Genomic DNA, 57,671 nt, shown 5'->3' on the forward strand with positions numbered 1-57,671 from the left:
CTTATAGAAGTTTCAGCTCTCAAAGAGGCGGTAAAGCGCAATGTCATAGAAAATAGAGAGCCTTTAGTTTTATGCTATGATGTCTTAGTTCAATTTATGGTTACCGTAGCCTTAGGTGGAGGCTTCGACTATGAAGAACTCTTCGATATCGTAAAGAACACGTTCTCTTTTCAATGGATGACAAAGGAGGATTGGGAGTGGTGCATAACCTTTATCACTGTGGGAGGAAAAATAGGACGTCGGTATGAAGATTTCCATAAGGTAGTGAAAAATGAAGAAGGAATATATGTTGTAGAGCGGCGCCGTATCGCTATGCTCCATCGGATGAACCTCGGAGTCATAGTTTCAGATGCTATGGTTAAGGTAAAATTTCTCGGTGGGGGATATATAGGAATGGTAGAAGAATACTTTATTTCCAAATTGAAGGAAGGGGACAAATTTATCCTTGCAGGAAGAGTATTAGAGTATTTGCGTATGAAAGAGATGACCGTTTATGTCAAAGCCTCACAAGGCAGGGGCATCACCCCAAGCTGGTTGGGTGGACGGCTTCCTCTAAGTTCTAATTTGGGTTTTCTGCTTCGTAAAAAGCTTGCCGAGTCTAAAGCACCTTCCTCAAAGGATAAGGAACTCAACTTCCTTTTTCTTTTGGTAGAAAGTCAACAGAACAAATCCCATATTCCTTCAGAAGATGAATTCCTTGTAGAGAAGATCACCACTAAAGAGGGATGCCATCTATTCATGTATCCTTTCGAGGGGCGACTTGTACACGAAGTGATGGCCAGTCTTATGGCTTACCGTATCAGCCAGTTATATCCTATCAGTTTCTCCATGGCCATGAACGACTATGGTTTTGAACTTTTCTCCGACAAGGATATTGTCTTAACGGAAGAGCAGCTGCACTATATTTTGAGAAAAGATGATCTTATGAAGGATGTTTCAGCCAGTATCAATGCTACGGAGATGGCCAAACGTAAGTTTCGTGATATAGCGGTCATTGCGGGATATGTTATTCAAAACCATCATGGACGTCAACAAAGCAACAAGTCTTTACAGGCATCGGCCGGCATCATATTTCAGGTTTTGGAAGAGCATGAACCACACAATCTTCTGCTGAAACAGGCGTATACAGAGGTGTTTAACCAACAGCTGGAAGAGCCGCGACTCACAGCAGCCTTTGAAAGAATCAATGCTTCAACCATAATTTATAAAATAGTAGAAAGTTTTACACCTTTGAGTTTTCCTATAAAGGTAGATAGCCTGCGGCAGTCCTTATCCAGCGAAGATCTGGCTGCCCGTATATTGCGAATGCAAGAAAGGAGCAACCGTTACAAAAGTAAGAGGAAATGATTATTTACGAACAACAAATAATTTGGGCGGACGAGCAGCTTACATTAACAAACCGAAGAGCCCTATATTGGAAGGATAGGGAGGCTTTGATACTCTCCGACCTCCATTTGGGAAAGGCGGCTCATTTCCGTAAAAACGGCATTCCTATCACCTCAGAAATCCATCTTAAAGATCTTACCTTACTCGAAAAGCTTATCGCGCATTATTTTCCTAAAAGAATTATAATTGTAGGAGACCTTATCCATGCCGGAAAAAATACGGAAGTATTAGACTTTAAGGATTTCCTTGAGAAATATACCGCCATAGAATTTATCCTCGTCAGAGGAAACCACGATAGGTTGACAGCTCAAGAGTTCGATGAACTTGGATTGCTGACAGTATTACCACACTATACTTTGGGGAATATTACTTTCGTACATGCACCATTATCCGGAAGCACCTATCAGATTTGTGGTCATGTGCATCCTGGTGTTAGCTTACGTCTTCCTACCCAAAAATTCGTTCGCTTGCCTTGCTTTGTGGTAAGCCCCCAAAAGATTGTGCTTCCTGCTTTCAGCCATTTTACCGGACTGGACACCCAATTCCAACTGGAGGAAACCACTCAATATGCCATACTTGAAAATGGGATAATACCCATAAAGTGATATTATCCCTCGATTCTTAGCACCATCTCTATTTGATTGACGGTATTTTGAAGTCCTAGCCGTGCAAGAAAGTTGTGCGTTTGTGGATGATTATCTTCGACATTCATGATGCTAAGCTCATGCGAATAATTTGTTATCAAGTAATGGATCAATGTCGCTCCGATACCTTTATTTCTGGACGAAGGATTTACAGCAAGCTGTTGAATGCGTTTTGACATTGGATTAAATGATACGTAACCCACTAATTCATCGGATAAGTATGCACCTATAACTACGACAGTATCTCTCAAATTCTGTACGGATTGTACCGTATTTTGCCAAGTAGGCAGGAAGTCCCAGAATCTTGTTAGCTTTTGCCAATCAGGATTTTCTATAGCCTTAATCTGTATGTCCTGATTGATAGTGTTGATGCTTACCTTTCCCGAATAGCATTTTACCATTCGATTTGCTTTAAAGCCGGCCGTTTCGTAGGATTGTAAAGCTTTCGTATTGTTTTCAAGCACTTCCAACACAATCTCGTGAATGTGATGCGCCTTCAGTACAGGCAATATATGTTTATACATGGAAACGGTAAGTCTGTCGCCTCTGTACTCTGGAATGACTCCGGTACCTCCGTTGTATATTCTCCTTTTGCCGTCTTCCTGACGAAAGCCATGCAAGATAAATCCTACCAGCTGATTATGGGAAAATGCGCCTACGGAATATTGAAGAAATGTATCATCGGCAATAAGTTTGGACTTAAGCTGTTCTTCCGTAAGTTGCAGCGACACAAGGTAGTCCGAAAAAGCTTGGTTAAAAGTGTTTGTGAGGGTAGGAATATCTATTCCTTCTAAAGTTTTGATGGTAATCATAGGTTGTTAGGGCTGATAAATTCCGATTTGAGTAAACTGTAAATCTCTAAATCCTCGAAATGACCGTCAGGAAATAGCTCTCCTTGACGTTCGATACCTTCGAAAGTGAATCCCAGACGTTTGGGAATGTTACTACTAGCTGTGTTACCCACAGCGCATTTTATCATAATTCTGTTCATGTGCAGCTCTTCAAAGGCGAAGCGGCACAAAGCTTTGACACTTCGGGACATGATGCCTTTGTGTTGGCTTTTTTCGGACATCCAATAACCAATTTCTGTCTTCTTATTGTTATAGTCGCTACGGACAAGACCTATCATTCCAACGAATTTTCCATTTTCACGGATAGTAAAAACATATTCATAAGAGCTTTCAGGTGCATTGACGATGGAGTCCACATAGGCTTGCGTATCCACAATATCTTGGGTAAAAGACACAAAAGGAAGCCATCGTCCCAGAAAAGCTCTTTCGCCGTCGATGGTACTATAGATGTCCTGTGCATCTTCTCTCTGAAGCTGGCACAGCTCTATATCGTCATTAATTTTTATGTGTATCAGTATAGTCATATAGTGTTAAAACGTAATTGGAGGAAGTAAAGCTACTGGAATAAGTATTTATTTTTTTTCAATATAGGAAGAAAATAATTTGGAGAATAATTCTGATGTATTACCTGGTAGTCATTTATAAGTAAAGTAATTTTGTGCTATACAAGATAAGTAATTAGAAATAAATATCTTTGATTAGTAAAGTTAATCCGTTATGAAAATCACAGTTTCCCATATGGTTTGTAGTCGGTGTGTTATCGTTACCGAAAGCATATTGGAAAAGCTGGGCTTTAGAAACTTTTCGGTTAATATGGGAGAGATAGAGCTGTCGGAACAGCCTTCGGAAGAACGTATGACTTTGCTGAAAGAAGAATTGGAGAGGGTGGGCTTTGAGATTGTGGAGGACAAAACAGAAAAAATAATTCAAGCTATAAAAGCCAGCCTTGTCGAATACTTAGAACAGCTGGCACAGGGCAAGGCTTTAAAGATGTCAGCATATGTCCGTGATAAGCTGCCATATGAATACAGCTACTTAAGCGACCTTTTTTCAAAAACAGAAAATAAGACAATAGAGAAATATTTTATTGAACTGCGGCTGGACAGAGCTAAGGAAATGCTGAAATATAGCGATAAAGATCTAAGTTCCATAGCTTACGCTTTAGGATACAGCAGTCCGCAACATTTTGCCAGCCAGTTTAAACAACACATCGGCATGACACCATCTGCATTCCGCGCAGAACATAAAAATTAGTAAATCTCAATCTAAGATGGTTTTTATTAAGTCGTATTGTGCCTGCCAAACATCCTGCTCTGCTTTTTTATAGTTTGTCAAAGACTGATTATACATTGTGATGAGGGCTCTTCCCGCTTTATAGGCTTCCCGTTGTTCGTTCATGTCCTGTAAGGCTAGGGCTTTAATCTTTTCCAGTCTGTGCAACTTTTCTTCTGCCGCAGCAATCTTAAGTTGTTTTTTATTGTGTAAAGATTGATCATCCGCCTGCTTTTCCGTGATTTGCAGATCTATAAGTTTGCTGTTGAGCTGGATCTTACGGAGTGTAGCTTGGCCAGTAAAATAGGATGAAAGAGGAATTCTTAATGCCAAATTGATAAAGCTGTTGCCAAACCACTCTTCTTTGCGTGTGATTCTTAATTCATTGCTATAATATTGCTCGCCAAGATATCCGTTTAAGGTTAAGGATGGGAGCCATTGTCTTTTTGCCGCTATCCATTGGTTGTCAACTATACGTTTGTCGACCATTAAAGACTGTATGTCATAGTAATTTTTATCACGTGGTGAAATGGCATTTTTTATATCTTCAAATCCTGACGATAAATTCTTGTATTGCTTTATGTCAATATAATTATTAAGCTCTAAATCAGCCTGTTTTAATACATAGAACGCTTCATAAAGTTGGATGAGCTGTCTTTCAAATTGCTGTTGTGCGCTTATATAATTGGATGAACTTTCTCTTCCTACCTTATAGCGGTTTTTCGTTATTTGGAGAATCTCAGCATAGGCAACGGAGTCTTCAAGGGCAGACTGATATTGATAACTTGCCAATACTACCGCAGCATAGGCTAATGTTGCATCCTTTTTCCAATTTTCTTCTGTGCGTTGCAATTCTATTTCTGCCTTTTCTATTTCCAAGGATTTCTGGTCTTCACTGTACTTACGCTGCGGGTCAAACAGTTTCCATTGAACTTGCACTCCCGCTTTTGAAGACCATTTTGTCGCAAACTTCAACGGTATGATAGCTCCTTCTTGTGCGGAGGGATCAAAGGCTATGGCTGGCACAGGTGTGGTGGGAATGATGATATTGTGTTGAAGGTTACCATCAACATAGAATACAGGAATGCGGTCTGTTTGCAGTTCTTTCAACTCCTGTGTTTTAATTTGTGTATTCAGTACTGTTTGTTGGTATTTGCTGTTACCTCTATATTGGTTCCATAAGTCTTGAATGCTAAGACTTTGTGCCCACAGATATTGTGGTGACGCAAGCAGTATAATTATGGCAAATTTTTTCATATCAGAATACAGATGCAGGCTCTAACTTGGAGATTTTGCGGACGGCAAAGAGAGAACCTCCCACAGAGATCAACAAGGTGATGATAAGTAAAAACAATATGAATGCCGGTGTCAGGTCGATAATAAGTCCTGAGGTGGCCACCCCAAACTTGAAGCCTACAAGTAATATCATCGCAATTACGAAACCTATAAGTGCATATAGAAATGCCTGAGCGATAATAAGGCGATTTACATATCTTTTCTTTGCTCCAATAGCCTTTAGTGTTCCATAGTCTTTTATTCTATCCAACGCAGAAGAATATAGGGTTAGACCAATGATAAAGAAACCACTTATCATGGCAAAAAGCACCAATGTACCAAAACTCATCCCCATGTTGGAGGTTATCATAATTTCCATCACCGACGAGTTTTTAAGCTTATTGGCATCCCAAGCCCGTAGGTTGGGAAATAGCTGTTCTATATCACGTCGGACTTTAGCTTTATCTTCAACATTTTTCACTGTAGCGATGATGATACTCACCTTGGAAGGGGAGACATTTCCCAGCATTTGCGCATTTTCTATAGAAGTATACATGATGCTAGCACCAAATGTCTGTGCATTTTTTGTTATCAGAGCTATTTTGGCACTCTTACCATTTATTTCAATAGGTTTATTAAGTTCTAATGTTGTTTTCCAAGTTTTCGCATTATAAAGCTCAGCACTTACCGAAGCTGGTTGTATAAGGTCTATTAACCTACCTTCGTGGATTTTCGACTCTAAGGGCCCCATGATGAAGGAAGGAGAATTGGTGCCAATGAGTGTCACGGGAGCAGTCTTGCCATCCAGAAATGAAGCTTGGGCAGGAGCTACTACGACAGGGTAGGTGCTTTCAACTTCGGGTAGACTTGCTATCTGCTGCACCAGACGTCTGTCGATGACATTTACGGCATTGATATTTGAGCTTTGTGATTCTATAATCCAAAGCTGATTATCTGACACATAAGCGTTTCCTACAAGGTTGCCCATCAGTCCCATAAGGAAAAACATCAGACTTAGTTGTTGACCTATCAAAAATATACTGATGACTATTGCCGTGATGATGCCTATGCTTTTCGCACGATCATATCGGATAAACTTGTAAGCTAGGGCAAGCATATTATTTTATCTGTATTATACAATCCACCTTGGCATTGATAACCAAAATGTTGTTGTCTTCCATGTTAATTTTTATGCGTCTTACGCGACGATCTTCACTTTCATTTGCCGATTCATATAAAATGGATTTATTTGACAATATGGGGTCGGTATAAAAAATGCTTCCTATTGCGAGAGTATCTTTTCTTCCTATAGGTAGAATAAATACCTTCTGACCGGAGCGTATATCATTGGCAAACAGTTCATCGACCTCTGCTTCAATGACAGGATTCGTAGTGTTAATGATTTTTCCTAGAACTTCCGTGGTATTGATATGTTGTCCTGGCATTGCCTTCAGCTCAGTAATTATACCAGCCTTAACCGCTTTGATTAAATAACTTTCCGCAGTATTTTTTGATTTTTGAACTTTAACGGCCTGTTCACGTTCTGATTGCTGTTGTGCGAGAAGTTTATGTTTTAACCCTTTGATGGTGGTCAGCTGTTGCTGCCAACTGGAATAGTCGGCATCCATCTTTTCCCGTGTTTCAGCATTTTGAGCAAACAGCATCTTTGAGGTTTCGTATTTTTCCTGTAGCTCTTTAGCAAAAATTTCGGCCTTCTCGATATCGGCCAACAGTGATTTGTTCTGCTCTTTGAGGTTTTGCAACTGCAATTCGGATTCTCGGACATCCAAAGTTATATTGTCTTTCTTGAGAACAACAACAACCTGTCCTTGCCGTACACTATCGCCTTCTTTGACAAGCACCTGATCCACTATTCCGGTGACATCACTAGCAATGATTGCCTCGGTCTCTGCGGGAATCACCTTTCCTATAGCTTTTACCTCTGTAACCTCTTGAAGAATAGCTTTATCACTACGTTCTGAGGTGTTTTTGTCTTCTTTGGAAGAACATGCTGCCACTATGGACAATACCGATATGGCACATATTTTACTTATAAACTTTTTCATCTTTAATCGTATTGGAGACTTTTCCTTCTTCCACATAAATAACCTTATCTGCATATTTACGCAGTCGAAGGTCATGCGTTACAATGATAACGGCTTTATCTTGTTGTGCGAAAGATTTGAGTTCTGTCATGATTGCTTCCGCACTTTTAGCGTCTAAAGACGCCGTAGGTTCATCACATAAAATCATGGTAGGATTAGTTACCAAAGCGCGCGCAATGGCTACACGTTGCTTTTGTCCTCCACTCAATTTTTTGGGAAGATTATACATGCGTTGCGAAAGACCTACATCTTTTAGAGCTTTTTCAGCCATTTGTTTGGCTTGTGCTTTACTTACACGTTGAAGACGTAAGGGCTGCATCACATTTTCCAACGCATTCAAGGGCTCTATAAGATTAAAATGTTGAAATACAAAGCCTATTTCCCTCAGTCGCAGATCTGCCAATTGGGATTCGGAAAGGTTCGTAATATTTTGTCCTTTATAAAATACTTGTCCTTCACTAGGATATATTACACATCCTAAAATGGAGAGTAGCGTAGTCTTTCCGCTACCCGATGGTCCCATGATAAGTGTTAGCTTGCTGGTTTCGAAGCTTATGGTGGTGGTGTCCAACGCTGTTATGGTTGTATCGCCAGTTTTATAAATTTTCTTAACGCTTTCCAGCCGAACGATTTCTTTTTCCATACACAGCATTTATTATAAAGCAATATATTAAAATAAAGTGGCTTTTCCAATATAGATTTTCTGTTCTAAAAAAAGTGTTGGGTCATCATATGCCCTTTGCTATTTTGTTGTGTTACATGACAAAATGTTGTTGTTCTTCATAAACAATTTTCTATGCTCATATGTTCAATCAATAAGAGGAGGAAAAAATATGATCTTGCAGCTTAATCCCACGATTTATGTGGATACGCCTTTAGGCAAGGGACATGCGCTTTTTTTGATCGATTATGGTATGCACCAAAATTCGTGTTGGGTAGTGACTTTGGAACACAATGGAATAGTTAAGCATTTCGATGCCAACGATATTATTATCTGCACCAACTATACCTATCATATCAACAACGAACGAAATGGACATGAAATGGAAGAGGAGTAAACATCTGTTTACTCCTCTTTATTTTTATACAGCTACTTTTCTATCTTTTTCTCTTTCCCAGACTCTATGACCTTTCATGACAAAAATAAAGTCCTTAGTGAGATTACCCTTCGAAGCTAGTATGATACCTTCATCCACTTTTTTGATAAGCGTTTGTTCGATAAGCTTTTCAGCACCTTTATCAAAAGCTATAGCTTTGCAATGACGGTACGCTTCATTTAGAAATTGAAAATAATCCGGTTCCTGCATCAATGTTTTTATTGAATCTCCTTCTGGCGTATATATGGCGTCATAACACACCGAAGCATCGGTAAGAAAAGTGTGCTGCACCTCTTCGGTATCGCCTTCCTTAAATGTCATTTTTCCCACATGGGTGCTTACCAATACAGCTTCGGCCCCTTCAGCTTCTAGGGCTGCTTTCATCTCATCTACACTGGCCTTACTTACGCCGTCGGCTACTAGAAAAGCGACCTTACGGCTCTCTATATTTCCTTCTCCAGGTTGAATATGCATACTTAAAGCTTTGGACACCGTAACTTCAGGTGTAGGCGCCTGAATGGGGTATTCCGGATGATTCTGTTTGGCAAATTGAACGGTCAGCGGATCCAAAGTGCTTGGAGGGGTTATTCCCAAATTTTTACCTACACTTTTAGCTAAATCCTTATCTATCTGATGTAGAATTGCTAATTCACGCTCACGAATCTTAGGGTCATTAACTTTGGAAAGCTCAAAGCTGTAAGCCGAAATGATATGTTCTTGTTCTTCGGGAGATTGAGAATGGAAGAAAAGACGAGCTTGCGTAAAATGATCCGCGAAAGACGTTGACCGTCCTCTAATCTTTCTGCCATCTATTTTTTCAGCATGGGATTCAAAGCCTTTTTCACCATTTAACATAGCATGGTAAGGGCATCCACCTCCTGTGCTATTAGGAAAATAAGATGTGTTTCCTTTGAGGATATCTTGGCGGCCGAAACCATCTTTCTGGTTGTTGTGTTTTCCGTTGACAGGTCTATTGATAGGTATTTCATGAAAGTTAGGACCTCCCAACCTGTAATTTTGTGTGTCTGCATACGAGAAAACTCTTCCTTGCAATAAAGGGTCGTTAGAGAAGTCTATACCTGGAACTAATCTCCCAGGATCGAAAGCTATCTGTTCGGTCTCTGCAAAGAAGTTATCCGGGTTTTTGTTGAGAGTCATAGTACCTATAATCTGTACCGGCACCAGCTCTTCGGGAATAATCTTGGTAGGATCCAATAGGTCGAAAGAAAACTTGTCTTCATCTTCTTCCGGAATCAGTTGTACGCCGAGGTCCCATTGAGGAAAATGACCTTTGTCTATAGCTTCCCACAGGTCGCGACGGTGAAAATCAGCATCATATCCTGAAATTTTTTGTGCTTCCTGCCAGGCTACGCTATGAACACCCAGTCGGGGTTTCCAATGGAATTTGACGAAAGTACCTTTACCTTCCTCATTTACAAATTTGAACGTATGGACACCGAAGCCTTCCATCATCCTAAAGGAACGTGGAATAGCTCTGTCCGACATTACCCACATGATCATATGGGCTGCTTCAGGCATCAAGGAAATAAAATCCCAGAAGGTGTCGTGGGCAGAAGCTGCTTGTGGCATCTCATTGTCGGGTTCGGGCTTCACCGCATGCACTAAGTCAGGAAAGTTCATGGCATCCTGAATAAAAAATACCGGTATGTTGTTACCTACCAAATCATAGTTTCCTTCTTCGGTATAAAACTTTACCGAAAATCCGCGTACATCACGAGCCAGATCTGTCGATCCTTTGAATCCAGCCACAGTGGAAAATCGTACAAAAACAGGCGTGATAGTTCCCTTTTTGAGAAACTTAGCCTTTGTTAATTTCGACATATCGGCTTTAGCTTCAAAGATTCCATGAGCTCCTGATCCTCGGGCATGAACAACACGTTCAGGGATTCTTTCTCTGTCGAAATGCGCCATCTTGTCCTGATAGATGAAATCTTCCAACAGGGAAGGACCTCGCTCTCCGCCTTTTAATGTATTGTTATTGTCATGTATGGGGACACCATCATTGGTAGTCATCCTCTTGTCCGTATTGTCTACGACATACTTATGAATATGCTCAACCTTTTTGTTTGCATTTTTCTCTTTCATAATTTAAAGTTTTAGTGAATAATCCAGCACTCTGTGCTTAATTAGAAGAACAGATGGTTGGAAGGAATGTTTGTCCTTAACGAAAATTTAAGACTTATTGGAGGTAGGGATTGTTTTTATCATGTTCTACCCATAGCAGGTCGTTTACATTATATCCAAAATCTGAGGCTATTCTCAGATAATGTTGCTTAACATGGTTCGGAATACTTTTCTCACGAGATAAAATCCATAGATAATCATAATTTTTACCTCCGATAAGTACATATTTGTATTCTTTATCCAGAGCGTATATATTGTATCCCGAGTAGAAGGGACCAAAGAACGACACTTTGAGTGCTCCTATATTTTTTGCACCTCTGAACTTGGCATTTCCTTCTCGTTGAGTCCATTCATTTTTAAGGTAATTAAACCCTGAGTTTACAACTTTGATGTCGCCATTGTCCTTTAGACTATATTGTGCTGTCGTGTTGCTGAGATTTCTTTCATGTTTGAAATCGATTCGCGCAATTTCATACCATGTGCCAACATATTTGGAAGCGTCAAAGTCCTTTATTACCGTAGCACTTTTCGGAATAGATAGACAGGATGTCATTAAAACAAATGAAGCTCCTATTAAAAGAAGCATAAGATTAATGGATAATTTATTTTTCATATTTCTTTTTTTAGTTTAACAAGCGAATTGATTTCTCGTTGTGTAAGTCGTTAATTTTTTAAGAAAAAATTGTAACTTATTAGTTGTCATAAGCTTTTGTATTGACATAAATGTCATATAATCATTAAATTGCGGTTATAAACTTGAATTATGAAGAGAAAAGACTTTTTGAAAGCCGGTGCTTTACTTGCCGCTACGTCATTTTATAAGCCGGGAAAGGCGTTTTCTTTATCCTCGGAAAAAATAAGAGTTGGCCTTATCGGCGTAAATGGAATGGGATGGACAGACCTACAATCCATCATTAAATTAAAAAATGTAGAATGTACCGCTCTCTGCGACATAGATGCCAATCTATTAGAAAAGAGAAAGGGGGAATTGCAACAACTTAATATCCACGTAAAGACTTATTCGGACCACAAAAAGCTGTTGGAAGATAATGTGGTAGATGCTGTTATCATTGCTACTCCGGATCATTGGCATTGCCTGCAGATGGTAGATGCCGTGCGTGCCGGCAAACATGTATATGTAGAAAAGCCTATTGGCAATTCCATCAAGGAGTGTGAGGTCATGGTAGCCGCTGCCGCCCAGTCCAAGAGTATAGTGCAGGTAGGACAATGGCAACGCAGCCAGCAACACTTCAAGGATGCTATAGCCTTTGTACATTCTGGAAAGCTGGGGCGCATACGTTTGGCAAAAGCTTGGTCATACGTGGGATGGAAAACACCAATAATCAAAAAGCCTGACAGTCCCGTTCCTGTAGGGGTAGATTACGACCGTTGGCTTGGTCCTGCCCAGAAACGTAATTTTAATATAAATCGCTTTCATTTTGAGTTCAGATGGTTCTGGGACTATGCCGGCGGTTTGATGACCGATTGGGGTGTTCACCTGTTGGACTATGCATTGCAAGGTATGAAAGCGGATTTTCCCAAAGCCATAGTGGCATCAGGAGGTATTTATGCCGACCCTAACACAGCCGCAGAAACACCGGACACCCTCACCGCCATGTATGAGTTTGATGACTTCAATATACAGTGGGAACATGTCTTGGGCTTAGGTTCTGGATTATATGGACGTGATCACGGCATTGCTTTCATAGGATATAACGGGACATTAATACTCAACAGACGAGGGTGGGAGGTAATACCCGAACAAAATCGCATGGAACCTATTCCTTTGCAAAAACCTGTAGATAAAGGTCTGGATAAGCATATGGAAAACTTTGTGCAGGCCATTGTCAATAAAGATAAATCTTTGCTCAACGCTCCAATAGAAGCTGGCAGTCATGTGGCTATCGTTTCGCAGATGGGAAATATAGCTTATCGTACAGGGAAAAAGATATATTGGGATAGGCTGAAGCGTCGTTTTACAGACGATGAAGCAAATCACTATTTAGCAGCTCCATACCATAACGGCTATTCCATTCCTGCGGTATAGCTATTGTTAAATCTAAAAATTTTGGCATATGCAAGTTTCTTTTATCAGCAAAAAATCTTTTTGTGCTTGCCTTCTATCCACGATAGCAATATTGTGCGGCTTACAACATGTGGGAGCACAATCGCAGCATAAGGAGGATTGGCAACCTTTATTTGATGGGAAAACCTTGAACGGATGGAAGTCGTTAGGAGGGAAGGCCCCTTTCACCGTGGAAGAAGGTGTAATTGTAGGGCACATGACTAAAGGCACTCCCAATACCTTTTTGGTTACCGAGAAAGAATACGGTGATTTTATCCTTGAGCTTGAAATTAAGATTGAAGGGGAAGGTAGCAATTCTGGTATCCAGGTGCGTAGCCATCTGGATCCTAATGGTAACAGAGGGCATGGCAGGGTATATGGTCGTCAGGTAGAGGTGGACCCTACCTCTCGTGCATGGACGGGAGGTATTTATGACGAAGCACGACGTGGCTGGCTCTACACATTGGATCTTAACGAGAAAGCAAAAGTAGCCTTTAAACCCAACGAATTCAATCACTTCCGGATTGAACATATAGGCAATGAGCTTAAAACATGGGTGAATGGCATTCCTACCGCTTATCTTATCGATACGTTGGACCCTACGGGTTTTATAGGACTGCAGGTGCATAGTGTCCCTAACGAGCTGGATGGCAAAAAAGTGTATTTTCGAAACATACGCATACAAACTAAGAATCTAAAGCCAAAAGGTTTTCCTAAGGACGTCTATGTGGTGAATCTAACGCCGAACAAACTTAGTCGGTTTGAAGAAGATGCCGGATACAGATTATTGTTTGACGGTGAAAGCTCCACCAACTGGCGTAGCGTACGCCATGAAGGATTTCCTGCAAAAGGATGGGAAATCAAAGATGGAATGATCAAGGTTTTAAAAGCAGATGGAGGAGAATCTACCAATGGCGGCGATATCATCTCCGAACAGCAGTTCAGCAGCTTCGACCTATCGTTTGAGTTCAAACTTACCGAAGGAGCTAATAGTGGTGTTAAATATTTCGTTACGGGTAGTGAGCAAACATCAGGTTCGGCCATAGGATTGGAATACCAATTACTGGATGATGCCAAACACCCCGACGCAAAGATGGGACGTGACAGAAATCGTACATTGGCTTCCCTTTACGATCTTATTCCTTCCAACAAAGATGGTCGGGCCAGAAGACCTATAGGTCAGTGGAATATGGGACGTATAGTGGTAAGCCCTGATAATACGGTAACCCATTATCTGAACGGTTTCAAGATGTTGAGCTATAAGAGAGGTTCACAAGAGTTTAGGGATTTGGTAGCCATAAGTAAGTATAAAGTATGGAAAAACTTCGGTGAAGCACCCAAAGGACATATCTTATTGCAAGATCATGGTGACGAGGTGTCTTTCCGTAATATCAAAATTCGCGAGTTAAAATAGCGTTTCCATCATCAGCAAATAAATTCTAATGAGACATTATATTTCCAGACGAAGCTTTATTTCAAAAGCAATACAAGCAGGAGGGAGCATGTTGTTTTCTGGCAGTCTACTAGGGCAAATAGCCTTTGCTGCTCCCAACGAAAGAGTGAATCTAGCTAGTATCGGTATCGGTTTTCGGGGAGGAGAAATCATAAAAGAACTGTATAAGACGGGACTGTGTAATGTGGTGGCATTATGTGATGTAGACATAGGTGCCAAACATACACAGGAAATCTTGCATATGTTTCCTCATGCAAAAAGGTATCAGGACTTCCGCAAAATGTTTGACGACATTAGCAGTGAAATTGACGCTGTATCGATAGGAACTCCCGACTTTTCTCATTTTGCCATAGCGATGACGGCATTGGATTTGGGGAAACATGTCTACGTAGAAAAACCTTTGGCCCACACATTTTTGGAAAATGAATTGCTAATGAAAAAAGCAGCAAAATCCCCCAAGCTAGCGACGCAAATGGGCAATCAAGGGCATTCCGAAGCCAATTACTTTCAGTTCAAGGCCTGGAAAGAAGCAGGAATCATCAAAGACGTGACACGTATCGACGCACATATGAACATGCCTAGGCGCTGGCATTCCTGGGATCCTCAAATCAAGAATTTTCCTGAAGCTGAACCTATTCCTGAAACATTGGATTGGGACTTATGGCAGATGCATACCATGGGGCATACCTACAACAAAGATTTCGTGAATGGACAATGGAGATGTTGGTACGACTTTGGAATGGGAGCTCTGGGTGACTGGGGAGCACACATCTTAGATACGGCACACGAGTTTCTGGAAATGGGCTTACCAACAAGGGTAGAAGCTGTTAAATTAGAAGGCCATAATTCATTTTTTTTCCCTATGTCCAGCACCATAAAATTCAGCTTTCCACAAAGGAAAAATTATCCAGCCGTGGATGTAACTTGGTACGACGGATTAAATAATCTGCCGCCAATTCCTGAAGGATATGGTGTCTCAGGGTTGGACCCAAACATTCCTGCACCAAGTACAGGTAAATTAGAACCGGTAAAACTTAATCCCGGGAAAATCATTTATAGCAAAGATCTGATCTTCAAAGGTGGATCACATGCGAGTACCTTACAAATCATTCCTCATGACAAAGCTAAGGATTTGGAAAATCAGTTGCCATCAATTGAAAAATCGCATTCCAACCATTTTAAAAATTTTCTGTTAGCCTGTAAAGATTTGGAGCAAACACGCTCACCATTTGCTATTGCCGGATCTTTAAGTCAGGTGTTTTGCTTGGGTGTTATTGCTCAGCGGTTAAATACGACATTGGAATTCGATCCAGTCAAAAAAGAAATTACCAACAACAAATTTGCCAACGCTTTATTGGTCGGACCTCCGCCAGCTAAAGGTTGGGAACAATATTACAAGCTGTAGTCTTAAAATACCTTCGCTTGATTTTCATGCAGAGTCTTTATCCTGAGACTCTGCATTTTTTATGAAATACAAGCTGTAACCACATTCTTTAAAATAAACACAATAATTTGTCTTATAATTTATATTATGTTAAATAGAAATTTTTAACTCCACCCCGTAGTATTAATTTCACCTCTTAGAACTCCATTTATTAGCGTGGAAATATTGTTGGTTTTTATTATTTTTAATAACGTATAGAATTCTGTTATTTTGCACAAAACTTATCGTAATGTCACAGCAATCCGAAAAAGCAAAAAAAACAGTTTATTTCAGTATCCTCGGTAGTTTTGGGCTTGCTGTGATTAAGTGGCTTGCTGGTTTCTTTGGAAATTCTTTCGCTTTGATAGCTGATGCCATAGAATCTACTTCAGACATCTTTTCTTCCATTCTTGTTCTTTTAGGGATTAAATATTCTGAACGTCCTGCAGACAAAACCCATCCATATGGTCATGGCCGAATCGAACCGTTGATCACGTTTATTGTGGTTATTTTCCTTGTAATTTCAGCTACAGTCATAGCGCATCAAAGTCTTATAAATATCCGTACCCCGCATGAATTGCCTAAGCCTTGGACTTTAATCGTTTTAGGTATAATAATTATTTGGAAAGAAATTAGCTATCAGGTTGTCATGCGAAAAGCTAAAACTTTAAATAGCAGCTCTTTACGAGCTGATGCTTGGCATCATCGCAGTGATGCCATCACTTCTGTTGCTGCTTTTATTGGTATTTCTATAGCTCTGTTATTGGGTGAAGGGTATCAAAGTGCCGATGATTGGGCTGCCCTATTTGCTGCAGCTTTTATCCTATATAACTGTTATCGTATCTTCAGACCTGCTTTAGGAGAAATTATGGATGAGAACCTATATGAAGATATGGTTGAAGATATAAAGTCCAAATCAAAGAATGTCAGCGGGGTTTTGGATACAGAAAAGTGTTTTGTCCGTAAAATCGGTATGAGCTATATCGTGGATATCCATGCTATAGTTGACTCCGAACTTTCGGTCAAAGAAGGCCACGACATAGCACATAATCTGAAAGATTATCTTATGCAGCAAATGCCTCAAATATCTAATGTATTCGTTCATATTGAGCCATTCAACCCTGAGGTTGCAGCAGGACTTTAGAAATACTGCGGATAAGCAAAGATTCCCGGCAGTCCTCCGGTATGCACATATAGCACCTTGCTCCCTGCCTTTATCACGCCATTCTTAATGTCCATTATCAAGGCTGTGAAAGCTTTGGAAGTGTATACCGGATCCAAGAAAATGCCTTCATATTTAGCTAGCCATTTGATGGTATCAATATGTATTGGCGAAGGAATGCCATATGCTTCTCCACTATATTCCTCCGAAAAATAAAGATCTTTCGCCTTCAATAAGGTTTCCTCACCTATCATTTTCAGTGCTTCATTGGCGATGGCAAGTGTATGATCCAGTATATATTGTGCGTTTGGCTCCACACTATATCCTTTCACGGGAATAGCTTCCGGTGATAAAGCCTGCCCTATAGCCAATCCTGCATGTGTACTGCCTGATCCGGTAGCTGTCGCTATCCAATCAAACTTAACGTTAACCTCGTTTTGTTGGTTTAAAATCTCAAAATAAGCATCCATATAGCCTAGGGTTCCCAATGCATTGGACCCTCCTACGGGAATTACATAGGGCCTCTCTCCTTGTGCCAACAGTTCCTTTTCCCGTTCTGCAATACGTTCATAGGCGTGCTCGTTATTTTCCACAGGATGAATGGTTACATCAATGATTTTGTTGAGCAACACGTTGCCATTAGTATGGTATTCCGATTGCCTTATAGGAACACTGTTTTTCAAAAACAGTTCCGCTTCAAAGCCATTCATCGTTGCGGCAATAGCGGTCATCCGAGCGTGGTTAGACTGCACAGCTCCTATAGTAAAGATATGAGTAGCTTCCTGTTTCTTTGCCTCTCCCAATAAGTATTCAAGCTTTCGTAACTTATTTCCCCCATACCCCACAGCCAGCAAATCGTCACGTTTGACATATACCTCCACCCCTAAGTGTTTGCTGATGTTCTTTAGGTATTGTATCTGCGAAGGACGTTCAATCAATTTAACTTTCGGAAACTGTTTAAGATTAATCTTTCTCATATCTTTTATTTGACTCGAATATACTAAAATTCAATTAAGGGCTATAACGGATAAATGTAATGCAATAATAAATATGTAGATGTTAAAAATGAAAATATTTCATTTTTCCATGATTAAAACTTAATAAAAAGCTTTAAAAATTGTATATTTGACAAGTAAAAACTCTTTCTAATAAAAAATCATCAACAAATAATGCTTAATCTTAATGAATTTATTGACTACGTTGAAAAACTAAATCCCAACGAGCCAGAATTTTTACAGGCTGTGACGGAAGTTTCAGAAGATGTAATTCCATATATCAATGAATATCATCCGGAGTATGCTGACTTGAAGATCTTGGAGCGTATCGTGGAACCGGAACGCGTAGTTTCCTTTCGGGTGGCGTGGATGGATGACAATAACAACATTCAGATTAACAGAGGCTATCGTGTACAGATGAACAGCGCTATAGGACCGTATAAAGGCGGATTGCGTTTTTCACCTACGGTCAACCTAAGCATCCTGAAATTTTTAGCTTTCGAACAGGTGTTCAAAAATGCATTAACCAGTCTGCCAATAGGAGGCGGTAAAGGAGGTTCAAATTTTGACCCTAAGGGTAAGTCGGACAACGAAATAATGCGTTTCTGTCAGGCTTTTATGACCGAACTCTATCGCCATATCGGTGCTGAAACGGATGTTCCTGCAGGAGATATCGGTGTGGGTTCCCGTGAGATAGGCTATCTTTTCGGACAATATAAGCGCATTCAAAACAATTTTACAGGGGTATTGACCGGAAAAGGACTTCAATGGGGCGGCTCTTATATCCGACCTGAAGCCACAGGCTACGGCCTGTTGTACTTCGTTGAATGTATCTTCGATAGCATGAATGATGATTTGAAAGGTAAAGTAGTGGCTATATCGGGAGCGGGAAATGTGGCATATTATGCAGCAGAAAAGGCTCTCTCGCTGGGCGCCAAAGTTATCACTCTTTCAAACAGTACGGGGGTGCTATACGACAAGGAAGGCTTTACTCTTGAAAAGCTTGACCATATTGCCACTCTGGGCCGTAATCTGCAAGCTTATACCGAAAAATACCCTTCCGCCACCTTCCATGCTAACGAAAAGCCATGGCAGTTTAAGTGCGATATTGCATTGCCATGTGCCACACAAAACGAACTCGATGCGGATGACGCCAAAACATTGATAAAGAATGGCTGCGTCTGTGTGGCTGAGGGAGCAAATATGCCTTCTACGGCTGGTGCTATCAAGGTGTTCCACAAGGCTAAAATAGCTTATGCCCCTGGAAAAGCTGCAAATGCAGGTGGTGTGGCTGTATCCGGATTGGAAATGTCACAAAATTCAATAGGTCAACAATGGCATGCATCCAAGGTTGATGACCGCTTGAAAGCCATCATGAACAACATCTTCAAAACCTGTATTCGTTATGGAAAAGAGAAAGATGGTTATATCAATTACCTTAAAGGCGCTAATATAGGAGGCTTTATTAAAGTTGCTGAAGCCATGAAAGCTCAAGGCGTATTGTAGGATAGAATTTTTTGTTCATCTTTGTATTAATTGCATAAAGGGGAATAAGAATATTATTCCCCTGTTTTATTTTTATGCTTATTAAAGTTTATTTTCGCAAACAGTAGTACAAATATTTCCATGAGAGCAATTGCTGAATTACCACACCCAGAATGTAAGATTACCATTTTTGGTATGAATCAAAAGTTTATTATCAAGTTTGAACAAGGGAACCTAGAGCAAACTTATAAAATCGCCGAAGCAGATGTGCTGAACGGAGTGAACGGTGTCTTTGAAATTTTGGACGAAGAATTTATTGCTACGGTGTTAGATTCGTTCCAAAAGATGCGTGAATCTTTTATTAAAACCTACAACAAATATTATTAAACTTATAAATCAAATGAAGAGATGTTAAATACTGATAAATAGATTGTTATATTTTAAAAATGTGATAATCCAAATTTTATTTGGTGTTTTTTGTTCAACTTAAGCAAAGCTTATGCAAAAGTATAAACTTTACCTATATATAGAATATATAACTAATTGAAATAAAATTAGTTATGGTTAACAACGAAATATTATTCTGTGAAATTTTCTACCCATCTAGGGACTGCTACTGTAGCTTTTTGGGCGATAAGATGCACTCTATTGCTCACCCTGAAACTTTCGGCCTCTGGATCTATCAGAATGACTTGACAATCCGGTCTGGTATCATGTATCAAACTGGCTGCCGGGTAAACTTGCAAGGATGTTCCTATGATCAAAAATATGTCAGCCTGACTCACGATTTCCATAGCCTTCAAAATATTAGGGACAGGCTCACCAAACCACACGACGTGAGGTCTGAGCTGATATCCCTTTTCACACAGTTGTCCCATGTGTAGTTCGTCACCTTCTATGTCGTACACCAATTCAGGATATTTAGAAGACTGCGCTTTCATAATTTCTCCGTGCAGATGGAGGATCTGACTACTTCCCGCTCTTTCGTGTAGGTCGTCAATATTTTGGGTGATGATATGTACGTTGGCCTTCTTTTCCAACTCTTTCAAGGCGATATGCGCTGCGTTAGGCATAGCCTTACAGCATGCAGCCCTTCGCATATTGTAGAATCGTTGAACCATCTCGGGATTACGTTGCCAAGCTTCGGGAGAGGCTACTTCTTCTACTCGATATCCTTCCCATAGTCCATTGTTGCCGCGGAATGTTTGCAATCCACTTTCCGCAGAAATGCCAGCACCTGTTAATACTACAATATTCTTCATAGTTACAAAAAAGTAATGGTCGAAAATATCAATTTTCGACCATTTGCCTTGTAAGAATGTATTAGAATTTATTTCACCAGATAACGGTGTTCTATTACAGTTATTTCTTTTTTATCGTTAGCCATATCTGCTAATGCGGCCTTAACCTTACACTGACCGGTGATACCGCGATACACTAAGCCTGCTCCCAAAGCTACTCCCGAAAGAGCAGTTAAAGGATGCTTGAGAATACGCTTTATTCCCAATGTGCAGATAAGTCCTCCGGCAACGACCGACAGAATACGCTCTGATGTTCCTATATTACCCGTCACACAGTTGTCATCAACCTTTTGTCTCAATTTATCTATTGCTAATTCTAATAGTGCACTCATAAGCTTGTGTTTTTACTAATGAAAGAACATTTGCAATAAGGTTTTGTTTTACTTACAGATATTTTTTAACAAAAAATAATATTACATTTACTTTTGTCACAGTTATAATCATTTATGCAGGTTAAGAAACATTCAGGAGAATTAGTTAACTATAATCCCAAAGCCTTAAGGAACTCTCTTACCAAGTCGGGAGCCTCCGAAAGTGAGGTCGATAATGTCTTTGAAGCCATAAAATCTAAATTATATAACGGTATTTCCACCAAGGAACTGTATGATCTGGCTTTCAATGCATTGAAATGTATACGAAAGACATACGCTGCCCGCTACAGCCTCAAAAGAGCTTTGCGAGATCTTGGACCGGAGGGATTTTATTTCGAAAAGTGGGTAGCACGAATTTTTCAGGAAGACGGCTATAAGGCCATGACGGGACAGACGATACAAGGACATGCTGTATCACATGAAATCGATGTGGTAGCTTCCAAAGGTAATGAGCTGCTGGCCATAGAATGTAAGTTTCGCAATGATGTGGAAGCCAAAATTTCGGTGACAACCCCTATGTATTTCATGTCGCGCGTAAAAGACATCAGCAATAAGCCTTATACTTTTTTTAACAAGACCTTGAAGGTTACAGAAGGTTGGTTAGTGACCAATGCCTATCTTACTTCGGATTCGAAAGCTTTTGCGGAATATTATAATCTCAACATATTGTCATGGGACTATCCGGCACATAAAAACATAAAAACAGTGGTCGACAACAACGGAGAATATCCCATTACCTGCTTAACATCCATTTCCAATGCCGAAAAAGCTCAATTGCTTAAAGCGCAGTGTATCTTGGTCAAAGATATTGTCAGGAATCCTAAATTCCTAGATATCTTGGATATAAACAACAAACAGAAAGAAGAACTATTAAACGAAGCGGAAGAGTTGATTATCAGTCCTGTGAGAAACAAATAAAGGAAATGCGAAGCCACAGACTTCGCATTTCCTTTATTTATTGGTTTTCGAGCTCTTCTATGGCCTTTTTGAATTTCAGCAGACGCACGTATGCCGGACATTTATGTAGGTCCTTCTGCCATTTTTCCACTTCGATAAACTGCACCTTCAAAAACAAAGGAACATCGACTACGGTCTGATCTTCACTGATTTTAACTTTCTCAGGATAAGTTCTACCCAACAATGTTCTCTTTAACTCTTCAATTTCCATATGCACCTTTCCTTTCTATCTAATCCAAATAAGCATAGGTAATGCCATCGCCACCTCTGTCTGCATGTTCATCCTCTAAGCGAGACACATGATTGTATTTACGTAGATAATCTCTTATAAAACGACGTAGGATGCCGTCGCCTTTGCCGTGAATAATTTTAACACTCGGATAACCTATCATCACGGCTCTATCAAGCACAGTTTCAATCTTTCCTAAAGCCTCCTCAGTACGCATGCCGCGCACATCCACCTCAGGAAAGAAGTCTGACACTATATCTGCAGTCACAGAAGACAATTTCTTTTTAGCCTTAGACTTTTCTTTGCTTTTGAGCTTTGTAACACGGGTAGCTTTTACCACGGTACGCAGTTCTCCAAGAGCTATAATCAGGGAATTATTTTTAGTGATTTCAAGAATTTCTCCCTCCGAGCCTGTGTCTTCGATGCGCACCCAATCTCCTACTTCCAAAGAGCCATTGTTCACAACGGATTTTGCAGGCTGCTTCTGTTCTTTTTCCAGTGCTGCCTGGTGTTGTGCCAGCGCCTTGTCAACCTTTTTCCGTATCTCCTTGGTCTTTTCTTTTTCAGCTTGTACCGCTTTTATTTCTGAAATCGTATTTTCTATAAGTTTGTTAGCGTCTTTAAGGATAAGCTTGGCCTCCTCCTTCGCTTTGCGGATGATTTCCCTCTTATTGGTTTCAATTTCCTCTTTGAGCTTTTCGTATTTGCTCTTTAAATCGATAAGTTCTTTTTCTCTTCTGCTGATAGCAGCCTTAGTATCCGCAATTTCTTTTTTGTCGCGCTCCAAATCCACAAGCAGCGTATCCACTTTCTTCTGTTGAACCCCAATCTTCTGTTTGGCGGCATCTAAAATATCCTTTGCCAGTCCTATCTTTTGCGCTATCTCGAAAGCATAGGAACTTCCAGGCTTTCCTATCTGCAAGATATAAAGAGGTTGCATCTTTTCGTTGTCAAACAACATAGATGCATTTTCCAAGCCTTGGGTGTGGCTGGCAAAAACTTTAAGATTCGAATAGTGGGTTGTGATGACACCCCTCACCTGCTTCTTATTGAGATGTTCGAGCACCGCTTCCGCTATGGGCCCACCAAACTGCGGATCCGTTCCTGTACCAAATTCGTCGATAAGCACTAAGGTACGTCCATTGGCAAAGGTCGTAAAATGCTTCATCTTAGATAAATGAGCCGAATAGGTGCTCAGATCGCTTTCTATAGACTGATCATCACCAATGTCGGCGAAAATCTGCTTGAAAACACCCACCTTCGATCGCTCATCGGCAGGGATGAGCAATCCCGACTGCACCATTAACTGCAATAATCCCACTGTCTTCATACAGACCGACTTACCTCCTGCATTAGGTCCCGAGACCAAAATTATACGGTTCGTACTATCTATTTGAATGTTCAACGGGACTACCGCATGAGACTTCTCTTTTATGCTGTTAAGATATAACAAAGGGTGACGAGCCTCAATAAGGCTGATGCTTGCTTCTTTGTCCAAGATAGGCATGTTGGCCTCCAAGTCTATGGCAAACAAAGCTTTAGCACGAACGAAGTCCACCTTGGTCAGCAATCCGTGGTATGATAATAACAAAGGAACGTACGGTCTTAGTTCGTTGGTGATTTCCGTGAGTATACGTACCACCTCCCGTCTTCTATCGAATTCCAAGTCCCTGATCTTATTATTAAGGTGGAAGACTTCTTCCGGCTCAATATAGGCGGTCTGTCCTGTGGCCGACTCATCATGTATAAGGCCTTTCAGTTTACGTTTGTTTTCGGCAAGGATAGGGATACAAAGTCTTCCCTCTCTGATGGTAAGTCCACCGTCAGCAGTCCAGCCGTTGGCTTGCGCTTGACGGAAAACCATATCCAGCCGCTTGCGCGCTTCCTGCTCTGACTTCAGAATTTCATGTGTAATAGCTTCCAACAGACGAGAAGCGTTATTGCGCACCTTTCCATTTTCATCCAACACCTTCTCTATCGAACGGACTATAGACTTTTCTATAGGAAGATGTTCGAAAAGCAGCTCCAGATGTGCATATTGTCCTTCGCGTTCATTAAAATAGCGGATAATATTAAACACAGTTCTTAGAGCCAGCAACATGCGATACAGCTCTTCTTCTAAAAGGAAGGCCCCTTCTAGCTTAACCTTTTCGGCTAAAGGCTTTATAGCGTATATATGATCAACAGGCAGCGGCTCATCATGCAAAAGCAGCTGCTTGAATTCATGGGTCTGTCGTAAAAAGCGATCTATCTGGTCGAGCTTGGTCTGCGGTTGGATTTTATCAACCATATTACGTCCAGCCTCACTCAAACACTTCTCCTTGATCAGCTCTCTGATTTCGGAAAAACCTAACTTATCTATGGCGTTTTCAGGATATATCATAAAAGAAAAAGTCTTTATTGTTGTTGGACACGTTGAAGCCCCTTGCCTCCTATTTTTCTGGAGACGGGTTTCGTTGGCACCTGTTCCTCTGCCGGCTGCAGCACTTCTTGAGCCTCAGCTTCAGGTGTTCCTCCTTGTGGTGTTTGTGGTACTGAAGGTGCCGTCAGCTGCACAGTCGGCGTATTGCTTGCGGTATAGCCCAGCTGCAAATAACGTTTTATAATGTTCGGAACAAAAGATTCATAGAAGCTCTCTCCCAACTTTTGAATGTTGCGAAGATTCACCTTAGGTACGACAACGGTAGAATCATTTTTAACGGTGTCCACACTAAGTAGCGGATATAACTCTTTGCTGAATCTTCCCTTCAAACTATCCGGCAACTGATAGTTGATTATCCGGATAGGATTTATATTCATTTGCGAAACAAAATAATCTAAGCCGAAATTTAGGAAAAACTGCTTCGAATAATCTATATAGTTCTGGATTTTATCATCGCCTTTATAATAGTACCGTAGGTTCTGCAAGTTAGAATAAAGACGTTGCATATAATTGATACGGTTTATGCTATCCTGCACGAAAGCCGTTCGCACAGAATCCTCCACTCGGGCCACCCTTTCATATTGTGAGAGATTTTCCTGAACCTTTTTATATACTTTTTCCGTCAATTCCGGATTGCCGTAGTAGTAGTCTACATTACGAATAAACAATGCAGAGTCTAATTTGAATCTTTCAAATACCTTTCCGTACAGTACAGGCATGACCTTACGGGCACTGTCTGTAGGTAGGCTGTTGAGATATCCATCTATCAAAGATACTTCGGTCAGAATCTCCGACATCTTCTTCTCAGAGACTACGCCTTCAGGTCTTTTCTTACCGCAAGAAATAATCAGAAAAAACGAAATAATTATGCTGTATAATAACCTTTGCATTGCTTAAATTTGTACAAATTTACGAAATGATACCTTTGTATCGGTACATCTTGTAAAATAATCATTTTATCTTCTAACAAATAAAAATCGAGAATGAGTATAGCAGCAAACATTGAGGAGTTTCAGAAAGAGTTGTCACCGCTAGGAGTAACATTGGTAGCTGTTTCAAAGACAAAATCCGTAGAAGAAATACAAGAAGCTTATGATGCCGGGCAGCGCATCTTTGGGGAGAATCTGGTACAAGAACTGGTAGAGAAGTACGAAAAGCTTCCTAAAGATATTCAATGGCATCTTATCGGTCACCTGCAGACCAACAAAGTGAAGTATATTGCTCCTTTCATCAACATGATTGAATCGGTAGACTCATTGAAATTGTTGAAAGAGATTAATAAGCATGCTTTGAAGCACGATAGGATAATCGATTGTTTGTTGCAAGTATATATCGCATCGGAAAGTACTAAATTCGGATTGGATCATGTAGAGCTCATAGAGCTGTTAGAAAGTGAGGAGTTTGCATCCCTTAAAAATGTGCGTATCCGTGGCCTTATGGGTATCGCTACCAATACCGAGAATGAAAAAGAAATCAAAGAAGAATTTTATGAACTGAAAACCTTGTTCGACGGTATCAAAGTGAGCTACTTTAGAAATGAAGAGACGTTCGACACTTTATCTATGGGTATGTCTTCCGACTACAAGATAGCCATCGAACAAGGAAGTAACCTTGTACGCCTAGGCAGTGTCTTGTTTGGAAAACGCATCATAAAACATTATAAAGCATAATAACTAATTTTAAGAAATCGTAGATGCTCAAAGTTGCATACATCTTATTGACTATTTTTTTGACCTCTTGTAATTCTTTAAGTCAAAACAATAATAATACTGAAAAAGAATATTTTACACCAAAGGACACAATATCTTATGTTTACAAGAGTTTCAAAGATATAAGTCAGTATCTCGTTTCGAACGAAGATAAAACAGACACGGCATATTTTGCAATTAGCTACCCAGAATTTGAGGACCCCGGTCTTAACGAAGCTGTACGTCCTTACATTCTGTTAGACGGCGACAGCTCCATACAACAGGCTTCCGAAAATTTTATCATGAGCTACAATGAATTTGTGGAGGAAAACAGTACCAAATATATTTTCTTTCCATGGTACAAGAATGTGGTTGCTACCGTATGGATTAACACTCCTTTAGTATTGACCTTATCCACCTTTGTCGATGAATATACTGGAGGGGCACACGGTTTACATTATAATATATTATCCAATATAGATGTTACCACAAAAAGAAAAATAGAGCTCAAGGATATTATTCAGAAAGAAAAGATGAAAGATTTTACGAAGAAAGCCGAAACTTTATTTCGTAAATTGGAAAATTTATCTCAAAATGAAAGTTTGGAAGATAAATTTTTTTTCGAAAATGGTATTTTTGCGCTCAACGATAATTTTGGATTGACCAAGTCCAATCTTGTCTTTTATTTTAATGAATATGAAATCAAGCCGTACGCTGAAGGGCCTACCACACTCGAAATCCCTTACGAAGAGATTGATGAGTTTTTGAGTCCCCAAGGAAAAACGTATGTGGCAAGCTTAAAAAATCTTTAGACATTCCTATTAGTAACTTAGTACATGCAGGTATTCAAATTTGGAGGTGCTTCTGTTAAGAATGCAGAAAATATAAAAAATGTAGCATCCATCATTGCGAAATATAAGACATCAGAACTATTGGTAGTGGTCTCTGCCATCAACAAAACCACAAATACACTGGAACAAGTCGTAAATGCCTATTATCATCAGACAGAAGATCCGCACCACTATTTGAATGAAATTAAGGCCGAACATTTTGCTATCCTAGACGATTTGTTTGAAGACAGCTCCCATCCTATCTACAATGAGATTTCTAACACCTTCGTAGAAGTAGAATGGATTTTAGAGGAAGAACCGCAGGATGCTTATGACTACTTGTATGACCAAATTGTCTCTTTAGGCGAGATTTTATCTTCTAAAGTCATTGCAGCCTATACGCAGCATATTGGTATGTCTACCAAGTGGGTAGATGCCCGTGACTACATACAGACGGACAACACCTTCAGAGAAGCAAAAGTAAACTGGAGCCTTACCGAAGACCGTATACGAAGAGACCTTCCTTCTATATTGGATGATTTTATAATCATCACACAAGGATTTATAGGATCTACTTCGGAAAACTTCACCACCACCTTAGGACGGGAAGGTTCAGACTATACGGCGGCAATCTTTGCATCGTGTCTAAATGCTGAAGACATCACCATTTGGAAAGATGTGCCGGGAGTGTTGAATGCTGACCCTAAATGGTTTGATCATACCGAACTTATTCCGGAACTGTCGTACACCGACGCTATAGAATTGACCTACTACGGTGCTACCGTAATTCACCCGAAGACAATAAAACCACTACAAAATAAAAAAATAACGCTGAATGTACGATCGTTTCTAACTCCCGAAAATCCAGGGACCGTGATTCGTACGACAAACCAGACGTTGCCTGTCCCTTCCTTTATCTTCAAGGTAGATCAGGTCTTTTTCAACATTCAGCCTCGCGACTTTTCCTTTATCGTGGAGGACAACCTGTCGCACATCTTCAGCCTGTTGCATCAGCATCGCATCAAAATTAATATGATGCACAACAGTGCCATCAGCTTTGCCATAAGTGTGGATAATACAGGAGATAATATAAAAGCCTTTTGTGGAGATTTGGAGAAAAGATATAAGGTAGAAGTACAAAAAGGATTGGAATTAATCACTATCCGTTATTATAATCAGCAAACTATTGATCGAGTATTAGTAAATAAGGAAATTATTCGCGAACTTAAGGATCAATATACTTGTCAAATTTTGGTTAAAGATTTGAATGAATAAGCATATTTTAGATAAGGAGGTTCAGGAATATATTCAGGCTAACAGAATGTTGGACCCCTTCACTATTGCTTTTCAGAAAAGTCCTTTTGAGCACGTGAGCTCTTCTGAGCTGGCCGCGCAAATCGATGGTTGGCAGCGTGCCTGCAAAAAACTGCCTACTTGGGCTTATTCTCCTAACATTTATTATCCTGACCGTATCAACCTTGAACAATGCTCGTCAGAGCATACCGCTTTGGTAAAACAGTCTCTGATCCGTAAGGGTAGCAAAGTTGTGGATATTACGGGAGGCTTCAGCGTAGACAGTTGCTATATGGCGCAAGAAGCAGAAATCGTAGTACATTGCGAGCTCAACGAAAGTCTATCGCAAATCGTCAAGCATAACGCCGAACAGCTGGGGGTTCGCAACTTGGTGCCTCTCTTTATTGACGGTGTCAAGTTTGTCGAAGCGCAAGAAGATGACTCTCTGGATTACATTTACATAGATCCTTCACGTAGAGTAAACAATACAAGGGTATTTTTGCTGGAAGATTGCGAACCGAATATTGTAGCGCTTCAAGATATGTTTTTGCGTAAAGCGCGATATGTAATCAGCAAGATTTCCCCTCTTATGGATATCAATTTGGCTCTATTGAAGCTTAAACATGTCAAACTACTCTATGTCATCAGCCTTGATGGCGACTGTAAGGAGCTCTTATTTTTGCAGGATAGATATCATGAGGGAGAAACCAGAATAACGGCAATACGTCTTTTTTCTGATCAGTTGCAAAAGGTGACCTTCACACAGGAAGCAGAGAAAACCACGCTAATAAAGACCTCACACCCATTACAATATCTATACGATCCTGATGTTGCAGTGACCAAGGCGGGGGCATTCAAAAGTGTTGCTAAAGAGTTTAATTTGTTTAAGCTACATACCCACACCCACCTTTATACGTCGGACAGTGTCGTGTCAGACTTTCCGGGAAGGATTTTTAAGATCGAAAATCTGTATTCCTTGTCAGAGTTTAAGAAGCTTTCTCCCTTTGCCAAAGCCAATGTTGCTACTAAAAACTTTCCGATGAAAGTTGAGGACATACGCAAACGCTTCAAAATCAAAGACGGAGGCGAAGACTATCTGTTTTTTGCGACGGACTATGCCGATAACCTCATCGTCATCCACGGCAAAAAACTTTCATAAAAGACACTCACTTTACATTCTTGTTGCCCATTCCTAGTATCTTTATGCTACTATGGGAAAATTGAAAATATCTGCACTGGAGTTAGCGACAATCTGTAAGGATAGCACTCCGGCCGAAGCTATACAGCGCGCCGTGGAAGGAGCTCAACATATAGAAAAGTTAGGGTTCGAGCGCATATGGCTTGCCGAACATCATAACATGCCTCACATAGCGAGTTCTGCAACCTCCGTACTTATCGGTCATATTGCAGGCAAAACCTCTACCATACGGGTAGGTTCTGGTGGTATCATGCTGCCCAACCATACCCCTCTGGTCATTGCGGAACAGTTTGGCACCTTGGAAAGCATCTATCCCGGCCGTATAGACTTGGGACTGGGGCGCGCTCCCGGAACGGATCAGCTTACTGCTATGGCCCTACGTCGAAACAACTTGAATACTTCGTTCTACTTTAAAGACGACATCCTTGAATTGCAGCAATATTTTGATGAGAGCAATGTCACAGCGAAGGTACGTGCTTTTCCAGGAGAAGGTCTAAACATACCTATGTATATTCTAGGTTCCAGCACGGACAGTGCCTATCTTGCTGCAGAGCTAGGACTTCCCTATGCTTTTGCCGCCCATTTTGCTCCAGCCATGCTTAAACAGGCTTCGGAAATCTACCACGAAAGATTCCAGCCGTCCAAATACTGTCAGAAACCTTACTTCATCGTCTGCGTAAATGTTATTGCCGCCGACACGGTGGAAGAAGCGGAATATCTATCGACCAGTCTTTTCAATATGTTTGCGGGTATCATCACCAATCTGCGTCGTCCTCTTTCACCTCCTACCGATAAGCCTATTTATCATGGCATTACCGAAATTGAAAATGCCGTTCAAAGTATGGTAAACTGTACCTTTATAGGAACAGAAAAGGAAATACGTGAGGGAATATTAGATTTTGCCAAGATGCATCAGGCTGATGAAATCATGACCACAAACTATATCTATGACAATAATAAACGGTTAAAGGCTTTTGATATCATCGCAAAAGCTTTAATACAAAAATAAAGATGAGGAGAAATCTACTTACCATTATAATCTTGATAGCGCTATTTTCGGCATGTAACAATCCGAAGACAGAATCAACTGCACAAGATTCTTCTAGCGTGAGAGTAATAGGAGACAAAGAACGCTGGAATCCAATGCTAGAGGTTGAAGACAGCACCATATTACTTTCTGGCACGTACAGATTTACACCGAAAGAACATCTTAAAAGCCTGTTGACGTCGCGAAACTGGAAAGAAATCTATAAACAAGATGACCATTATATGGTAGGCACAGCACAATATACGCTCTCAACTGTTGAGGAAGATCCCTGCTCCGGTCTCCCGGCACAGGAAATAGTCTCCCATCGTAATGCTTTGCTGATGTTTTCCATAGCAAATGTTACCGAAGGAAAACTTGACACGGTGGCCTTTTCCGAATCTATCATCTATCCCGGAAAGCCATGGACATTTACCTTTAACGGTAGCGCATATACATTGGAAGCGGAAGGTATAACCTTTTACAGTGAAGATGGCCGCAATCCTGAAGGACATTACACCTTAAAATTATTTGCAGCAGCCTATACTGAAGGAATTACACTCATTCATCAATCACAATACGATGACACCTGTACAGAAATAGTGATGATAACGGATCTGGATAGAGATGGATTTCCGGATTTCATTCTGTCAAGTCCTCAGCATTACGAAATAGAACGGTATCTTATTATTCTATCTTCGGAAAACAAAATGTATGAAGGAAGAAGAAATTTCGACTGTTAAAAAAGGGCTACCCATAGTAGCCCTTTTTAATTATCTTATTTACCTAGTCGGGTCAGTATTCTTTCCATTTCATCTATCACCTTATTGATTTTTGCTATAGTAAGATCAAAAGGTTCCGATGTATTCATATCTACACCAGCATCCTTTAATAGATCTACAGGATACTTTGTGCTGCCGGAAGATAGAAAGTTCAAATATTTTTCCAAATCACTTTTTGAGCCTTTGAGCACCTTTTCGGACAAAGCTGTTGAAGCAGTGAAAGAAGTAGCATATTGATAAACGTAGAAGTTATAGTAGAAATGCGGGATGTAAGACCATTCTGACTTCACATTATCGTCAACGATACACACATTTTTGTCATGTCCATAGTATTTGCGGGTAAGCTCAAGATACATTTTGTCGAAGTCCTCCCCCGTTAGGGCTTCACCTTTTGCTGCTTTATCATGAATCATCAGCTCAAATTCGGCAAACTGTGTCTGACGGAATAAAGTGCCTTTTGCACCTTCTAGATAGTTCCCTAATATTGCCAAGCGTGTTCTGTCGTCCTTAATCTGTTTCAGCATATAGTCGTTCAAGAGCTCCTCATTGAAGGTTGAAGCTACCTCGGCCACGAAAATGGAATAATTGGCATTGGCAAAGTGCTGCTTCTTGTTGGTCAGGTAGCTGTGCATGGTATGTCCTAGCTCGTGTGTAAGCGTAGATACATCATTGTACTTGCCGTTGTAATTCATCAGAATGTAAGGATGCACATCGTAAACCGAACCGTTAGAATAAGCACCAGATCGTTTACCTTCGTTTGGATACATGTCTATCCAACGTTCATTGAAGGCTCTCTTGGCGACAGCAATATAATCTTCTCCCAGCGGCTTTAAAGATTTCAAGACATGCTCAATAGCTTCTTCCACTGTATATGACAAGTCTACTTGTTCGACCAGTGGAGCGTATAGATCATAATAATGCAGGGTATCTACGCCCAACATACGTCTACGAAGGTTCAGATATCGGTGGAAGGTAGCCAAGTTATCATTTACATTCTTCACAAGATTATGATATACGCCCGTAGGAATATTGTCGGCATCTAGGGCGCGTTCCAATGTGCTGTTGTAATTTCTAGCTTTGGTAGCAAACAATGCCGCATTGATGTTGCCCGACAGCTGAGCGCCAAAGGTGCGATGAAACTCGTGAAGCTTGCCAAAGTAAGTTTCAAAAACTTTTTTACGCACATTGCGATCTTTGCTTTCCCTGTATAATGCAAAGTTTGCTGGATTAAGACGAACAGCCTTACCGTCAATCTCTATTTCCGGATGTGGAAATTCGGCATTGAAGAAAGTGCTATATATGGTTGATGCGTTGCCAGACATCAGGGAAGAATAAGCCATCACCTTCTCTACCTCTTCTGATCCACGGTGTGCCCGCTTGCGCAACAGGTCTTTCAGATAAAATTGATACACCTCTAGCCCTTTCGCCTGCGACACAAACTGTGAAATCTTATTCTCATCCAAAGAGGCTAGTAATTCAGGCTCTAAATAAGAAGTCAACGCACTGTACTGGGCAAAGACTTGTTGTAATTCCTGCTTCATACCCGCATATTTGGTAACGCGTGTGTCCTGATCGGACTTCATGGAAGCATAGCTAAACAGTCGCGTCATCTCTTTTGCCAGCGAAGTGTTGAGCTCCAGCGCTTCCAAAAGTGTCGCGGCGGACTGTGTAAGCTTTCCCTTATATTTACCCATCTGCTGCATGGCCTCCTGTATACGTTCCTTCTCCGCCTTCCACACATCATCTGTTTTGTAAATATCTTCCAAATTCCATTTGTATTTATCCGGAACCTCGTCTCTTACTTTCATCTGTGAAAATGCTACGGATGAAGACAATAACATAATAGCTGTAAATAAAGTTGATTTCATCTTCTCTATATTTCGTAATCTGTGCTGAATTTACAAAAATTTATACGTTTAACGACATGTTACACATAAAAAAGGCAGGGCAGCAATTCTTTATTTCTATTATTTTGGCATCCTAATTGAAAATTCTTCCTAAACAGCTTTTTATTTTCTAAATTGATATGATAAACATCACCCTATGAATTTCATTTTTGATAAGGACATTATTTTGGAAAACGATGCTGTACAGCTACGTCCCATCCTACTTACCGATTTTGAGTATTTAAAACCTTTAGCTATTGGCGATAAAAAGCTTTTAGAATACTCTCCCAAGCCTATATACACCGAACCTTTGCTTCTTAACTTTATCAAAGAGGCCATCCTCAACCGTGAGAATCAAACACGTTATACATTTATCGCCTATTGTAAGAAAACACAAGCTTATGCAGGCTGTACCAGCTTTATGAATATATCCAACCACGATGATAAGCTGGAAATCGGAGGTACTTGGTTTGGACGTACCTTTCATCGCAGTGGGGTGAACCGTAACTGCAAATATCTGATGCTAGAATATGCTTTCGAGAGGCTGCTGGCTGAACGCATCGAGTTCAAAACCGATGAAAGAAATATCGTATCACGAAAAGCCATAGAAGCTATTGGCGGCAAAATGGAGGGTGTTTTTCGGCATCACATGCTGCTTTCGGATGGCCATCGCCGAAATACTGTATATTATAGCATTTTAAGAGAGGAATGGCCTGACTTAAAAGTTAAACTTCTGAAATAAAGAATATTAACAGAAATTAGTGCTTAAAACCTAAATTATTGTATTATGTCAACAACATCATCGCTGATTCAAGGCATAGATACTATCATCATACGGGTAAGTCATGCCGCCAATGCTAAAAAATGGTATACGGAAACATTGGGATTCAATGTCTTATTTGAAGATGAAAGTATGGGACTTGTGGTCTTAGACACAGGCGGTCCTTCAAGCCTGACGCTTTGGAAAACAGATCAGCCCATAAAGGGTGACTCCAAGACAAGTGCCTATCCTATCTTCAAAACAAAAGATGCAGAAGCTTTGCGTAATGAGTTGGAGAAAAAAGATGTTAAGGTTGATGCCATAGAGCAAGATGAATATGTAAAATTTTTCCATTTTTATGACCCTGACGGCAACATGCTCGAAGCGTGTCAATTATTACAATAGCCAAAAGAGAGTTACTCTCTTTTGGCTTTAATGTCGAATAAAAAATGATTACAATGATATGGAACGTCCAATAGGCTTAACCAAAGATGTAGGATGGCAGTTCGGCATACGAAGAACTATTCCTTCCAGCAAAGAAAAAGTTTGGGATTTTATGTTTTCTCATGTTGGAGAACAGATATGGATGCAACATGTAGAAAAAGAGTTTACGACTTTTAAACCCTACTCTCACATTCGTACGAAATGGCGATTGCCGGGCTGGGACAACAATGCCACCATACAGCTTCGCATCATGGGTAATGAAAATAAAGCTACTATAGCCTTTCATGTTGAACGTCTATTAAGTAAAGAGCAGCGCGTGCAAACCAGTGAGTATCTGTCAAAAGTCATGGATAATCTTATCCTTAAACTGAAATAAGGAAAAATTTTATTAATGAATTTCAAAGACACATTCATCTTTATCCTCTTTGACATGAAATAATCAAATGTGCTTAATTCTCCTGCTGTTATCGCTACGATGACAAATAAGAACGCTCTGATAGAATGTGAAAAGAGCTGGTCACTAAAGAATCTAGAACCAACTCTTTCTAAAGATCATTTTTTATTAAAGAAGAAAAAGCTTATTTGCTCTTCATCAAATGGAGCGCAAGAAAGTTTACTTATTCTATCCACTTCAACTTTATACGGATGGGTTGCTCTAACACTTCCCGGACGTAATTCATCTTCATAAGTTCCATATTGCGGAATATGAGGATTTCCTTTTTATCATCATTGAAGCAGATATGAGAGACATTGCTTTTACCCCATGAAAAAGGCCATTGAGTAGTAAACAAAGTACCGCTTCCTCGCTTTTGGAAAATATATTTATTGCCTTTTTTCTCTAGTTTTACCACTTCTTCAGGACTAAATAGCCATAACGTTTTATCCAATACTAATCCGGCTTTCACATTGCGGAAAGAGAAATCCTGAGGGAGGTTTTGTAATAAATCTTCTACCTTCCACTTTTTTAAAACATTTTTGTGGGTTTTATCTACCTGCAATATTTCTCCTTCTTTCGTCTTCACCAGCCAATATTTACCATTATCTATAAAAGCAATTTGCTTTTGAGGTAGATAGCTATATATGTCGGTCAATATTTCTTTACTACTTTTGATTGTAAAGCTATCGTTGCTTTCCTCGGTGATATAGACAAGATCACCAAACAGTAAATGTTGCTTCCCGCCTTCATACCAATTTGCATCCGGTGTTGGCCAGGTCCCCTTGAGAACAAACTTACCGTTGTCTTCCTCCCCATTCAGAATACCCACATAGTCAGCCTTGTCGTTGGCTTTCGGTTTTATGTTGCCTTGGATATGGTAATAAGCCACTACATTGTCATACTTTTCAAAACGTGCGGCTACAGACATGGCATGCCAATGGTTTGATACGACGAAAACCGTATCCTTCGGCTGGATGATTTGTTCACCCTTTTCATCACAAAGTATTCTACTGAAGACATAGTTCTGTACCGTCGTTTTCGCATTTTCCTCCTTGAATATTTTTCGTTTATCTACGCCGCGCTTGATAAGAGTTTCCGCCATGATAGAGGCCTCACAGATGGCGGAGTTATGTGCCCCACATCCTCCGCTGACGATAATTCTGTCGACAGGTCTATTTTTCTGGAATTCGTAAGCAATTTCTATTCTTTCCTTCAAGGTTGTCATGTCGGCAGATCCTAGCACAAGCATAACAGTCTTTGGCTGCTGGCCCAAAACACAACCGACAATTGATAAAATGGAGATTAATACACTTACTAAAACTTTCATAATCGTTCTTTGGATAAAAAAGGAGCTTAACCTCTCGGAAAGCTCCTTTCTAAAATATAGAATACTTTTTAATTATTGTCTTTTTACTTTTACAATTTTACGGATAACATAGTTGTTCATATCTGCAATATAAATATTTCCTTCGTCATCCACTGTGACATCTGTAGGGTTATAAAATCTGGACTCTCCCTGTTTGCCGTTTACGAAGCCGTAATCACTGAGGTTAGGAATACCCGCGATGGTAGACACCTGACCGTTCTTTAGCATACGCACACACTGATTTTTGCCGGCAGTACCTTCAAGCTCAGTAATATAGATAACCCCATTTTTATCGATTTCAATGCCCCAAGGGTTGTTGAAACGTGCTTTCAGGGCTTCGCCATCCACATGTCCTCCCGAGCCAGCGGCACTTCCACCGGATCCTGCTATAGTCACTGTCTCTCCTGTTTTCACATTGGTTTTGCGGATGCGCTGGCCGTAACGGTCGGCGACATACAGAAATCCATCTTTACTCATACACACGGCTGTCGGGCGGTTGTTTGTCACATTAGGCCATACCCCATCACGTATGCCGGGACTACCAAAGATTCCGCTCAGCGTAGCCACTCTACCATCTGGTGAGATCTTGCGCACACAGTGGTTGGCCGCATCCGCCACATATACATTAAAGTCATCATCCACGGCAATACCTGTTACGGTATTAAACAAAGCTGTAGTACCTATACCATCTGTATAGCCGGAAGTGTTGCTTCCTGCTCCTCCTGCAAGGGTAGTCACCACGCCGTTGATTAGGTCTATCTTACGGATTCTATGGTTTCCGTTGTCGGCAACATAAATATTCCCCAACTTATCCACTGCTGTTTTGTAAGGGTTATAGAAGCTTGCCGTTTCAATGGGACCATCTACCCGACCCGAAGTTCCTGTTCCAGCGATAAGGATTACCTGTCCGTCTTTGGTGATACGTTTTATACTGTGTGCACTACGGTCCGCCACGATAAGGTCTCCTGTCGTTGGGTCATACGACACCCCGTTAGGGAGCATGAACCGCGCTTGGTCCTTATCGCCCAACACATTGCCCTGCACCCCAGGCGTACCGGCATAGGTGGTGGTTATATAGTCGTATTCTATTTCGTTGCCATCTTCATCCAATTCGGTTTCTGACTTTCCATAAGTAAAAGAAGGACCGTTCGTTGTTCTGTTTTTCACGGTGATGGTTACTATACCGGTACTAGCTCCATACGGTACTTTTACCGTAAGTAGGCTGTCCGTGGCGGTAAGAACTTCCGCTCTTATACCTGCAAAACGAACAATATTTTCAGAAGGTATTGGCGAAAAACGCTTACCCTTCAAGGTTACTATAGTCTCTTCCATCCCTATATTAGGACTGATGGAGGTTATGTAGGGGCTTTGTGGCTCAGGGATACCACTGCTACTTTCTTTGGAGCAGGAAGCCGCAAAGAATAGTATTAAAGCGAAAAACAAAAAAATCTTTTTCATATCGTCTAATAAATGATTAGTCTACGTTTTGATACACATTAAAATCATCTATGTTAAGCATACCGTTTTGTCCATTCGGATAGTCGTCATAGCCTAACTTGCGGATTCTGAAGCGCACCTTACCATGAATATTCACATTGAAGGTCACTACCGCAGGGTTCTTGGTGTTTGTCTCCATGACGGTTTCACCTATCTTGGTCCAGGTAGCTCCCTCATCTTGAGAGTATTCTAGATCCCAAGCTGAAGCTACCTTAGGATCTGTGGTGTACAGACCGTAGATAGCATGTACCACTTCCACCTTAGAAGCTCCGTTAGGTAGGTCAAACTTCATTTCCAAGTATGCAGACTGATTGATTTTCTCACGAAGACGTATACATTGTACTCCATTCAACGGATTAAAACGATCATAGCGAGGCTCGTCGCCTATCACTGCTTGATAAAGACGCCAAGGGCCTGTGCTAAATTCCACGACATCATCTATCTCCGGCATGATGTACTGCGATTTAACGGAAGAAGATACCCCTTCGAATGTTTCAGGGAATCCAAAATAAGGAGCTCCTGTTTCGTTAAAAACGTCCTCGCTATTGCGGATTTTCAATAACATCTTAGCCCTATTATAATAATCAGCATCCGGATTGAAATATGTAGGAATGCCGACAAAATCAGCCACCAGAGGGAGCGACTTATCCGCGAAGGAAGCTGTATTCATCGTATAGAGATATACCCTACTGGCACTTTCTGTAGCAAACTGAGCTTCTCCTTTATATGGTTGACCGTTGGTGATACCTTCAAAAGACATACCTGACAACTGCACCAACGTGCTTTCATAGGTATAGAAATTTGAATACAAAGAAATCAAGTCCACCTTATGAGGAGTCACGACATTACTCGAAGAAACTTTGGTGACACGGTCAAATTTGAAATCCGTCCCCGTAATTTTCAGCGCTCCGTTTTTGCGGGTCAACACCGTATTATCAATATTAATTTTTACGGAGTCACCGAGCTTGAAGTTCGTACTTTCATCATTAAAAGAAAATATCAAACCTGTAACCGTACCACGGAAGGTATTCTGTACGACAAGTTCATTTTTAGCAAAATTACCATTGTCAACATCGGAAATGACAATTCCTGCCAGCTCAAAAGCTCCTTTGAAATCTTCTTTCTTCAGAGGCACATCGTCTCCTATATGTAGGGCCTTAATATTCGCCATAGGCATGACAGTACTAAGCACCCCTCCTGACTCGTATTCGTTTTTTCTACACGAAAACAACGTTACAAGCATCAATGCTAAAAGAAATATATTTAAAAATCTGTTGTTCATCGTCTTAATTATTTGTTCCACCAAACTTTTGTTTTCATATCATCTCCTCCCATCTGTTCTACGGCCTTTTGGTAGTTTTCACGGTTTAATGTCTGCACATTCACAGGATATTTCAGGCGCGTAGGCATTACGCCGTCATTATGTAATCCTTGACCTTTAGGCAAGGTTGGGAATCCTGTACGGCGATGCTCTATCCAGCTTTGGAAATCTGTGAAGAACAAGGCATAGTATTTTTGTAGGATGATACGTTCTAGTTTACGATCATCGTTGGTATAGGGATCCCAAGCTGCAGAAGTGGTAACGAAGTAGTTGGCCGGAACAGTTCCTCCCCACAGGGTGATACCAGCCGACACCCCATCCTTATAGAAGGTCTCCACATCACCGTCGATGTAGCCTTTCAACGCACATTCAGCAAGGATAAGCTTTAGTTCGCCATAGTTCATGATGTTACCCAAGAGCGGCTCTTGTTTTAATGCTTCCAAGTATTGTGAACGTGGAGAAGGTACCTGACCTACAGGATATCCACTAGGGATACCTTCAAAGACACCGTCCTTTTTTGAAGCCCATCTATCCAGACGAGGATCATTCCAGTTGTTCAGGTTGTCGATGAAGAAGGTAGTATAGCCACTGTTGGTGACGAAGTCTACGTTACGGTATTCATGGAATTCCGAAAGATATGGCGCTGTGGTTTCAAAACGCAAAATCGCACTGTCATTGTTGTTGGCAAAAATAGGATAGTTGGACTTGCGTGTATCCACAATCTCTTTGATTTTCTCTACAGCTCCGAGCTCTCCCGTACCTGAAACACGCAACAGCAGACGTAGATATAGCGAATTGCCAAACTTACGCCATTTGGTAAGGTCTCCCTTATAAAGAGGATCTAACGACTTTTCGTCATCAGTTAATGAAGCGGTCTTAAAAAGCTCGTTAGCCTCTTCCAGCTTGCGGAACAAGTCTTCGTAGATATCTTTCTGTCTGTCAAACTTAGGCTGCAATACCAGCTGACGTCCTTTGTTGGCATCGAAGTAAGGCACATCCCCGTATACATCGGTAATGAGTGAAGATACCCAAGCGTCCAACACCAGTGAAATAGCTTTGTAAGCATCACTGTTGACCGCTTCAGCACCGGCATAGATGTCGCGAATGTTTGTCAGCTGCAGATACCAGTTGTTCCACATATAGTCCGACTCCTGAGGACGTATTACATAGCGGTGGATTTCGTCTGCATCCGAGATGGCCACATGTACCTGCATAAGCTCATGTGTCAACCGTAAGCATCTGTTGAGGTTACGTTTTATGACATCGTGTATTGCAGGTCCTAGTAATGTTTCGGGAGTAGTAAATTTAGCTCCATCCTTACTTGTGTTAAGTTCAATAAAGTCTTTAGTACATGAACTAACAAGGCAGCTGGTAGCAAGAAGTATATTAACAAAAATCTTTTTCATGATTGTTCAGATTAAAAACTAACAGTCAGGTTCAAGCCGAAATTTCTTGTTGAAGGGAACTGAGCTACCTCAAATCCACGCTGGATATCGCTGTTGGCCAATGTTCCGAATTCCGGATCATATGCTGGCCAGTCACTCCATGTGAAGAGGTCTCTTCCATATACCCCTATTACGGCACGCTGCAATTTTGATTTCTTTAAGAATTTAGCAGGTAGCGTATAGTCGAATCGCACCTCACGCAGCTTGATGAAGTCCGTACTAAAGGTGTTAGCCTCCACATTGTCGCTCTTGAAATGTTCGTTATAGTACGTACCAATCTGCTCGGCTACGACATCATTCGGTCTATAAGTACCATCAGGATTCACCTGCACACCATCACCAATTATACCATTGTAACGTCCTGGTAATGTGTTTTTCAACTTACCCATTGTAGAGCCTATAACGTGAGTATGGGAGTACGCAACAGCACCATATTGACCATCCACCAGCACTTTCAATCTGAACTGCTTATACTTAAAGGTGTTGGTAAAACCCCACGTAAAATCAGGGGTTGCATTTCCTAAATAAAGGATATCTTCTGTCAAAGTAGGGTAACCCTGAGCGTTGTAGATGATCTTTCCTTCCGGATTACGCTTGTAGCCTAGGCCGTACAAGTCTCCCATTCTTCCACCCACACGGGCTTCCATGGTACCACGAGGACCACTTTGCATCAGATAGGTAGAAACACTATCCGCCAAAGAAATTACCTTATTGCGATTGGTAGAGAAGTTACCTGCTACCTCCCAAGTTAACCCTTTATTCACCTTGACAGGCGTTCCTGATATCTGCAACTCAAAACCTTTATTCTGAATCTCTCCAGAGTTCATCATGATATAGCTGTATCCTGTAGCACGATCTACCGGAACACGCAAAATCTGATCATGTACATTACTTACATAATAGGTAGCATCAATTCCTAGACGGCTGTTGAACATGCGGAAGTCTGTTCCTACCTCTATAGTTTTTGAAAGCTCGTTTTTCAGATTAGGGTTTGCAATATAGGTAGGGTTTGCCATCCCCGAAGGATAAGCTTCTTTTGACACGTAGTTGTAACTAGTAAGATATGGTGTCACACCACCACCTCCTACCTGCGAATAAGAAGCTCTAAGTTTCCAGAATGAAATTTTTCTTGGAAGATTTAAGATTTCATTCATGGCAGCACTTAAGTTCACCGAAGGATAGAAGAAACTGATATTATTTTTTGAATTTTCCGAGGCTAATACCGAAGCCCAGTCATTACGTCCTGTGATGTCTAGGAAAAGGTAGTCGTTATACGAGAATTGTGCCATACCGTAAAGGCTGCTTGTAGCATATTCTTTAGTCGTTGATGTCGAGGTCACGCGGTCCAGACGGTTGGCAAAAGTATAAATTCCAGGATATCTTAAGCGGTCGGCCGACAGACCAATCATCTTGTAACGGTTGATCATGTAAGATCCACCGAACGAAAAGTTGCTTTCAAAAGCCGATGACAGCTTACGCTTATAGTTCAAAAGAAAGTCGGCATTTACCTCCATCATGTCTATATCCTGTGTGCGGTACATACCGTCAGGGAAACGGGCAGTATCCTTAGGTCTCTTTTGAGAGCGGGACTCACTAGCCCAGTCTGTGGAGGTACGCACCATCAGGTTCAAGTTGTTGTTGAACTGATAGGTTGCATTGATAGCTCCGATTAGCTGATTACGGTTAGAGGCGTTAAGCATCTCATTAACGATAAGGAAGATGTTGTCCAAGCCGTTGCTGAAAGGACGGATTTGCTCTAGACCTTCACGTCCTGGCTTCCACCATTTTTTATACCAGTTTAGGTCGGCATTAGGAACTAGCACCAAGATGTTGTACATCACCGTCTGGTTGTTATAACCCGTTGACGGCAGGTTGTCCGAAGATTTGTTGATGTAGCTCATCTTGGTAGAGATTTCGAGCTTATCGTTGACCTTTTGACTTACATTCAATGCCAAAGTGTTACGTGAATACCCCGTATTAGGGACAATCCATTTATTCTGAAGATTTGTATAGCTTAAGCGGGATGTAGTTCGTGCATTTCCACCACTGATAGAAATGCTGTTGGTGAAAGTCTGAGCAATATCGAAGAAATCCTTTCTATTGTTTTTGTATGGCACCCAAGGTGTGCGCTCAGCACCTCTTCCCAACACATTAGGGTCGAACTGATAATACTCCTGTCCGGCAAATTTAGGGCCCCATGCCGCGCTGGTATTACGTGTGTTGGATCCATCTTCGGTAGCACCATACGAATAATAGCGGTCGTTGCCTATCGCTCCCTGACCATATTCGTATTGGAAATCCGGCCAGCGGTTGATGAATCCAAAAGTAGAATTGGAGTTAAAGGAAATTCCCAACCCTTTCTGTGCAGGCTTTCCCGCTTTCGTGGTGATGATGATAGCGCCGTTAGAGCCACGTGAACCATAAAGAGCAGCAGCTCCCGGACCTTTCAACACCGACACGGATTCTATATCTTCCGGGTTGAGGTCCGAAAGACCGTTACCGTGATCTATAGGATTTTCAGTACCTAAATAGGCGCCGTTAGGTTCTGTGATGGTCGTGTTAACCACTACACCGTCCACCACGATAAGTGCCGCATTGTTGCCACTTAAGGAGCTCTCACCACGCAATATAATCTTGTTTGTTCCGGCAGGTCCTCCTCCCGATTTGATGAGATTCAAGCCGGCAACCTTTCCCGACAAGGCGTCAGTCCAGTTGTTGGAAACGGCATCCATCAGTTCGTCGCCACTAACCTTGGTTACCGAATAACCAAGAGATTTTTCTTCTCTCTTTATACCCAGCGCCGTAACGACGACCTCCTCCACTTCCATCTTTTGCTGCTGTAAGGACACATTGATAGTGCTTCTGTCACCTATCACCACTTCTGTACTTTTATAGCCAAGTAAAGTGAAGACCAAAGTGTTTTTAGCATCGTTGGCACGGATGGTATATTCACCACTAGCATTCGTTTGCTCTACGATATTCGTTCCCTTCACATTTACCACCACACCAGACAGTGGCTCGTTATTGGCATTGGTAACTTTACCTTTAACGACAGGACGTTGTTGTTGTTGTGTGGCAGGCTTCTCTTTTTTGACAATAACAATAGTATTGCCGTTGATGGTATAGGACAAAGGTTGATTTTCCAACGATTTATCGAGGATTTCGTTGATCGTAGCATTTTTAAGTTCTACAGAAATCAACTTATCCGAAGGCAAAACATTGGAATTATAGATGAAGTTATAGCCCGTCTTGGACTCTAACTCATGCAGAATGTGCTTCAGCGTGACATTCTTCTTCGAAAAATCGAATTTTTGTCCATAAGTACTTGCGCCTGCCAATTGCAAAAAGGCAGTGATGAGTATTACGAAACAGAGTTTCATCTTCAGAAAAAAATTTATGTATATACAATTAGAATTGTATATGTTGAGACATTTTTTATACATTTGAATGAAGTTGTTTAATCTATTGGTTTATAAATCAATTGGTTATTGTTACACTCAAAAAGTCGGGAGAGCTTCCACCTCTCTCGATTTTTAGTAAACTGCCAGTACATTATCTCTTAACGCATAACAGTCACCCTCCTTTCTTGTCTCTTGAATTTTATAGTTCCGGTGAGTTCCATACTTTTAAGAAGCTCTGACAGTGTGCTGTTTTTGGAAAATTTACCTCCAAAAACTTGCTTTTTCAATGCTTCATCCTCATATTGAACCTCAATATCATACCATCGGCTTATGCGCGTCATGATGCTCTCCAGCTCCTCATCCCGGAAGATGAAAAAACCATTTTTCCAATCAATGTCTCTCTCCACGTCAGCATAAGAAACGTTTGAAATCCCCTGACCTTCGGAAGCTAATGCTGCCTGTCCGGGTTTTAATTTTACAGCCTCACGGTCATATCGGAATTCTACTGCTCCTTCCACCAGCGTAGTCTTCACAAAGCTGTGACTGCTGTAAGCATTTACATTGAATTGCGTCCCCAACACTTTGACTTCTGCGCCTTGAGCCTCCACGATAAAAGGCTTATGAACATCTTTGGCCACCTCAAAGTAAGCTTCTCCCGACAGCTGTACCCTGCGCTCCTTGTGGCTGAACTCCACCGGATATGTTAGACTTGTCTCTGAGCTGAGCCACACCTTTGTACCATCTGCCAGCACCACCTTATACATTCCCCCTCGAGGGATGGAAATACTGTTGTAAGATGTTGCCGCTACGGTATTTTCCTTACGAGCATATACAATATTTCCGTCTTCCGACTTGATGATTTCGCTGCCTCCATCTGCCGTCAATACACCTTGTCCTACACTATCCAACAGTACTTGTCTGCCGTCAGACAAGGTCAGAACAGCTTTGTTGCTTCCCGGCATGATATCGCTGGATACCTCCGCTGGCTTTTGTAAACCGACCGTATACTCATTTTGCGGTTGGGATACATAATAAAATATCCCCCCCATTAGCATTATGGCAGCGACAGCCGCTGCCGCAAAGCGGACATATGTTTTTCGCAAGGGATGTTTCTCTTCCTTGCGCAACACAATGTTGTTCCAGGCTTTCTCTTTGTTCCTTTTCCTCCAAGCGCCTTTGCGATCTTCCTTTTGGGAATCACGCACCAAAGAGTCAAACAATTCTCTATGCTGCGGATCGGCATTAACCCACTGCATCAATTCACGATACTCACTTTCCGATATATTCTTATCGATGTACTTGAGAATTAATTCGCTTCTCCGTAATGCATCATGTATATCTTTATCCTCTTGCATATATCATAAAGACACGCAAGAATAAAAAGTGGGTAATAAAAAGTTTAATTTATTGCATTAAATAAGAAAAGAAGGAATGAAAACAAAGATGTCAGCTTAAGACGAAGTAGATGTAAGACTTTCTGTTTTTGCTTTTTGAGGGTGTTTATCGAAATTCCGAGCTCATCGGCAATTTCATGATTTTTCTTACCTTCTACATAGCTTAAATCCGAAATAAGTCTATAATGTTCAGGCAGCTCGTCAAGTGCCAACTGAACGTGAGAAAGGACTTCAGCGCGGATGATGCTGTCTACCACAGCATTTTCAATGAAGGAGGTTTTGTCTTTGATGGCTTCACTGCGATATTTTTCCACGACCTTGGCATGTCTTACGAAATTTAGACATTGATTTTTTACAGAGCGATAAAGGTATTGCTTACATGCGATGGAATTGCCTTGCACTTCTTCGATGTGCTTCCATAGCTGTACGAAAGATTCTTGCACCATATCTTCTGCAGCATCCTCATCCTCAATCATCTGTACAGCAAAAAATACCAAACGGTCATACAACTGATCGAACAAACTCCGTATCAACTCATGGTGTTGACTGGCCGGTTTTGACAATAGTATGTGTCCGATATTTCCCAATGGTTTGTGGTTTATAATGTTATCGCAGTTTTTTGGCGGGACTAAGCTAAAACTTTTCGACAAACTAAACAAGAGCGATTATTTTTTCTTGTTTTTACAGAATTAAAGACCAGAAAATACATTTTCTTAAAACTTTTACAGTATGCGCTATTAATGAGACAATGTTAGAATGATGGGAAAATGGTCTGAAGCATAATTTTCCTTATGCAAAACTTCAAAGGTTACATCTTTTACGTTTTTATAAAATTTTTTGTTTCCAATAAGATAGTCTAAGGTTACACGTGGTTTTGATGTCGAAAAGGTCAACGTCTTCAGATTTTCTTTCTGAATGATAAATCCTCTTTGTGAGAATTCATCCAGCAATGCATTATCTGCATGGATGTTCAGGTCTGCTCCAAAGATAATTTTAAAATTTTTATACTTTTCCAAATGGGAAAAAATCTGTTCCAGTTGATTTTTACGCACCTCATGGCTCAGATGATCCAGGTGGAAGGAAGCAAAGATGATGTCCTCTTTTGCTACACGCACCTTGATAACGGCCAGTGCACGTATTTCATGCTTCACTGTATCATGCGGAAAGATACGATAAGCATGTGCTTCTACAATAGGATAGCGTGATAGCACCCCAACGCCATAGTCCCCTCCCTCTCTGTCTATTGCTTTGGCAAAGAAAGAATGCATGTCTGTACGTTTGGCCAACTCAGCAATTTGGTCGGAATCTTTGCCCGAACGACGGGTAAATCTGTCCACCTCCTGCAAAGCTATAAGGTCGCAAGGATGTCTGTTTATGACAGCAGCAATAGAGTCGAGCTCCGTAACACCCCACCCTTTACTCGGAGGACTGGCAATACGTATATTGTAGCTCATCACACGGAGTTTCTTATGCTGAGCAACACTTGCAGCCCCGACATACAATAATAAGAAAAGCAGAAAATAGATTTTCCTCATTCTATAATGTTTAGGTTTATATAAAGATAAGATTAATAGTCTATATAGGAAATTATCACCGAAGCTTTTCATCAAGAAAAAATACATCTACCTTATCCAAAAAAACGTTCATCTTTCATTCCCGAACGGTTGAAGAAAATGACACTACCACGGTTCAACTCAGGATAAATTCTAATTTCAGAATAATAACCACCTCCACCTCCTGCGTGACAATAGTAAGTATGACCATTTAGCCGGCCCTTAAACCACGATAAGCACATACCTGTCTTCCTGCCTTTAGCAATGAACTGCTCTTCAAAAAGACAATTTTTATAATAATCAGAGATCAACAAATCTTTGGTCAATAAAGCTTGTATGTACTTGACAAAGGCCATTGGAGGGCCTATCAGTCCGCCGTAAGCACTGCCATTGACATGAAACAGATTAAAGGCCCTCCACTTTCTTTCTGTGGTAGCCATAAATTTTTTCTTGTCCACAAAGAAGCCCAGCACCATATTTGTTAGTGACCACTTTGGGTGGTATCCTTTTGCGTGATTAGCGGGGTGAGGTATAGTAAACCCAAGTACTTCATTGTCTATCGCAAGCTTTGCTATAATATGGTCTTCCACATAAGTCTTAAAAGATGTACCAGATACTGTTTCAATCAAATTTCCAAGAATAACATAGCCTAAATTTGAATAATTGAACTTTACACCCGGAAGAGCTTGGGATTTAGCATTTTTCTGAATAATAGATTGAAAAAATTCTTGTTCATCAAAATTATGATGCTCTGCATCCAAATGTATCCATGCAAGAGGAATTAGATTTGGAAGACCTCCGGTGTGGCTAAGCAGGTGTTTTATGGTGATGCTATCGCCGTACGGAAAATCCGCCAAATAATGTACTACGGGCTTATTAATATCCAAAAGTCACTTTTCTGCCAACTGCATGATGGCCAGTGCGGTAAAAGTGTTGTTGACAGAAAAAGCATTGTATGTGGTGTTGAAATCTACCGCTCTCCGGAGGGAAACATCCGCATAACCATCTTTATAAGAATAAATTATACTATCCTTACTGAAGTAAAAATATTGAATGGAAGGTGTATTCCCTTTATGGATTTCTCTTTTAAAAAGATCTTCCGGCTTCTTCATTACACTTTTACTCTGTAAAGTTATAAAGACGAATATAAAAACAGCTACAGTTACTATGCTGACTAACAGCTTCATAGGTTATTTTATTCCTCTAAAAATAAAATTTTTTCATGTATTTGCATTAAAGACCTAAACCGAAGACCGTTTAAAAATAAACTTAATTGATAAATAAATATTCAGTACTCTATATTTGCTAAAGATAAAATTATTTTTATGTATAATTTCAAAAGTGACTATTCGGAAGGGGCACATCCGTTAATTCTTCAAAAACTTATAGACACCAATTTTGTGCAGCAGCAAGGCTATGGAGAAGACGAATACTCTATAGAGGCCATGCATATTCTTAAAAACAAAATAAATAATCCGGAAGCGAAAATATTTTTCCTTTCCGGCGGTACACAAACCAACCTCACCGTTATAGCTTCTTTATTGCGTATTCATGAAGCGGTAATCAGTGCACGTACCGGACATATCTATGCTAACGAAACCGGTGCTATAGAGGCTACTGGCCATAGAGTTATCACCGTAGAGACGGCAGACGGAAAACTCCGTCCTACACATCTTGAAAGCGTATTGCTAGAGTATAGCTTACGTCCACACGTTGTAAAGCCTAAGATGGTCTATATTTCCAATTCTACTGAAATCGGCTCCATATATAATAAGTCGGAGCTGGAGGCTCTTTCAAGCTACTGTAGGGAAAGAGACTTGTTACTCTTCATGGACGGAGCACGTCTTGGACATGCTCTTACGGCGGACGACAACGATCTTAGCTTGGAAGATATTGCCCAGTATACGGATGTTTTCTATTTGGGAGGCACTAAAAATGGAGCTCTTCTAGGTGAAGCCGTAATTTTCAATGATTCGTCATTGGGGGAAGAGTTTGACTATGTATTAAAGCAGCGTGGAGCACTTCTCGCCAAAGGCCGCATTTTGGGGATTCAGTTCTTGGAATTGCTGCGTGACAATTTATATTTTAACTTGGCACGACATGCCAACGTGCAGGCACAGAAGATTGCCGCAGCTTTTCGTAGTAAAGGTTACTCTTTCCTCACCGAATCATCCACCAACCAAATTTTCCCCATACTAACCAAACAGGAAATCGCTAAGTTGCTGAAAAAGTACGATTTCTACATCTGGAAAAATATTGATGAGACCCACGCCGCCATCCGTCTTATCACCTCCTGGGCAACACCCGAAGATATCGTATTAGAGTTTGTTGAAGAAATAAAATTATTATAACAAGTAAAAGAGGCTATCTGAAAATAACCTCTTTTTGTCCTTTATCAGAGACAACCATGGCTTTGTTGGCAAAGTAAAAGCTTACCAATGCCGTCAAAAAAATGGTGATGCTGGTTGTAAGCATGATATCTCCTATTCCTACTAAAGGAGAGATAAGTCCTCCCATGAAAAACTGAAAGAACCCTAAGAGTGCAGAAGCACTTCCACTGTTTTCTCTTTCGAGATTTAGTGCTAAAGATGTTCCTGCAGGTAGTAGTATTCCCACGGCGATAAGTAGGATAAAAAATGCAGCCTCCACCACCAGCACATGCCATTGAAAATAAAGCACCACCGCAATAAATATAGTGGTGGCTAAGGCTAACCTGCTAGCAGAGGCAAAAGCCTGCCTTGCCGACACAAAGCGTACTATAAGCTTATTTCCTATGATAAGCCCCACGGCATTGACTGCAAAAAATATTCCGTATTGAGAAGGTGTAACCTTATAAATATTCTGAAAGATGAACGGCGAGGAGGCTAAGTAGGCGAAAAACATCCCCATAGTAAATCCTATGGACAAGGTGTAATTGAGATAATTGCGGTTTCTAAGCACCTTACCAAAAGACGAATAAGTTTTGAGCATATTGCCCTGCAGTCGTCTCGATACAGGTAGCGTCTCTTTGAAATAAACTCCTCCCATAAGGATACAAACACCCAAAATAAGAAGTACTACAAATATTCCCCTCCAGTCCGTAAAGTCCAACAGCACCCCACCTCCTACCGGAGCTATGATAGGTGCTATCCCATTTATCACAGCCAGAGAAGAAAGAAATCGGGCTAAGTGCTCCTCTTCATACAGGTCTACCGCTATGGAACGGGAAATTACAAGCCCTCCCGCTCCGGCAAATCCCTGCAATAGCCTAAAAAAGTTGAAAGATTCGATGTTCCAAGCGTATATACATCCCAAGGTTGCCAACACAAAAGCCACTAAAGACATCAGCAAAGGTGTTTTCCTTCCTTGCTTGTCGCTTAGGGGACCGAAGAGCAGCTGTCCCGTCGCCATTCCTATGAAGCTGAACGTAAGACTCAGCTGCACGTTAGACGCATTTGTCGCAAAAGCTTCCGTCAAGGCCGGCAATGCCGGTAAATATAAGTCCGTCGTTAAAGGAGCAAAAGCAGACAATATTGCTGCAAATACCAAAATAAAAGTCGCCGAATTCTGTCTGTGCATAGATGAATACTTTTTCCGCTAAAGGCGACAAATTTACACTTTCAGCATGGAATTTTACTGCTAAAAAATAAAAGCTATCGGTTTTTAAGCTTCCGGAAAAGAGAGTATAGCCGTGTGTTGGATGAAATATGATGAGGAGTGCTATCGATTATATCCTGCATCTTTTTCTTTCTTTCTGCAGTCAAAGGGTGCGTGCTCAGGAGTTGGGGGATAGAAAACTTTTCTTGTGCTTCCAGACGTTCGAATAGCCGCACCATACCTTGGGGATCCAGACCATTATCCATAAGAATCTTTAACCCCAAATAGTCGGCTTCCTCTTCAAACTTACGCGAATAAGAGAGAGAATTCAGCTGATGGACGTTGTCCGCAATAACGGTCATTATGCCGTTTACGTCGCTAATCAGCAAAGATATCACCATATAACCGGCTAGGTTGCGACTCAACATCTTTACCGAATGGCGTTGGTTGACGTGTGAAGCTTCATGCCCCAACAGGGCAGCAAGTTCTTCAGCACTACGTAGCGAATCCACCAAAGCGGAGTACACGACAATCTGCCCATTCGGAGCGGCAAAAGCATTCATCTCCTTTGATTTCACTACAGCAAATTTTAAAGGTTTATTATTTTGCAGGTTGAGTTCCCGTGCAAAAAGGGTAAGGTATTCGCTTCTACGGTGATCTATGTCGTTTTTCTCCAAAAAATTTTCGGTAAACATATCGCCCAACGTATCGTCAAAGCTATCAGGAAGCAGCCCTACTGCTCTTTCCGCCAGAGGAGGTAGCAGATAGAAATATGCAACCACTATCAAGGCCATCAGACCTACGCTTATTGCGACCAACTTCTTATAACCTAACTGCAATAAGCGCGCGTGAATATCCACGCGCTTATGTTGTTTCATATACTTATAAAAACGGTCTGCAAAGTCGTCGTTGTCGACCTTAAGGATTGCACCCGAATATCTTTTGTTGCGCAGCTCCACCACACTACCGTAGCGCTCAAACTCGAGGTCCTTAATCTGCCACTTTTGCTCGTGTTCTATAGACTGCAGAACCAACATATCGCTTTGCTCTTCCATCGTGACCAATGCAAAGCGAGCCGCTGAAGACTGCCCGTCAAAATATGTTCCTTCAACTTTTAAGCTCATTCCTATGCTAGATCTATGTCGAAGAAGTCCATAGCATCTTCACCGAAAGCGTCTAAATATTCGTCTTCCGTCTGCTGTATCTCGTCTAGGTTAATATTTCCCTCCAATTTGATGTTATCTAAGATAAATTTATAAAGACGTACATCGGCCCACGCCTTTCCTAAGCCCAATGTGAAAACAATGATGAAGAAGTTTCCAACGAGCAAACGTAAAAATCCTATGCCGGTAGCGGTAGAATGGCATCGTATCTTCTGTTCTCCCCTCCGCATAGACATCGTGTTAACGAAATAGTTAAAGATATCACGATACCACCAGAAAGAATATATGCCAAGGGTGAGGATTGTTAGAAGATACCCTTTCAGGTTAAGAATAAAGTATTCAAATCCTTCCGACTCATTGTCAAACTCCACGTCTCCGTAACGTATATTACCATAAATATAGCGACGCAGATTCATCTCCATCCAAAACACATAAATACCTAGAGTAAAAACAGTTAGAATTAACCACTTGAAGAAGTATTTAACAAGCTTTTCGCGTTCACCACGGTAGCCAAAGCGTATACCGCGATAGGTAGTGCGGCTCATCCTATAACGGAAAGCGCCGTGTATAGCCAAAGGTATAATACCCAGAAGACCAACATACAAGATAATGATGGCTATGAGTAAGCTACTTTGAAGATATAGATAATAGAAAGCTCCCAAAATAATTGCGTAGAATACCATCAGCTTAATAAAGCCGATAAACATTTCCTTTCCTGTGCCGGAAAAATGAAAACGCTCGTTGTTCAATGAGACATTTCCGTATATATAGCGTAGCTTCTTGGCTCTAGCCCATGGATAATAAAGTCCTAGTGTCACCAAAGTCAATAACCAGTTGACAATAACTATGGAGAAATATTCAGACCCTTTACCCAAAAATTCCAGTCGATAGTTTTGCTGTAGGCTTGTGTTTTCTGCAGTCAATTCCATATTATAATACCGTAATAATTGTTTAGTTTGTTATAATTTTCAAAGTATCACAAAATAATAAAAATCAACCGTATTACAAGACACCCCAAAGAGCCAATTTAAATTTTCGGCATGAGACAGCTTTTCGTGCTATGGTACACCAACAGTTATAGGACAAAGGCTATGGTAAAATAAGTGACGAAGTTACCTAGACCATGAGCTACCCAGCCGGGAATGATACTGCCATTGCCTTTCTTTTCCTTTATATAGCCTAAAATCCATCCTATTGTTGTGGAAAGAACAAAAACTAAGGCTAATAGTAATATTTCAGTATTTACCAGCAGCCACATTAAATATAAATGGAGCAACCCGAAGATAATAGCCTGCAAGAAGTTCCCTACAGCAAAACCGGTAAGATTAATAAGCCGTTTGGCAATAAAACCACGAAAGAAAAGTTCTTCCGCAAAAGAGGTTCTCAATCCTGCAGCTAGCACGATGGCGATGAACGTCACCCAAGAAGGGCCCATGGCCCTCAGCTTACCACTGATGGAATATGGAGAAAAAAAGATTGCTTTAAAGTCATCATTCATCAAAGCTAATCCCACTCCCAAAAATAACGTTAATACAGTTGCTAACAACACCAACCCTAAAGTCTTACCCTGAGGCTTGTAAAGTCCTACATACTGCAGAAACCCTGTGCTCTTATCCTTTCTGAACAAGAAAAAAAGAAAAGGAACAAGAACCATAAAGCCAACCTGAAATAGCGTAGAAATTACTTCATTCATCAATTCATACATAGGTCTAATAATTTAGGTTATCAATATGGATTTAGTATTGAAATTAGAATGTAACTGATTATCAAGATACAAACCATCGTTCTTGTAACAAATTTATTAATATTCAGAAAATAACAAACCCATTGCAATATTATTTCTATAAAATACAATATTCTGTTAGAGAAGGTATTATCTATATAGCAGGCGGCAAAAAACAAAAAAGCCCGGATATGTTCCGGACTTTCATTAAGATGAACAAAACTTATTTATTCCACCATACTTTTGTACTTAACACATCATCACCTTGATTGGCTAAGGCGTTTTGATAATTGCTCTTGTTTGTAGACTGTTCTTTCAGCGGATAAACAAGGCGTGAAGGTATAGCGTCCCCTACTTCCGGTTCGAATCTATATTCTACCGTGTTTCCCCCCACTGTTCCGGCGAAGATGACGTCACCTTTTTTCACTAAGAACAGAGGGTATCCTGTTCTACGGATTTCGGACCAAGCTTCAATACCTTGGGTAAATAGAGCTAGATATTTTTGGGTAAGTACATTTTCCTTATTGGCTGGTGGTAAGAGCGCCAAATAAGCGTTCGCTTCAGCAGCTCCCACACCCCACTTGTCCAAGGATGCTTTTACTCCCCTTTCATATGCTTCCTGATCCCAATTTCTGTATTCTGAAATCAAAAATTCCACCTCTGCATATTCCATCAGCACTTCCCCATAGTTGGCAGCGTTGATAATCTCTCCCGGCAAGGAAATTCGATCTACAGGGAACAAGTTTCCGGCAGCCAGAGGTAGGCCATACGGCTGTCCAAAGTATGTGCCATCCGCCAGTGGCTTGGCATATTTTGCAAGACGCGGGTCTTGTGCAGCAAAAGGACCTCGCTGTCCCTTCAGCGTTTCTACGATAACATGAGATACCGCAAAGTCTTTTCGATTGGCGGTCACTGTAGCTCTGTATAATGGCGCTTCATTCGGTGCGGATGCTGAAAAGGTGAAAACAGCATTGTCGGCATTGGAGGTGAAAACACCTTTTGCCAGTGCATCATCTATATGCGCTTTGGCGAATGTAGGTTCTTTATGATAGATACGGTTGGCCAGACGAAGCCTCAAGGAATTAGCAAATTTTGCCCATTTGCTGTTGTCACCCTTGTAGATGATGTCCGACGTGCCGAAGGTATTCTGGCTGCTGTACTTTCTAAGTGTATCTGCTGCCTGTTTCAGCTCCTCCAAAATATCTTTGTATATCTTCTGCTGCGAAGCATACTTAGGCGTCAAAATGTCGGGATCATGCTGTAAAGCTTGGAAATCTTCGTCCTTATTACCGTACGATTCGTAAGGCACATCACCGAAAACATCGGTAAGATGATGGAAACCAAATGCTTTCAACACTCTCGCTATAGCAATCTGGTTAGCATTACTTCCTGCGCCACCTGCTGTGGCAATAGCTTTGGTTTCCTCGTCCGTATTCATTTTAATGATTTCGTTCAAGTTGTTCAATGCCTTATAGGTCGCTGTCCAGAAGTTGTCCGAATAAGATGTAGGAATCTGATAGCGCGACTGATCTGTATAAATGTTTTGGCTAAAATATTGGGCGAATAACTGTGCCCCACGGTAGTTAATCTCCTCACTGCGTATAGCGTCGATAAGCTGCTTTTCAGCTGTAATCAACAGACTTGGCGTAGGCACTGCCGAAGGCCTGTTAGGGTCAATATTTATGTTTTCAAATGTCTCTTTCGAGCAGCCGACAAGAGCGACCAACGTGAACAGCCAAAGATATATCTGTTTATTTACTTTCATCTTTTAGAATTTTAGATTAACATTTAAACCATAAGTTATAGGCGTAGGAATATTTCCTCCTTCTATACCTTGCACGTTACCACCACTAGTAGTGAACTCCGGATCTATATATTTGCTTTTGGTATAGATATTCCACAGATTTCTTCCGTACAAGGACACGTTGACATTTTTCACGGTCTTAGTAGATTTCAAAGGTATATCATAGCCTAGCACCACCTCACGGAATTTGATATAAGAGGCATCGAAAATGGAGAAAGTGGTAGGTCCATTATATTCATTTCTTGCCCATTGCTGTGCCGTGATATTGGTTGTATTTTCTGTCACATTGTCTACAGTGTACGTTCCGTCGGCGTGGAAGGTTACATCAGCTTTGACGCCATCGAGTACCACTCCTGTCTCACGCACATTGTTGGCTGCCGTCTTATCCAAAATTCCTGCGTACATACCCACTTTGTATGTCTGCGAGAAGAACTTGCCTCCTATACGGCCATCTACCAAAAACCCAAGACTGAAATTTTTATACTGGAAGGAGTTTTGGAAGCCGAAAGTAAAATCCGGAAGAATACTTCCCAGCGGCACAAGCTGTGAGGTCTTCATATATGTTCCGTCGTTCTCCACCACACGCTTGCCATTGGGAGCATATACAAAGTCGTAACCCAAAAACTGGCCGTACGGCTGTCCTTCACGTGCCACCAAATTCACTAACGTATTGCTAAGCGTTAATGTGTTTACCAGCTCATCCAATTTCACTACCTTATTTTTATTCTTGGCGTAGTTGACAGTAGTGTTCCACTGGAAGTTGTCATTTTTTACGGGGCTAGCATTCAGCTGCACTTCCACCCCTCTGTTGTTGATCTTTCCAGCGTTGAGGAATTTGCTTTCGTAGCCAAATGCCGAAGATACGGGTACTGCAAGAATCTGGTTACGCGAATTGTTGTTATAGTAAGTGACATCTACACCTAATCGATTTCTGAAAAAGGAAAGGTTTATACCGGTCTCCCATGAGCTTGTCACCTCAGGCTTCAGCTGATTGTTGGCAAGCTCTTTTGGCAGGCTGTACGAAGGCTTGCCATCTATAGGTTGCTGGGCCTCATACACCTTATACAACTGATAAGGTTCGGTGTCGTTACCTACCTGCGCCCACCCCAGTCTTATCTTTCCGAAAGAGAGCCATTCTAGGTTCTTTAAGCCTTCAAGGTCAGAAAACACAAAGCTTCCCGTAATCGATGGATACGTAAAGGAATTGTTATTTACCGGCAAGGTCGACGACCAGTCGTTACGCACCGTAGCATCAAGGAACAAGAAGTTCTTGTAACCGACAGAGGCACTAGCATACAAAGAAGAGACACGCTTATGGAAAGACTTATTATCTATAATAACACTCGGCGCATTTTTTAGGTTATAGTAGTTAGGGACGATCAGCCCTCCCGATGTGATGGCGTAGTCCACCTTACGTTGCTGATCTCTTAGGTTAGCCCCCACATTGGCATACAAGGAGAAGTTTTCCCAATTTTTCTTTGCAGAAGCCAAGAATTCGTAGTTATATTCATTGAGCTTGTTGCTGGATTCTTCATATTGCGACGCACTTCGAGAATATACAGCAATGCGATCCTGAGCCTGGAAAGAATAGATATCGCCATGCGCCTTCGCTCCTACGGTAAGCCAATCGTTAACCTCGTACTGCAAGCCTACATTTCCGTAGAACCTGTCTCTGCTTTCTTCGAGGTATGACTCGTATGCCGACCAATAAGGGTTATCGATGAAACGCGTAGCCTCATCTTCAGGAGTATTACGCCATCCTGTACGGTTCCACGCCAACGGCGTTCCATCCTCCCGCTTATAACGAGAAAGGATTTTATAATCTACCTGTACCGCTCCCCATTGGAATGCTTCCAGCATAATATTTCTATTGGAAGCTCCTGACCACGGTCTTCCTATCGAGGAGTTTTTGATATAGGTAAAGTTTGAAGACAGCTTAATCTTGCCGAGTTGGGTGCCTCCTGAAAAGTTGAACGAGTTGCGTCCTAGAGAGGCGTTAGGCACCGTACCTCTTACATTCTTATTGGTATAGGAAAAGCGATAGTTGGTATTGCCACTATTTCCTGCTATGGCAATATTATTGGTATTGGCTACTCCCGTACGGAAGAAGTAGCTGACATCATGCTTTGGATACACCCAAGGTGCCGGATTCAGGTAAAGGTCTTCATCTTCCGGATTCAGGTTATACCAGTGCAATACGGGCGTTCCATCCAAGCGAGGTCCCCAGCTTTCATCAGCCGCATAATCCACTATCTTGTAGTCCGTACCGTTGATATTTTGTACCTGGAATGTTGGAGAGTATCCTTGACCATAAAGCTTTTGTCTTTTAGGTAGACGTACCACATTTTCAAAATCCAATCCAGTATTTACCGAAATATCCACATGTTCACCTTTGGCGGCACGTTTGGTGGTGATAAGAATGACGCCGTTGGCCGCACGTGAACCGTAG

General features: G+C 41.1%; 52 protein-coding genes (2 of these 52 running past the window's edge). 21 read left to right on the top strand and 31 right to left on the bottom strand.

Annotation, left to right across the window (positions count from 1 at the left end; translation table 11 throughout):
- On the top strand, positions 1-1,347 hold the 3' portion of the coding sequence (locus tag ABD873_RS04375) for a ligase-associated DNA damage response DEXH box helicase (RefSeq protein WP_345065128.1). Its footprint begins 1,113 nt before the window's first position; the window shows 1,347 of its 2,460 coding nt (coding positions 1,114-2,460); the start codon falls outside the window, past its left edge; the stop codon is at positions 1,345-1,347.
- Complete coding sequence (gene pdeM, locus ABD873_RS04380) at positions 1,344-1,991, top strand: ligase-associated DNA damage response endonuclease PdeM (RefSeq protein ID WP_039052827.1); 648 nt, start codon at positions 1,344-1,346, stop codon at positions 1,989-1,991. The genes ABD873_RS04375 and pdeM overlap by 4 nt, the downstream gene beginning before the upstream one ends.
- A 2-nt stretch (positions 1,992-1,993) precedes the next feature.
- Here the strand turns inward: pdeM and ABD873_RS04385 are convergent, their stop codons facing one another.
- Entirely contained in the window at positions 1,994-2,842 is an 849-nt protein-coding gene (locus tag ABD873_RS04385) for a GNAT family N-acetyltransferase (RefSeq protein ID WP_345065133.1), read from the bottom strand.
- Positions 2,839-3,405, bottom strand: a complete 567-nt coding sequence (locus tag ABD873_RS04390; protein WP_345065136.1) for a GNAT family N-acetyltransferase — start codon at positions 3,403-3,405, stop codon at positions 2,839-2,841. Before ABD873_RS04390 ends, ABD873_RS04385 begins: the two co-directional genes overlap by 4 nt.
- A gap of 193 nt (positions 3,406-3,598) precedes the next feature.
- Here ABD873_RS04390 and ABD873_RS04395 point away from each other — a divergent pair, with 193 nt between their 5' ends.
- Entirely contained in the window at positions 3,599-4,135 is a 537-nt protein-coding gene (locus ABD873_RS04395) for a helix-turn-helix domain-containing protein (RefSeq protein WP_039052825.1), read from the top strand.
- Positions 4,136-4,141: 6 nt separating this feature from the next.
- On the opposite strand, the gene ABD873_RS04400 is transcribed toward ABD873_RS04395, so the two are convergent.
- From ABD873_RS04400 to ABD873_RS04415, 4 genes are read right to left on the bottom strand one after another with little or no spacing between them, the layout of a single operon-like run.
- Positions 4,142-5,410, bottom strand: coding sequence for a TolC family protein (locus tag ABD873_RS04400; RefSeq protein ID WP_345065140.1), 1,269 nt, complete (start codon positions 5,408-5,410; stop codon positions 4,142-4,144).
- A 1-nt stretch (position 5,411) separates the two neighbouring features.
- Positions 5,412-6,545, bottom strand: a complete 1,134-nt coding sequence (locus ABD873_RS04405; protein ID WP_345065143.1) for an ABC transporter permease — start codon at positions 6,543-6,545, stop codon at positions 5,412-5,414.
- A gap of 1 nt (position 6,546) precedes the next feature.
- Positions 6,547-7,494 carry an efflux RND transporter periplasmic adaptor subunit gene (locus ABD873_RS04410; RefSeq protein ID WP_345065146.1) on the bottom strand — a complete coding sequence of 316 codons (948 nt, stop codon included), beginning with the start codon at positions 7,492-7,494 and terminating at the stop codon, positions 6,547-6,549.
- Positions 7,475-8,176 carry an ABC transporter ATP-binding protein gene (locus tag ABD873_RS04415; RefSeq protein ID WP_345065150.1) on the bottom strand — a complete coding sequence of 234 codons (702 nt, stop codon included), beginning with the start codon at positions 8,174-8,176 and terminating at the stop codon, positions 7,475-7,477. Before ABD873_RS04415 ends, ABD873_RS04410 begins: the two co-directional genes overlap by 20 nt.
- 190 nt (positions 8,177-8,366) lie before the next feature.
- On the opposite strand from ABD873_RS04415, the gene ABD873_RS04420 reads away from it, so the two are divergent.
- Entirely contained in the window at positions 8,367-8,591 is a 225-nt protein-coding gene (locus tag ABD873_RS04420; protein ID WP_039052840.1) for a hypothetical protein, read from the top strand.
- A gap of 24 nt (positions 8,592-8,615) precedes the next feature.
- Here the strand turns inward: ABD873_RS04420 and ABD873_RS04425 are convergent, their stop codons facing one another.
- Entirely contained in the window at positions 8,616-10,736 is a 2,121-nt protein-coding gene (locus ABD873_RS04425) for a catalase (protein WP_345065153.1), read from the bottom strand.
- 94 nt (positions 10,737-10,830) lie between these two features.
- Positions 10,831-11,388: a lipocalin family protein gene (locus ABD873_RS04430; RefSeq protein ID WP_345065156.1), complete on the bottom strand. Its 558-nt coding sequence runs from the start codon at positions 11,386-11,388 to the stop codon at positions 10,831-10,833.
- A gap of 150 nt (positions 11,389-11,538) precedes the next feature.
- Here ABD873_RS04430 and ABD873_RS04435 point away from each other — a divergent pair, with 150 nt between their 5' ends.
- The 4 genes from ABD873_RS04435 (at position 11,539) to ABD873_RS04450 (ending at position 16,860) form a co-directional block, all read left to right on the top strand.
- Positions 11,539-12,822: a Gfo/Idh/MocA family protein gene (locus ABD873_RS04435; protein ID WP_345065159.1), complete on the top strand. Its 1,284-nt coding sequence runs from the start codon at positions 11,539-11,541 to the stop codon at positions 12,820-12,822.
- A 28-nt stretch (positions 12,823-12,850) separates the two neighbouring features.
- Positions 12,851-14,254 carry a 3-keto-disaccharide hydrolase gene (locus ABD873_RS04440; protein ID WP_345065162.1) on the top strand — a complete coding sequence of 468 codons (1,404 nt, stop codon included), beginning with the start codon at positions 12,851-12,853 and terminating at the stop codon, positions 14,252-14,254.
- Positions 14,255-14,282: 28 nt separating this feature from the next.
- The gene (locus ABD873_RS04445) at positions 14,283-15,698 is read left to right on the top strand and encodes a Gfo/Idh/MocA family oxidoreductase (RefSeq protein ID WP_345065165.1); all 1,416 of its coding nucleotides are present in this window, start codon (positions 14,283-14,285) and stop codon (positions 15,696-15,698) included.
- 268 nt (positions 15,699-15,966) lie between these two features.
- Complete coding sequence (locus tag ABD873_RS04450) at positions 15,967-16,860, top strand: cation diffusion facilitator family transporter (protein WP_039052818.1); 894 nt, start codon at positions 15,967-15,969, stop codon at positions 16,858-16,860.
- Here the strand turns inward: ABD873_RS04450 and ABD873_RS04455 are convergent.
- On the bottom strand, positions 16,857-17,855 hold the full coding sequence (locus ABD873_RS04455; protein ID WP_345065168.1) for a D-cysteine desulfhydrase family protein: 999 nt from the start codon (positions 17,853-17,855) through the stop codon (positions 16,857-16,859). The two genes, ABD873_RS04450 and ABD873_RS04455, sit on opposite strands and share 4 nt — an antisense overlap.
- A 192-nt stretch (positions 17,856-18,047) precedes the next feature.
- On the opposite strand from ABD873_RS04455, the gene gdhA reads away from it, so the two are divergent.
- Both gdhA and ABD873_RS04465 read left to right on the top strand, forming a co-directional pair.
- Positions 18,048-19,379, top strand: a complete 1,332-nt coding sequence (gdhA, locus tag ABD873_RS04460; RefSeq protein WP_345065171.1) for an NADP-specific glutamate dehydrogenase — start codon at positions 18,048-18,050, stop codon at positions 19,377-19,379.
- 120 nt (positions 19,380-19,499) lie between these two features.
- On the top strand, positions 19,500-19,745 hold the full coding sequence (locus ABD873_RS04465; protein WP_039052816.1) for a hypothetical protein: 246 nt from the start codon (positions 19,500-19,502) through the stop codon (positions 19,743-19,745).
- Between the two features lie 191 nt (positions 19,746-19,936).
- On the opposite strand, the gene ABD873_RS04470 is transcribed toward ABD873_RS04465, so the two are convergent.
- Together ABD873_RS04470 and ABD873_RS04475 are read right to left on the bottom strand one after the other, a co-directional pair.
- Positions 19,937-20,620, bottom strand: a complete 684-nt coding sequence (locus ABD873_RS04470) for an SIR2 family NAD-dependent protein deacylase (protein ID WP_345065176.1) — start codon at positions 20,618-20,620, stop codon at positions 19,937-19,939.
- A 68-nt stretch (positions 20,621-20,688) separates the two neighbouring features.
- On the bottom strand, positions 20,689-20,991 hold the full coding sequence (locus tag ABD873_RS04475; RefSeq protein WP_039052814.1) for a YgaP family membrane protein: 303 nt from the start codon (positions 20,989-20,991) through the stop codon (positions 20,689-20,691).
- Positions 20,992-21,105: 114 nt separating this feature from the next.
- Here ABD873_RS04475 and ABD873_RS04480 point away from each other — a divergent pair, with 114 nt between their 5' ends.
- Complete coding sequence (locus tag ABD873_RS04480; RefSeq protein WP_039052813.1) at positions 21,106-21,948, top strand: ATP cone domain-containing protein; 843 nt, start codon at positions 21,106-21,108, stop codon at positions 21,946-21,948.
- Positions 21,949-21,985: 37 nt separating this feature from the next.
- Here the strand turns inward: ABD873_RS04480 and ABD873_RS04485 are convergent, their stop codons facing one another.
- Genes ABD873_RS04485 through ABD873_RS04495 form a run of 3 tightly spaced genes read right to left on the bottom strand, consistent with a single transcriptional unit; the run spans position 21,986 to position 25,528 of the window.
- Positions 21,986-22,198: a DUF6965 family protein gene (locus ABD873_RS04485; RefSeq protein WP_345065181.1), complete on the bottom strand. Its 213-nt coding sequence runs from the start codon at positions 22,196-22,198 to the stop codon at positions 21,986-21,988.
- A gap of 19 nt (positions 22,199-22,217) precedes the next feature.
- Positions 22,218-24,599 carry an endonuclease MutS2 gene (locus tag ABD873_RS04490; protein ID WP_345065184.1) on the bottom strand — a complete coding sequence of 794 codons (2,382 nt, stop codon included), beginning with the start codon at positions 24,597-24,599 and terminating at the stop codon, positions 22,218-22,220.
- A gap of 14 nt (positions 24,600-24,613) precedes the next feature.
- The gene (locus tag ABD873_RS04495; protein WP_345065187.1) at positions 24,614-25,528 is read right to left on the bottom strand and encodes a DUF4296 domain-containing protein; all 915 of its coding nucleotides are present in this window, start codon (positions 25,526-25,528) and stop codon (positions 24,614-24,616) included.
- 93 nt (positions 25,529-25,621) lie between these two features.
- Here ABD873_RS04495 and ABD873_RS04500 point away from each other — a divergent pair, with 93 nt between their 5' ends.
- Genes ABD873_RS04500 through ABD873_RS04525 form a run of 6 tightly spaced genes read left to right on the top strand, consistent with a single transcriptional unit; the run spans position 25,622 to position 31,414 of the window.
- A complete protein-coding gene (locus ABD873_RS04500; RefSeq protein ID WP_345065190.1) occupies positions 25,622-26,308 on the top strand; it encodes a YggS family pyridoxal phosphate-dependent enzyme in 687 nt (228 codons plus the stop codon).
- A 23-nt stretch (positions 26,309-26,331) separates the two neighbouring features.
- Positions 26,332-27,138, top strand: coding sequence for a DUF3298 and DUF4163 domain-containing protein (locus ABD873_RS04505; RefSeq protein ID WP_345065193.1), 807 nt, complete (start codon positions 26,332-26,334; stop codon positions 27,136-27,138).
- A gap of 24 nt (positions 27,139-27,162) precedes the next feature.
- Entirely contained in the window at positions 27,163-28,431 is a 1,269-nt protein-coding gene (locus tag ABD873_RS04510; protein WP_039052807.1) for an aspartate kinase, read from the top strand.
- Entirely contained in the window at positions 28,424-29,608 is a 1,185-nt protein-coding gene (locus ABD873_RS04515) for a THUMP-like domain-containing protein (protein WP_345065196.1), read from the top strand. The genes ABD873_RS04510 and ABD873_RS04515 overlap by 8 nt, the downstream gene beginning before the upstream one ends.
- 52 nt (positions 29,609-29,660) lie before the next feature.
- Positions 29,661-30,656 (top strand): LLM class flavin-dependent oxidoreductase, encoded by a 996-nt coding sequence (locus ABD873_RS04520; protein WP_345065199.1) that lies wholly within the window; start codon positions 29,661-29,663, stop codon positions 30,654-30,656.
- A gap of 2 nt (positions 30,657-30,658) precedes the next feature.
- Positions 30,659-31,414, top strand: a complete 756-nt coding sequence (locus ABD873_RS04525) for a hypothetical protein (protein WP_345065202.1) — start codon at positions 30,659-30,661, stop codon at positions 31,412-31,414.
- Positions 31,415-31,449: 35 nt separating this feature from the next.
- Here ABD873_RS04525 and pepF read toward each other — a convergent pair whose 3' ends face one another.
- Positions 31,450-33,321, bottom strand: coding sequence for an oligoendopeptidase F (gene pepF / locus ABD873_RS04530; protein WP_345065205.1), 1,872 nt, complete (start codon positions 33,319-33,321; stop codon positions 31,450-31,452).
- Positions 33,322-33,496: 175 nt separating this feature from the next.
- Here pepF and ABD873_RS04535 point away from each other — a divergent pair, with 175 nt between their 5' ends.
- Genes ABD873_RS04535 through ABD873_RS04545 form a run of 3 tightly spaced genes read left to right on the top strand, consistent with a single transcriptional unit; the run spans position 33,497 to position 34,919 of the window.
- Complete coding sequence (locus tag ABD873_RS04535) at positions 33,497-34,081, top strand: GNAT family N-acetyltransferase (RefSeq protein WP_345065208.1); 585 nt, start codon at positions 33,497-33,499, stop codon at positions 34,079-34,081.
- A 45-nt stretch (positions 34,082-34,126) separates the two neighbouring features.
- The gene (locus ABD873_RS04540; RefSeq protein WP_345065211.1) at positions 34,127-34,504 is read left to right on the top strand and encodes a VOC family protein; all 378 of its coding nucleotides are present in this window, start codon (positions 34,127-34,129) and stop codon (positions 34,502-34,504) included.
- A gap of 58 nt (positions 34,505-34,562) precedes the next feature.
- A complete protein-coding gene (locus tag ABD873_RS04545; RefSeq protein WP_345065213.1) occupies positions 34,563-34,919 on the top strand; it encodes a hypothetical protein in 357 nt (118 codons plus the stop codon).
- A 241-nt stretch (positions 34,920-35,160) separates the two neighbouring features.
- Here the strand turns inward: ABD873_RS04545 and ABD873_RS04550 are convergent, their stop codons facing one another.
- The 10 genes from ABD873_RS04550 to ABD873_RS04595 all read right to left on the bottom strand — a co-directional run bounded on the left by ABD873_RS04550 (position 35,161) and on the right by ABD873_RS04595 (position 48,068).
- Positions 35,161-36,306, bottom strand: a complete 1,146-nt coding sequence (locus ABD873_RS04550; protein ID WP_345065216.1) for a YdcF family protein — start codon at positions 36,304-36,306, stop codon at positions 35,161-35,163.
- A gap of 72 nt (positions 36,307-36,378) precedes the next feature.
- Positions 36,379-37,803: an IPT/TIG domain-containing protein gene (locus ABD873_RS04555; RefSeq protein WP_345065218.1), complete on the bottom strand. Its 1,425-nt coding sequence runs from the start codon at positions 37,801-37,803 to the stop codon at positions 36,379-36,381.
- A 16-nt stretch (positions 37,804-37,819) separates the two neighbouring features.
- Entirely contained in the window at positions 37,820-39,124 is a 1,305-nt protein-coding gene (locus tag ABD873_RS04560) for a DUF5689 domain-containing protein (RefSeq protein ID WP_345065221.1), read from the bottom strand.
- Positions 39,125-39,132: 8 nt separating this feature from the next.
- Positions 39,133-40,569 (bottom strand): SusD/RagB family nutrient-binding outer membrane lipoprotein, encoded by a 1,437-nt coding sequence (locus tag ABD873_RS04565; RefSeq protein ID WP_345065224.1) that lies wholly within the window; start codon positions 40,567-40,569, stop codon positions 39,133-39,135.
- Positions 40,570-40,580: 11 nt separating this feature from the next.
- Positions 40,581-43,988, bottom strand: coding sequence for a SusC/RagA family TonB-linked outer membrane protein (locus tag ABD873_RS04570; RefSeq protein ID WP_345065227.1), 3,408 nt, complete (start codon positions 43,986-43,988; stop codon positions 40,581-40,583).
- A gap of 179 nt (positions 43,989-44,167) precedes the next feature.
- Entirely contained in the window at positions 44,168-45,364 is a 1,197-nt protein-coding gene (locus tag ABD873_RS04575) for a FecR family protein (protein ID WP_345065231.1), read from the bottom strand.
- A gap of 44 nt (positions 45,365-45,408) precedes the next feature.
- Positions 45,409-45,990, bottom strand: a complete 582-nt coding sequence (locus tag ABD873_RS04580) for an RNA polymerase sigma-70 factor (protein WP_345065234.1) — start codon at positions 45,988-45,990, stop codon at positions 45,409-45,411.
- 150 nt (positions 45,991-46,140) lie between these two features.
- The gene (locus ABD873_RS04585; protein ID WP_345065237.1) at positions 46,141-46,938 is read right to left on the bottom strand and encodes an endonuclease/exonuclease/phosphatase family protein; all 798 of its coding nucleotides are present in this window, start codon (positions 46,936-46,938) and stop codon (positions 46,141-46,143) included.
- 92 nt (positions 46,939-47,030) lie between these two features.
- Positions 47,031-47,843 (bottom strand): serine hydrolase domain-containing protein, encoded by an 813-nt coding sequence (locus ABD873_RS04590; protein WP_345065240.1) that lies wholly within the window; start codon positions 47,841-47,843, stop codon positions 47,031-47,033.
- 3 nt (positions 47,844-47,846) lie between these two features.
- On the bottom strand, positions 47,847-48,068 hold the full coding sequence (locus ABD873_RS04595) for a hypothetical protein (RefSeq protein ID WP_345065243.1): 222 nt from the start codon (positions 48,066-48,068) through the stop codon (positions 47,847-47,849).
- A 213-nt stretch (positions 48,069-48,281) separates the two neighbouring features.
- On the opposite strand from ABD873_RS04595, the gene ABD873_RS04600 reads away from it, so the two are divergent.
- Entirely contained in the window at positions 48,282-49,307 is a 1,026-nt protein-coding gene (locus ABD873_RS04600) for a threonine aldolase family protein (RefSeq protein ID WP_345065246.1), read from the top strand.
- A 13-nt stretch (positions 49,308-49,320) separates the two neighbouring features.
- Here ABD873_RS04600 and ABD873_RS04605 read toward each other — a convergent pair whose 3' ends face one another.
- The 6 genes from ABD873_RS04605 to ABD873_RS04630 all read right to left on the bottom strand — a co-directional run.
- On the bottom strand, positions 49,321-50,514 hold the full coding sequence (locus tag ABD873_RS04605) for a multidrug effflux MFS transporter (protein WP_345065249.1): 1,194 nt from the start codon (positions 50,512-50,514) through the stop codon (positions 49,321-49,323).
- Positions 50,515-50,588: 74 nt separating this feature from the next.
- Entirely contained in the window at positions 50,589-51,656 is a 1,068-nt protein-coding gene (locus ABD873_RS04610; RefSeq protein ID WP_345065252.1) for a M48 family metallopeptidase, read from the bottom strand.
- A 2-nt stretch (positions 51,657-51,658) separates the two neighbouring features.
- Positions 51,659-52,624: a YjgN family protein gene (locus tag ABD873_RS04615; RefSeq protein ID WP_345065255.1), complete on the bottom strand. Its 966-nt coding sequence runs from the start codon at positions 52,622-52,624 to the stop codon at positions 51,659-51,661.
- A 146-nt stretch (positions 52,625-52,770) separates the two neighbouring features.
- Positions 52,771-53,388 (bottom strand): CPBP family intramembrane glutamic endopeptidase, encoded by a 618-nt coding sequence (locus ABD873_RS04620; protein ID WP_345065258.1) that lies wholly within the window; start codon positions 53,386-53,388, stop codon positions 52,771-52,773.
- A 253-nt stretch (positions 53,389-53,641) separates the two neighbouring features.
- Positions 53,642-55,183, bottom strand: coding sequence for a SusD/RagB family nutrient-binding outer membrane lipoprotein (locus tag ABD873_RS04625; RefSeq protein WP_345065261.1), 1,542 nt, complete (start codon positions 55,181-55,183; stop codon positions 53,642-53,644).
- A gap of 3 nt (positions 55,184-55,186) precedes the next feature.
- Positions 55,187-57,671, bottom strand: the 3' portion of a protein-coding gene (locus ABD873_RS04630; protein ID WP_345065264.1) for a SusC/RagA family TonB-linked outer membrane protein. 698 nt of this gene lie beyond the right edge of the window; only the last 2,485 of its 3,183 coding nucleotides appear in the window; its start codon lies beyond the right edge, outside the window; it ends in the stop codon at positions 55,187-55,189.

The organism is Sphingobacterium thermophilum (assembly GCF_039541675.1).
In the GTDB taxonomy this organism is placed as follows: domain Bacteria; phylum Bacteroidota; class Bacteroidia; order Sphingobacteriales; family Sphingobacteriaceae; genus Sphingobacterium; species Sphingobacterium thermophilum.

Coding starts and splice junctions, on each gene's coding strand:
- ABD873_RS04440 (WP_345065162.1), top strand. CDS start 12,851: ATGCAAGTTTCTTTTATCAGCAAAAAATCTTTTTGTGCTTGCCTTCTA.
- ABD873_RS04500 (WP_345065190.1), top strand. CDS start 25,622: ATGAGTATAGCAGCAAACATTGAGGAGTTTCAGAAAGAGTTGTCACCG.
- ABD873_RS04455 (WP_345065168.1), bottom strand. CDS start 17,855: ATGAGAAAGATTAATCTTAAACAGTTTCCGAAAGTTAAATTGATTGAA.
- ABD873_RS04515 (WP_345065196.1), top strand. CDS start 28,424: ATGAATAAGCATATTTTAGATAAGGAGGTTCAGGAATATATTCAGGCT.
- ABD873_RS04560 (WP_345065221.1), bottom strand. CDS start 39,124: ATGAACAACAGATTTTTAAATATATTTCTTTTAGCATTGATGCTTGTA.
- ABD873_RS04435 (WP_345065159.1), top strand. CDS start 11,539: ATGAAGAGAAAAGACTTTTTGAAAGCCGGTGCTTTACTTGCCGCTACG.
- ABD873_RS04395 (WP_039052825.1), top strand. CDS start 3,599: ATGAAAATCACAGTTTCCCATATGGTTTGTAGTCGGTGTGTTATCGTT.
- ABD873_RS04505 (WP_345065193.1), top strand. CDS start 26,332: ATGCTCAAAGTTGCATACATCTTATTGACTATTTTTTTGACCTCTTGT.
- ABD873_RS04520 (WP_345065199.1), top strand. CDS start 29,661: ATGGGAAAATTGAAAATATCTGCACTGGAGTTAGCGACAATCTGTAAG.
- ABD873_RS04550 (WP_345065216.1), bottom strand. CDS start 36,306: ATGAAAGTTTTAGTAAGTGTATTAATCTCCATTTTATCAATTGTCGGT.
- ABD873_RS04485 (WP_345065181.1), bottom strand. CDS start 22,198: ATGGAAATTGAAGAGTTAAAGAGAACATTGTTGGGTAGAACTTATCCT.
- ABD873_RS04410 (WP_345065146.1), bottom strand. CDS start 7,494: ATGAAAAAGTTTATAAGTAAAATATGTGCCATATCGGTATTGTCCATA.
- ABD873_RS04535 (WP_345065208.1), top strand. CDS start 33,497: ATGAATTTCATTTTTGATAAGGACATTATTTTGGAAAACGATGCTGTA.
- ABD873_RS04555 (WP_345065218.1), bottom strand. CDS start 37,803: ATGAAAAAGATTTTTTTGTTTTTCGCTTTAATACTATTCTTTGCGGCT.
- ABD873_RS04445 (WP_345065165.1), top strand. CDS start 14,283: ATGAGACATTATATTTCCAGACGAAGCTTTATTTCAAAAGCAATACAA.
- ABD873_RS04525 (WP_345065202.1), top strand. CDS start 30,659: ATGAGGAGAAATCTACTTACCATTATAATCTTGATAGCGCTATTTTCG.
- ABD873_RS04625 (WP_345065261.1), bottom strand. CDS start 55,183: ATGAAAGTAAATAAACAGATATATCTTTGGCTGTTCACGTTGGTCGCT.
- ABD873_RS04420 (WP_039052840.1), top strand. CDS start 8,367: ATGATCTTGCAGCTTAATCCCACGATTTATGTGGATACGCCTTTAGGC.
- ABD873_RS04390 (WP_345065136.1), bottom strand. CDS start 3,405: ATGACTATACTGATACACATAAAAATTAATGACGATATAGAGCTGTGC.
- ABD873_RS04605 (WP_345065249.1), bottom strand. CDS start 50,514: ATGCACAGACAGAATTCGGCGACTTTTATTTTGGTATTTGCAGCAATA.
- ABD873_RS04545 (WP_345065213.1), top strand. CDS start 34,563: ATGGAACGTCCAATAGGCTTAACCAAAGATGTAGGATGGCAGTTCGGC.
- pdeM (WP_039052827.1), top strand. CDS start 1,344: ATGATTATTTACGAACAACAAATAATTTGGGCGGACGAGCAGCTTACA.
- ABD873_RS04475 (WP_039052814.1), bottom strand. CDS start 20,991: ATGAGTGCACTATTAGAATTAGCAATAGATAAATTGAGACAAAAGGTT.
- ABD873_RS04415 (WP_345065150.1), bottom strand. CDS start 8,176: ATGGAAAAAGAAATCGTTCGGCTGGAAAGCGTTAAGAAAATTTATAAA.
- pepF (WP_345065205.1), bottom strand. CDS start 33,321: ATGAAATCAACTTTATTTACAGCTATTATGTTATTGTCTTCATCCGTA.
- ABD873_RS04430 (WP_345065156.1), bottom strand. CDS start 11,388: ATGAAAAATAAATTATCCATTAATCTTATGCTTCTTTTAATAGGAGCT.
- ABD873_RS04450 (WP_039052818.1), top strand. CDS start 15,967: ATGTCACAGCAATCCGAAAAAGCAAAAAAAACAGTTTATTTCAGTATC.
- gdhA (WP_345065171.1), top strand. CDS start 18,048: ATGCTTAATCTTAATGAATTTATTGACTACGTTGAAAAACTAAATCCC.
- ABD873_RS04615 (WP_345065255.1), bottom strand. CDS start 52,624: ATGGAATTGACTGCAGAAAACACAAGCCTACAGCAAAACTATCGACTG.
- ABD873_RS04570 (WP_345065227.1), bottom strand. CDS start 43,988: ATGAAACTCTGTTTCGTAATACTCATCACTGCCTTTTTGCAATTGGCA.
- ABD873_RS04610 (WP_345065252.1), bottom strand. CDS start 51,656: ATGAGCTTAAAAGTTGAAGGAACATATTTTGACGGGCAGTCTTCAGCG.
- ABD873_RS04540 (WP_345065211.1), top strand. CDS start 34,127: ATGTCAACAACATCATCGCTGATTCAAGGCATAGATACTATCATCATA.
- ABD873_RS04600 (WP_345065246.1), top strand. CDS start 48,282: ATGTATAATTTCAAAAGTGACTATTCGGAAGGGGCACATCCGTTAATT.
- ABD873_RS04470 (WP_345065176.1), bottom strand. CDS start 20,620: ATGAAGAATATTGTAGTATTAACAGGTGCTGGCATTTCTGCGGAAAGT.
- ABD873_RS04595 (WP_345065243.1), bottom strand. CDS start 48,068: ATGAAGAAGCCGGAAGATCTTTTTAAAAGAGAAATCCATAAAGGGAAT.
- ABD873_RS04400 (WP_345065140.1), bottom strand. CDS start 5,410: ATGAAAAAATTTGCCATAATTATACTGCTTGCGTCACCACAATATCTG.
- ABD873_RS04510 (WP_039052807.1), top strand. CDS start 27,163: ATGCAGGTATTCAAATTTGGAGGTGCTTCTGTTAAGAATGCAGAAAAT.
- ABD873_RS04405 (WP_345065143.1), bottom strand. CDS start 6,545: ATGCTTGCCCTAGCTTACAAGTTTATCCGATATGATCGTGCGAAAAGC.
- ABD873_RS04575 (WP_345065231.1), bottom strand. CDS start 45,364: ATGCAAGAGGATAAAGATATACATGATGCATTACGGAGAAGCGAATTA.
- ABD873_RS04620 (WP_345065258.1), bottom strand. CDS start 53,388: ATGAATGAAGTAATTTCTACGCTATTTCAGGTTGGCTTTATGGTTCTT.
- ABD873_RS04565 (WP_345065224.1), bottom strand. CDS start 40,569: ATGAAAAAGATTTTTGTTAATATACTTCTTGCTACCAGCTGCCTTGTT.
- ABD873_RS04585 (WP_345065237.1), bottom strand. CDS start 46,938: ATGAGGAAAATCTATTTTCTGCTTTTCTTATTATTGTATGTCGGGGCT.
- ABD873_RS04495 (WP_345065187.1), bottom strand. CDS start 25,528: ATGCAAAGGTTATTATACAGCATAATTATTTCGTTTTTTCTGATTATT.
- ABD873_RS04480 (WP_039052813.1), top strand. CDS start 21,106: ATGCAGGTTAAGAAACATTCAGGAGAATTAGTTAACTATAATCCCAAA.
- ABD873_RS04425 (WP_345065153.1), bottom strand. CDS start 10,736: ATGAAAGAGAAAAATGCAAACAAAAAGGTTGAGCATATTCATAAGTAT.
- ABD873_RS04465 (WP_039052816.1), top strand. CDS start 19,500: ATGAGAGCAATTGCTGAATTACCACACCCAGAATGTAAGATTACCATT.
- ABD873_RS04490 (WP_345065184.1), bottom strand. CDS start 24,599: ATGATATATCCTGAAAACGCCATAGATAAGTTAGGTTTTTCCGAAATC.
- ABD873_RS04385 (WP_345065133.1), bottom strand. CDS start 2,842: ATGATTACCATCAAAACTTTAGAAGGAATAGATATTCCTACCCTCACA.